The organism is Shinella agrisoli, assembly GCF_046557955.1.
Lineage (GTDB): Bacteria > Pseudomonadota > Alphaproteobacteria > Rhizobiales > Rhizobiaceae > Shinella.
Genome location: NZ_JBJIEP010000017.1, coordinates 55778 through 108404, shown reverse-complemented (window position 1 = coordinate 108404; position 52627 = coordinate 55778). Strand labels below are relative to the sequence as shown.

Sequence of the window (52627 nt, the reverse complement as noted above, 5' to 3'; positions counted from 1 at the left end):
GAAAGCCGAGGAACAGGCGGCCGCCGGCGACACGGTGGGCGCGCACAACACGATTCGCGATGCCTTCGGCGCCTTCGCCGCCACGCTGCCTTTCTCGATCGGCAAGTCCGTGTTCGTTTCCGCCCCGCCGGAAGGCTACGGCATGTATACCGCGCGGCCCGACGCCAACTTCAAGGCGGGCGAGGCGCTGATCTCCTATGTCGAGCCGGTGGGCCTCACCTGGCGCCCGGCCGACGGCGGGCTCCTGGAATCGCATTTCACCGTCGACCTCGAGCTGCTCGACCCCAAGGGCACCAAGCTCGCCGAGCAGAAGGCCTTCGGTTCCTTCGACTTCAAGGGCAGCGTGCGGAACCAGGAGGTCTTCGCCAAGCTGACCCTCAACCTGAGCAGCCCGCCCGCCGGCGACTACGTGCTGCGCTACCGCTTCCGCGACACGGCAAGCGGCGCCGTCGCCATCAGCGAGCAGCCGTTCAAGATCGTGCCCTGATCCGCCTCCTGCCCGTTTGCCGCGGTGCGAGAGAATTGTGACAAGCCGCGAATCAGCGCTTTCCAGCGCCTTTCCGCTCAATTATGACAGCCGCATGACAACCCCAGCCACGTAAGGGGCATTTATGCTTTCGCTGTTTCGTAAACTCATGCCGCGCGAGGACCGTTTCTTCGATCTCTTCGAGCAGCATTCCCGCACCGTCGTCGGCGCCGCCGAGGCCCTCCAGTCGCTGCTCGCCGGCGGACCGGACATGGAAAAGCATTGCGACCGCATCGTCGAGCTCGAAGACCAGGCCGACGACATCACCCGCGAAGTGCTGCTGGCCGTCCGCCGCAGCTTCATCACGCCCTTCGACCGCGGCGACATCAAGGATCTGATCCAGTCGATGGACGATGCCATCGACATGATGCACAAGACGGTCAAGACCATCCGCCTCTACGAGCAGACGGACTTCCAGCCGGGCATGCAGGAAATGGGCGGAGCCGTCGTCAAGGCCGCCCACCTCATCGCCGAGGCCATTCCGCTGCTCGACAAGATCGGCGTGCATGCCGGCCGCCTCAGCGCCATCGCCGAGGAGATCACCCGCGTCGAGGGCCGCTCGGACGAATTGCACGATCAGGGCCTGAAGGACCTCTTCAAGACCTTCGGCAAGTCCGACCCGATGGCCTACATCATCGGCAGCGAAATCTACGGGGAACTCGAAAAGGTCGTCGACCGCTTCGAGGACGTGGCGAACGAAATCAGCGGTATCGTGATCGAGAACGTCTGATGGACGCCACCCTCGCCTTTCCGCTGCTCGTCGGCCTCGTCGGCATCGCTCTGCTCTTCGACTTCCTGAACGGCCTGCACGACGCGGCGAACTCGATCGCCACGATCGTCTCGACGCGCGTGCTGCGCCCGCAATATGCGGTGATGTGGGCCGCCTTCTTCAACTTCATCGCCTTCCTGTTCTTCGGCCTGCACGTCGCCGAAACGCTCGGCAAGGGCATCATCGATCCCGCCATCGTCAGCCCGCTCGTCATCTTCGCGGCGCTGATGGGCGCGATCATCTGGAATGTCGTCACCTGGATATTCGGCATCCCGTCGAGCTCCTCGCACGCCCTCATCGGCGGCCTCGTCGGCGCGGGCCTTGCCAGGACCGGGTTCGACGCGGTGGTCTGGAGCGGCCTCATCAAGACGGCGAGCGCCATCTTCATGTCGCCGGCCATCGGCTTCCTCCTGGCGCTGATCCTCGTGCTGACCGTCTCCTGGCTCTTCGTGCGCCAGACGCCGTTTGCCGTCGACCGCACTTTCCGCGTCATGCAGTTCGTCTCGGCCTCGCTCTATTCGCTCGGCCACGGCGGCAACGACGCGCAGAAGACGATGGGCATCATCGCCGTGCTGCTCTTTTCGCAGGGCTATCTCGGCAGCGAGTTCCACGTGCCGTTCTGGGTGGTCATCACCTGCCAGGCGGCCATGGCGCTCGGCACCCTGATGGGCGGCTGGCGCATCGTGCACACGATGGGCTCGAAGATCACCCGCCTCAACCCGATGCAGGGCTTCTGCGCGGAAACGGGCGGGGCCATCACCCTCTTCGGCGCCACCTGGCTCGGCATCCCGGTCTCGACCACCCACACGATCACCGGCGCCATCATCGGCGTCGGGGCCGCCCGCCGCGTGTCCGCCGTGCGCTGGGGCATCGCGGGCAACATCGTCTGGGCGTGGATCATCACCTTGCCCTCGGCGGCGGCAATCTCCGCCTTCTTCTACCTGGTGTTCGACGCGTTCACGGGCTGAGGCCGATCCGGGCCCGGTCCTTACGGCCCGGCCCGGGTGAAAATCCTGGTGCGGACGGCGGGGGTCGAACCCGCATAGCCAAAGGCTGAGGGATTTTAAGTCCCTTGTGTCTACCGATTCCACCACGTCCGCGCGGTTCTCCTGCTAACAAAGAGGCGCGGCATACTCAACCGGTAAACAGCGGCGCACCGACGGCCGGCAGATTTCTGTCATTGCGGCGGTGCAAGAAATCGCGCAAAAAAGGGCGCGGCCCCTGACGCTGGCCGCACCCTCTTTTCCGGCGACGTCTCAGGAGAACGTCAGGCCGAAAGCCTGGCCGCGATCTTCGCGACATGGGCGCCCTGGTAGCGGGCGGCTTCGAGTTCGATTTCGGAGGGCTGGCGCGAGCCGTCGCCGCCGGTGATGGTGGAGGCGCCGTAGGGCGAGCCGCCCTTGATTTCCTCCAGGCCCATCTGCCCCTGGAAGGCGTAGGGCAGGCCGACGACGACGAGACCGTGGTGGAGGAGCGTCGGGATGAAGCCGAGGATGGTCGATTCCTGGCCGCCGTGCTGGGTGGCGGAGGAGGTGAAGACCGAGCCGACCTTGCCGGTGAGCTTGCCCTGCGCCCAGAGGCCGCCCGTCTGATCCCAGAAATTGCGCATCTGCGAGGCCACCGTGCCGTAGCGTGTGCCTGCACCGACGATGATGGCGTCATACTCGGCGAGTTCGTCGACGGTGGCGATCTCGGCCTTCTGGTCCACCTTGTAGTGGGATGCCTTGGCGACCTCGTCCGGCACCAGCTCCGGCACGCGCTTCACAACCACCTCGGCACCGGCCGACTTCGCGCCTTCCGCCACGGCATAGGCCATGGTCTCGATGTGGCCGTAGGCCGAATAGTAAAGAACCAGAACTTTCGCCATCGTCGTCTCCTGTCTTCAAGGGGCTTTCCGCTTGATCGCGGCATCGCCTTGGATGTAGCACTTTGAGGCGGCAGCGACACGGAGCCGCACGGTCGACAGACTGTTCACCTGCCATTGACAATGCCGCCGTTTCCGGTCGGCATTTCTGTCCGAAATTCAGAGAGCGCCCATGAGTTCCAGTCCCATCGCCACCGCCGCCATGCTCGCCATCGGCGACGAGCTCCTTTCCGGGCGCACCAAGGACAAGAACATCGGCCAGCTGGCCGACGTGCTTTTCCTCGCCGGCATCGACCTCAAGGAGGTGCGCATCGTCGGCGACGACGAGGAGGCCATCGTCGAGGCGCTGAATGCGCTGCGGGCGCGCTACACATATGTCTTCACCTCCGGCGGCATCGGGCCGACGCACGACGACATCACGGCGGACGCGGTTTCCAAGGCCTTCGGCGTGCCGTGCCTTCACGATCCGCTCGCCATGCAGCTGCTCGGCGCCATGTACGAGAAGCGCGGCGTGGAGTTCAACGAGGCCCGCCAGCGCATGGCCCGCATGCCGCAGGGCGCCGTCCATATCGAGAACGCCGTCTCCACGGCACCGGGCTTCAACATCGGCAACGTCTACGTCATGGCCGGCGTGCCGCAGGTCTTCACCGCCATGCTGAGCGCCGTTGTGCCGAAGCTTGAAGGCGGCCGGCCGATGCTCTCGCGCTCCGTCGCCTCGCCCTTCGGCGAAGGCGACATCGGCAGCGCGCTCGCCGAAATCCAGAAGAATCACCCGGAGACCAGCATCGGCTCCTATCCGCGCTTCTCCGAAAACCGCTTCTCGACGGAGATCGTCATCCGAAGCCGCGAGGAAGCTCCGGCAGACGCCGCCGAACGTGATATACTTGCGATGATCGCCGAAATCGCCGCGGCCAAGGCCGCTTCTTGATCCTGATCAAGGTTTTGGCGGCAGGACCAGCGCAGGTTTCAGGCGAAACAGGACAGGAGGCAGAGATGACCTACAAGACCATCGTGGCAGTGCTGAGCGCCACAGAGGACGCCGGCAAGGTGACGGACCATGCGCTTGCGCTGGCGCGCCGGACCGGCGGCCATGTCATCGGTATCCATGCGGAAGCCCCGGTCGTGGTCACGCTGATCGCGCCCATGGAATATCCCGATCCGAACGCGGTGCTCGACCTGCAGGAGCGCGCCCAGCGCCAGTCGCGCGAGGTGGAGCAGGCGTTCAAGTCCCGCTGTGAGCGCGACGACGTTTCCTATGAATGGCGCCTCTTCACCGGCACCGCCGGCTACGCCTCGGCGGGCGTCATCGACAGCGCCCGCGGCGCCGACATCGTGATCGCCGGCCAGTTCGACCCCGACCTCGACGGCCCGGCGCGGGAAGACATCGAGGACCTGCTCTACGAGAGCGGGCGCCCCGTCTACCTCGTCTCCAACGCGCCCGCCGGCCCCGAGCCGATCGAACGCGTGCTCCTTGCCTGGAACGGCTCGCGGGAAGCGGCGCGCGCCGCCTTCGACGCCCTGCCCTTCCTGATCGCCGCCCGCGAGGTCGAGATCTTCACCGTCGATCCGCCGGAAAACGCCATGCAGTCGCGCGATTTCTGCGGGGCCGAGCTTGCGGCGACCCTTTCGCGGCACGGCGTCAAGACGACCGTCGCCTCCCGCCCCTCCGAGGGCCATTCGGTGGCGGAGACCCTGAACCGCCGCGCGACGGAGATCGATGCCGGCCTCATCGTCATGGGCGCCTACAGCCATTCGCGGCTGCGCCAGCGCCTCTTCGGCGGCGTGACCAGCGCCATGATGCGCGGCGCGCGCGTGCCGACGCTGATGTCGCGCTAGGACCGGCCGACAGGACTGTGGATCGCCCGGCTGCCCGGCCGGGCGGCGATTTCCTTGGCGGGCAAACTGCATTAGAGAGGGGAATCTTCTTTTCCGCCTATCAGGAGCCTGTCATGTCGCTGCCGGACAAAGCCTTTCCCGTATCCTGGGACCAGTTCCATCGCGATGCGCGCGCTCTCGCCTGGCGGCTTGCGGACGGCGGACGCGAGTGGCGGGCGATCGTGTGCATCACCCGCGGCGGCCTCGTGCCGGCGGCCATCGTCTCGCGCGAGCTCAACATCCGCCTCATCGAGACGGTCTGCGTCGCCTCCTATCACGACTATGTCTCGCAGGGCGAAATGCATGTGCTGAAGGGCATTGCCCCCGAACTGACCAAGGAGGGCGGCGAAGGCATCCTCATCGTCGACGACCTGACGGATACCGGCAAGACCGCCGCGGAAGTCCGCTCCCTGCTGCCGAAGGCGCATTTCGCCGCCGTCTACGCCAAGCCGAAGGGCCGGCCCCTGGTCGACACCTTCATCACCGAGGTCAGCCAGGACACCTGGATCTACTTTCCCTGGGACATGGGCTTCACCTACCAGGAGCCGATCGCCAAGGGCTCGCGCGGCTGACCGGCCGCGCCGCAACACACCGGATTGGCGGCTCTTCATGCGAAAGCCGGCGGATGTGGAGAACATGTCCGCCGGCTTAATCTTTCCGCAATTCCTGCAAAAGATAAGCCTTATATGCACCGGTCGGGGCCGGTGGCGGGAGGACGGCATTCCATGCAGCAGGCAGGACGGGCATTCGCGGCGGCCCTTTTCGGCGCTTGGCTCCTCTTCGGCCCGGCCGAGGCGCAGCCGGACATCCGCACCGCCGCCGTCGCGGAATTCATCGACGCCAATGTCCGCCCCTGGCTTGGGGAGCCGGCGATCATCAATGCGCTCCTGGCGCAGAACGCCGCCCATGCGAGCCTCAGCCAGGCGCAGATCGACGATCTCGACGCGCGCTGGCGGGCCGAGCTTTCCAGCGCCGACCGGCCGATGATCGAGGCGCAGCTCTCCAACGCCCTTTCCCTCTTCCTCAAAGGCCGGCAGCGCGCCGCCGAGGGGCTGATCACCGAAATCTTCGTCATGGACAATCGCGGACTCAATGTCGGCCAGAGCGACATCACCTCCGACTACTGGCAGGGCGACGAGGCGAAATGGCAGAGGAGTTTCGGCGCCGGCGCACTGCATATCGAGGAGGCGGGACGGGACGAATCCACCCAGCTCATGCAGTCGCAGGCAAGCCTTCCGATCCGCGATCCGCGGACCGGCGCGATGATCGGAGCCATCACAATCGGCGTCAACATGGACGCGCTCTGACGCCGGCAAGGGAATCACTTTTTCCACGGATCACAAGTCGATCCGGATGGCTATTCCCGGAAGTCGGGGGCTGTGAAAACCCTGTCTTTTTACCTGTAATTTTTTTCGCTTTTCCACAGCCGCATCCCACGCCGCCTCATCTTTCGGCGCGAACCTCCTGATTTTTCAGGGCTTGGGCGATGTCCCCATTTTCCACAGCAAACAGCCACTAGATATGGGGTTCAAACTTCATTCACAAACCAGCCCTTGACGGGAATCGGGCATATGAGGTTAATGAAGACCAAGTTGCGGCGGCGACTGGACCGTAGTGTTACGAGGTCGGTTCTCATCACGAAATCGCGTTTCATGCGCATGTGGCCGGGTGGATGATCCGCTCGCCGCAAGGGTGCTTTTGCGCCCGGTTTCCTGACGGGCCAAGGCGGCGGACGGGTCTGGCAAAAACAAACTGTTTATACTATATTTAGGGTTTGCAGCCAAACTCGACACAAGATACAGGATATCCGAGATCGATCGGGTTTCCCAAACGAACTGGAAGATCGGGGCTGGCTGCAAGGGCATTGCGGCCGGACGGGGATAATTGCGCCCTGTTTTCATGGCAGGATGCGGCAGCAGAGGACAACGGACAATGCGCATAGAACGTCGTTTCACCAAACCCGGCCAGTCGGCCTATGCGGAGATCGAATTCCGCAAGGCCGTAAGCGAGATCAAGAACCCGGACGGCTCCATCGTCTTCCGGCTGGCAGACATCGACGTGCCCGCGCAGTTCTCCCAGGTCGCCGCCGACATCCTCGCCCAGAAGTATTTCCGCAAGGCCGGTGTTCCCGCGCGCCTCAAGAAGGTCGAGGAGAACGACGTCCCCTCCTTCCTGTGGCGTTCCGTGCCGGACACCGAAGCGCTGAAGGCCCTGCCTGAAAACGAGCGCTACGGCTCCGAGACCGACGCCCGCCAGGTGTTCGACCGTCTTGCCGGCACCTGGACCTACTGGGGCTGGAAAGGAAAATATTTCGCCTCCGAGGAAGACGCTGCCGCCTTCAGGGACGAACTCGCCTACATGCTCGCCACGCAGCGCGTCGCGCCGAACTCGCCGCAATGGTTCAACACGGGCCTGCATTGGGCCTACGGCATTGACGGTCCCGGCCAGGGCCACTTCTACGTCGACCCCTTCACCGGCAAGCTCACGAAGTCCAAGTCCGCCTACGAGCATCCCCAGCCGCATGCCTGCTTCATCCAGTCCGTGGAGGACGATCTCGTCAACGAGAACGGCATCATGGACCTCTGGGTGCGTGAGGCGCGCCTCTTCAAGTACGGCTCCGGCACCGGCTCCAACTTCTCGCACCTGCGCGGCGAAGGCGAGAAGCTTTCGGGCGGCGGGCGCTCCTCCGGCCTCATGAGCTTCCTGAAGATCGGCGACCGCGCCGCCGGCGCCATCAAGTCGGGCGGCACGACGCGCCGCGCCGCCAAGATGGTCGTGGTCGACATCGACCATCCGGACATCGAGGAATATATCAACTGGAAGGTCAAGGAAGAGCAGAAGGTGGCGGCCCTCGTCACCGGTTCGAAGATCGTCGCAAAGCACCTCAAGGCCATCATGAAGGCCTGCGTCAATTGCTCGGCCGATGGCGACCAGTGCTACGATCCCAATGAAAACCCGGCCCTCAAGCGCGAGATCCGCGCCGCCAAGAAGGACCAGGTTCCGGAGAACTACATCAAGCGCGTCATCCAGTTCGCCAAGCAGGGCTACAAGGACATCGAGTTCAAGACCTACGACACGGATTGGGATTCGGAAGCCTACCTCACCGTCTCCGGCCAGAACTCCAACAACTCCGTCTCGCTGAAGGACGATTTTCTGCGCGCGGTGGAGAATGACGGGGAATGGCACCTGACCGCCCGCAAGGACGGCAAGGTCATGAAGACGCTGAAGGCGCGGGATCTCTGGGAATCGATCTCCTACGCCGCCTGGGCGTCGGCCGATCCGGGCCTGCACTTCAACACGACGATGAACGACTGGCACACCTGCCCGGCCGCTGGCCCCATCCGCGCGTCGAACCCGTGCTCGGAATACATGTTCCTCGACGACACGGCCTGCAACCTCGCCTCGCTGAACCTCCTCCAGTTCAAGGACGCGGCGACGAAGAAGATCAACATCGCCGACTACGAGCATGCCGTGCGTCTGTGGACCATCGTGCTCGAAATCTCCGTGATGATGGCGCAGTTCCCGTCGCGCCAGATCGCCGAGCTCTCCTACGAGTACCGCACGCTCGGCCTCGGCTACGCCAATATCGGCGGCCTCCTGATGTCCTCCGGCATCCCGTACGATTCGGCCGAAGGCCGCGCCATCGCGGGCGCGCTGACCGCCATCATGACCGGTATCGCCTACGCGACCTCGGCCGAGATGGCCGGCGAGCTCGGCCCCTTCCCGGGCTTTGCGCCGAACCGCGAGAACATGCTGCGCGTCATGCGCAACCACCGCCGCGCGGCTCACGGTGAGACCGCCGGCTATGAGGCGCTCTCGGTCAACCCGGTCGCGCTCGTCCATGCCGACTGCACCGACCCGGCGCTCGTCGCCCACGCGACTGCCGCCTGGGACAAGGCCGTGGCGCTCGGCGAGAAGCACGGCTACCGCAACGCCCAGACGACCGTCATCGCGCCGACCGGCACGATCGGCCTCGTCATGGACTGCGACACGACCGGCATCGAGCCCGACTTCGCCCTCGTCAAGTTCAAGAAGCTCGCCGGCGGCGGCTACTTCAAGATCATCAACCGCGCCGTCCCGGAAGCGCTGCGCACGCTCGGCTATTCGGAAAGCCAGATCGCCGAGATCGAGGCCTATGCGGTCGGCCACGGCAACATGAACCAGGCCCCGGCCATCAACCCCTCGACGCTGAAGGCCAAGGGCTTCACCGACGAGAAGATCGAGGCCGTCAATGCCGGCCTGAAATCCGCCTTCGACATCAAGTTCGCCTTCAACCAGTGGACACTCGGCGCCGACTTCCTGAAGGAGACGCTGAAGGTCTCGGACGAGCAGCTGTCCGACATGTCCTTCAACCTCCTGGAGCATATCGGCTTTACGAAGAAGGACATCGAGGCCGCCAACATCCATGTCTGCGGCGCGATGACGCTGGAAGGCGCGCCCTTCCTCAAGGCCGAGCACCTGCCCGTCTTCGACTGCGCCAACCCGTGCGGCAAGATCGGCAAGCGCTACCTCTCGGTCGAAAGCCACATCCGCATGATGGCGGCCGCCCAGCCGTTCATCTCGGGCGCCATCTCCAAGACGATCAACATGCCGAACGAGGCGACCGTCGAGGACTGCAAGAACGCCTACATGCTCTCCTGGAAGCTCGCGCTGAAGGCCAACGCCCTCTACCGCGACGGCTCCAAGCTCTCCCAGCCGCTCAACGCCTCGCTGATCGAGGACGCGGACGACGAGGACGATGCCGTCGAGGCGCTGGCAGCGGCCCCGGCCGCCGCCCAGGCCGTGCAGGTCACGGAAAAGATCGTGGAGAGGATCGTCGAGCGGCTGGTGCGCGAGCGTGAGAAGCTGCCGAACCGCCGCCAGGGCTACACCCAGAAGGCCGTCATCGGCGGGCACAAGGTGTACCTGCGCACCGGCGAGTTCGGCGACGGCCGCCTCGGCGAGATCTTCATCGACATGCACAAGGAAGGCGCCGCCTTCCGCGCGATGATGAACAACTTCGCCATCGCCATCTCGCTCGGCCTCCAGTACGGCGTGCCGCTGGAAGAATATGTGGAGGCCTTCACCTTCACCAAGTTCGAGCCGGCCGGCATCGTCGTCGGCAACGACGCGATCAAGAACGCGACGTCGATCCTCGACTACGTCTTCCGCGAGCTCGCCGTCTCCTATCTCGGCCGCCACGACCTTGCCCATGTCGATACGTCCGACTTCGGCAACACGGCGCTCGGCAAGGGCATCCAGGAAGGCAAGACGAACCTGATCTCGACCGGCTGGACGCGCGGCCACAAGCCGACGCTCATCCAGGGCGGGCAGAACGAGCGTCCGCTCGCCGAGCCGAAGGGCGCCGCCACCGCCGCGCCCGCCAAGGCCTCGTCCGGCGGCAACGTCACCGCCTTTGCCGGCAGCGCCGCCCGCAAGCTGGAGCCGGCGACCGCCGTCGCCACCTCCGAAATCGTCGCTTTCAAGCGCGACTACGAGGAGCGCGCCGCCGAACTTGCCGAGGAAATCGCGGAGGAGATCGGCGAGGAAGTAGCGGAAGGCGTGACCGCGCTCTTCTCCGACAAGGCCGCCGCCGAAGCCGCCAGCGCCAAGGCCGACGCCAAGAAGGTGGAGAACGAACGCCGCATGCGCTCGATCGCCCAGGGCTACACGGGCAACATGTGCTCCGAGTGCCAGAACTTCACCATGGTGCGCAACGGCACCTGCGAGAAGTGCGACACCTGCGGCGCCACAAGCGGCTGCAGCTGACGGAAACCGTCCGGTTCCTCAACGGGTCCCGCACGCATGTCGCGGGACCCGTTGGGGTTCGCAGCCGTCCTTCCTGTTCGTTTCCTGCGTGGAGCACAGATCAATGGCGAGCGCCGGAGGAGAAGGGACGGGACCGTCCCAGGGCAGAGCCACACGCCTCACAATCCTGTGCCGCGGCGCGACCGTATCCAGCCGGCAGCCGCGTTTTTTCTCCGACGAGCGCCTGCTTGCGAAGGAAACCGAGCGGGCGCGGAAGCTCGCGCAGCACCTTCGCGCGTTCGACGAGGTTTTGCATGCGCCCGAAAAGAGCGCGGCCGAAACGGCCGCGCTCTTTTCGTCGAGGCCGATCCCCTGCCCTCCGTTGAGGGATGTCGATTACGGGCAATGGAACGAGCGGGCGATCGCCGATGTCGCCGCCGGATCTCCCCAGGCGTTCGAGCGCTGGATGTCCGATCCGGCCGCGGCGCCGCATGGGGGCGAATCCTTCGACGCGGCATGCGAGCGGGCGGCTTCCTGGCTCACGACGCTCCATGCGAAAGGCGGGAGCACGCTGGCCGTCACGCACGGCATCATCCTGAAGCTTCTTCTCGCACACGTCCTCGGGGCGCCGCTCGCCTCGCTCTGGCGTATCGATGTCGAGCCGCTCGGAATGCTGCTGCTGACCAGCGACGGCAGGCGCTGGGCCCTGCGCGGCTTCGGATCGGACCTGCCGGCCGTTTCCGGTCTCTAGCGGCGATCAGCCGGCCGCGGCAAGCGGCGGGGAAGAATGCACGTCATTCGCCCCGGGGCCGGTGCGAGCGGGCGCCTCCTCATCCGTCGCGGCCATATCCGCCGCCCCGTCGAGGACATTGCGCCATCTCGACACCAGCTCGAGATAGGAACCGCCCCCGAACCGCTCGGCGAGCCTGTATTGCTGGCGCAGCGTGATGCGCACCGTGGCGCGGCTGAAGCGGTCGGACTGAAGCGGGAACTGCCCGGGCTCCGCCCTCCTGGCAAGCCCGTCCAGCACCGCCTTGCGCAGGATCGGCAGGTCCGGGCGGGCAAACCGCTCGAACAGCGCCTGGAACCGGGCGTGATCGTCTATGTCGAACGCCCTGTCCCGGCCCAGGCCGTCCGTGACGGGATTGGCGGGATGAAGATAGCCGAGCGGCAGGTGATATTTCGGGATCGGCGTATCGGCCGAATGCGTGCGGCGCGACTTGAGCAGATGGGGCAGCAGGTGCGTATGCGGTCCAGGCGGCGAAGCTCCGCCGGTATCCGGCCCGCCGATCTTCTGGAAGACCTCGATGCGGCCGATCCGCGTCAGCGCGACCCGGTGGGGATGCGCCTTCAGCACGGCGGCGCTCGAAGGATTGCCGGGCTCGAACAGGCTGCGCCCGGCATTGGCGCGCAGCAGCGAAAGCAGGTCCGGATCCGCGGTGCGGATGCAGAAGTCGCATTGCGGGAGGCCGAGGCCGAGATCGAAGAGGATCGCCGCCCTGTCCGCGGAACGCACCGCCTCCTCGTCCCGCCCGAGCTCGGTCAGGACCTTCCGGCCGTTCATCGCCGAATCCTTCTGCGGCAGGCAGAGCGCCACGCCATGGCTCCATCGGTGCGGGTCCGCGCCGAGCGTCTCGTAGGCGACCGGGACGATCTGCCCGACGGCTTCGGCGTTCAGCCGGATGGCGCCCCGGGAGGTCGCCCGCACGAACATCGTCGGTGCGTCGGCTTCCAGATATTCGCCCCTGTCCTGGTGGAACTCGGCAACGGCGCCGAAGCAGCCCATGCTCCAGCCCGCCCTCTCGTCTACGAGGTGGTCGATCAAGACGTCCCGGAAATCAGTCATGTTCGTTCGTCCTTCATGCATGAACCGCTGCACGGCAGGCCCCTCGCCTCCCCGGACGCCGGCGCGCATTCCATCGGGTGCGGATGCGCCGGCCGTTCGAAAATCCGGCCGGCGCGTCCCGTCGTCGTCAGGCGGCCTTCAAGAGGTCCCCGTGCGGGTCGAGCACGAACTTGGTCGCCGCGCCCTGGTCGAAGCTCTCGTAGCCCTGAACGGCATCGTCGAGCGGGATGATCTTCGCATTGACGATGTCGGCGATCGGCAGGCGGTCGTGCAGGATGGCCTGCATGAGCTGCCGGTTGTACTTCAAAACCGGCGTCTGGCCGGTGTGGAAGGACTGCGCCTTCGCCCAACCGAGGCCGAAGCGCAGCGACAGGCTGCCGTGCTTGGCCGCGTCGTCGACGGCGCCCGGATCCTCGGTGACGTAGAGGCCGGGAATGCCGATCGCGCCGGCGGGGCGGGTGATCTCCATCATCTGGTTGAGCACGATGGCCGGCTGCTCCCCGCCGGCATGGCCGCGGGCCTCGAAACCGACGGCGTCGATGGCGCTGTCCACCTCGTTCGTGCCGACGACCTCGGCGATCATGTCGCCGAGCCGGTCGCTCCTGGACAGGTCGATGGGCTCGAAGCCGACCCTGGCGGCATGGGCAAGGCGGTCCTTGTTGAAATCGCCGATCATCACGACCGCCGCGCCGAGAATGCGCGCCGAGGCGGCCGCCGCAAGGCCGACCGGGCCGGCACCGGCCACATAGACCGTCGAGCCGACGCCGACGCCCGCGCGAACCGCGCCGTGGAAGCCCGTCGGCAGGATGTCGGACAGCATGGTGAGGTCGCGGATCCTGGCCATCGCCTTGTCGCGGTCGGGGAATTTCAGGAGGTTGAAATCGGCGTAGGGCACCGTGACGTAGCGCGCCTGCCCGCCGATCCAGCCGCCCATGTCGACATAGCCGTAGGCACCGCCGGCGCGCGAGGGATTCACGGTGAGGCAGACGCCGGTATCCTGCGACTTGCAGCAGCGGCAGCGCCCGCAGGCGACGTTGAACGGCACCGAGACGATGTCGCCGATCTCCAACATCTCCACATCGATGCCCTTCTCGATGATCTCGCCGGTGATCTCGTGCCCGAGAACGAGGCCCGGCATCGCGGTCGTGCGGCCGCGCACCATGTGCTGGTCGGAGCCGCAGATGTTCGTGGAAATCACCTTGAGGATCACCCCGTGCTCGATGCGGCGGCCATCGGGTGCCTCCAGCTTCGGGTCGTCGATGTCGCGGACCTCCACCTTGCCGGGCCGCATATAGACGACGCCTCTGTTCCTGCTCATATCCGTCTCCTCCTTGGTTGAAGCCTTCCGGCCCGCTCCTCCGCAGGCCGGATCATGTCAAAGCGCACGCGAAACCGCGGTGCGGCCGCACGGAACGTCTCTCGACGAAGGATGGAAACCGAGGAATGAACGGAGCAGCCCCGCGGGAACGCCGTCCGCCTCTCGATCGCCCACCGCAATCGGCCGAGTCTGTGTCTCAAGGCTGGTTTCCGGGCTTCGGAACCGTCCTTCCGGACGCTCTCGACACCTTCCCGGCCAATCGGCCAGTGGCATTCGTCGAGATCTTCGTTCCGCTACCGTTGCGGGGGCAGCACCGGCCTTCCACCGGTTTCCCAATTATCCAGCCCGACGATGTCGGGATGGCACCTTGAACACGTCCAGCAAATCATCCGGCGGACGAAATGACCTTCGGGAATGCGACATCGGCGGTGTCTGCAACGACACGGTGGCGTTGCCTCAGAAGTCCCAGTCCTCGTCCTGCGTCGCCACGGCCTTGCCGATGACGTAGGAGGAGCCGGAGCCGGAGAAGAAGTCGTGGTTCTCGTCGGCGTTCGGCGAGAGGGCGGAGAGGATGGCGGGGTTCACCTTGCAGGCCTCCGGCGGGAAGAGCGCTTCGTAGCCGAGGTTCATCAGCGCCTTGTTGGCATTGTAGTGCAGGAATTTCTTGACGTCCTCGGTGAGGCCGACGCCGTCATAGAGCTCTTCGGTGTACTTGGCCTCGTTGTCATAAAGCTCCAGCAGAAGATCGAACGCGAAATCCTTGATATCCTGCTGCTTTTCTGCGCTCAGACGTTCAATGCCGCGCTGGAACTTGTAGCCGATGTAGTAGCCGTGCACCGCCTCGTCGCGGATGATGAGGCGGATGAGGTCGGCGGTGTTGGTGAGCTTGGCGCGGCTCGACCAGTACATGGGCAGGTAGAAACCGGAATAGAACAGGAAGCTCTCGAGGAAGACGGAGGCGACCTTCTTCTTCAAGGCATCGCCCGAGGCATATTGCGCCATGATCAGCGCGGATTTCCTTTGCAGGAACTCGTTCTCCTCCGACCAGCGGTAGGCGTCGTCCACGTCCGGCGTCAGGCAGAGCGTCGAGAAGATGGACGAATAGGAGCGCGCGTGGACCGCCTCCATGAAGGAGATATTGGAGAGCACCGCCTCCTCGTGCGGCGTGGCGGAATCCGCCATCAGCGTCACCGCGCCGACGCCGTTCTGGATCGTGTCCAGCAGCGTGAGGCCGGTGAAGACGCGGATGGTGAGCTTCTGCTCCTCCGGCTTCAATGTCGCCCAGGACGGGATGTCGTTGGAAAGCGGCACCTTTTCCGGCAGCCAGAAATTGCCGGTGAGGCGGTTCCAGACCTCGAGATCCTTGTCGTCCTCGATGCGGTTCCAGTTGATGGCGCGGATGCGGCTTGCGGGCTTGGCGTGCATGTTCATTCGGGTGTCCTTGATTGCTAACCTGGCTGGCTGGCCCCTCATCCGGCTGCCGCCACCTTCTCCCCGCAAGCGGGGAGAAGGCATATGCCGTACCGTCCCGCTCCTCCGGACGGTTCGCATGGCACGTCCCCTCTCCCCGCCTGGGGGGAGAGGGCTAGGGTGAGGCGCAGGCCACGATTCAAAGCGCGCACGACACGCAGCCCTGCACTTCCGTGCCGGACAGCGCCATCTGGCGAAGGCGGATGTAGTAGATGGTCTTGATGCCCTTCTTCCAGGCGTGGATCTGCGCCCGGTTGATGTCGCGCGTCGTCGCCGTGTCGCGGAAGAACAGCGTCAGCGAGAGCCCCTGGTCGACATGCTGCGTCGCCGCCGCATAGGTGTCGATGATCTTCTCCGGGCCGATCTCGTAGGCGTCCTGATAATATTCCAGGTTGTCGTTGGTAAGATAGGCGGCCGGATAGTAGACGCGGCCGATCTTGCCCTCCTTGCGGATCTCGATCTTCGAGACGATCGGATGGATCGAGGAGGTCGAGTGGTTGATGTAGGAGATCGAGCCGGTCGGCGGCACGGCCTGGAGGTTCTGGTTGTAGAGGCCGCCTTCCATGACCGCCGCCTTCAGGTCCAGCCAGTCCTGCCGCGTCGGGATATGGATCCCGGCCTCCTCGAAGATCGCCCTCACCCTCTGCGTCGCCGGCAGCCATTCGGCTTCGGTGTATTTGTCGAAATATTCCCCGGAAGCGTATTTCGAGTTCTCGAAGCCCTTGAAACTCCGGCCCTTCTCGACCGCCAGCCGGTTGGAGGCGCGGACGGCGTGATAGGTCACCGTATAGAAGTAGATATTGGTGAAGTCGATGCCTTCCTCAGAGCCGTAGAAGATGCGCTCGCGGGCGAGATAGCCGTGCAGGTTCATCTGGCCGAGGCCGATCGCGTGGCTGTCGTCGTTGCCTTTCTCGACCGAGGGGACCGAGGAGATGCGGCTCATCTCGGAAACGGCGGTCAGCGCGCGGATCGACGTCTCGATCGTGTGGCCGAAATCGGGGCTGTCCATCGCGGCGGCGATGTTGAGCGAACCGAGGTTGCAGGAGATGTCCTTGCCCATCTTCGCATAGGAGAGGTCGTCGTTGAATTCGCTCGCCTCGCTCACCTGGAGGATCTCCGAGCAGAGATTGCTCATGGTGATGCGGCCGGCGATCGGGTTCTCGCGGTTCACCGTGTCCTCGAACATGATGTAGGGATAGCCCGACTCGAACTGGATCTCGGCGATGACCTGGAAGAACTCGCGCGCCCTGATCTTCTTCTTGCGGATGCGGGCGTCCTCGACCATCTCGCGGTACTTCTCCGTCACCGAGATCTCGGTGAAGGGCACGCCGTAGACGCGTTCCACGTCGTGCGGGGAGAAGAGGTACATGTCCTCGTTGTTCTTCGCCAGCTCGAAGGTGATGTCCGGGATGACGACGCCGAGCGAGAGCGTCTTGATGCGGATCTTCTCGTCGGCGTTCTCCCGCTTGGTGTCGAGGAAGCGCATGATGTCCGGGTGGTGGGCGTGGAGATAGACGGCCCCCGCCCCCTGCCGCGCGCCGAGCTGGTTGGCGTAGGAGAACGAGTCCTCCAGCAGCTTCATCACCGGGATAACGCCGGAAGACTGGTTCTCGATCTGCTTGATCGGCGCGCCCATCTCGCGAAGGTTGGTGAGGCAGAGCGCGACGCCCCCGCCGCGCTTGGAAAGCTGGAGGGCCGAGTTGATCGCGCGGCCGATGCTCTCCATGTTGTCCTCGACGCGCAGCAGGAAGCAGGAGACGAGCTCGCCGCGCTGCTTCTTGCCGGCGTTGAGGAAGGTGGGGGTCGCCGGCTGGAACCGGCCGGAGATGATCTCGTCGACGAGGTCGCGGGCGAACGCCTCGTTGCCGCGCGCCAGCGTCAGCGCCACCATGCAGACGCGGTCTTCGTAACGCTCCAGGTAGCGCTTCCCGTCGAAGGTCTTCAGCGTGTAGGAGGTGTAATACTTGAAGGCGCCGAGGAAGGTCGGGAAGCGGAACTTCTTCGCATAGGCGTGATCGAAGAGATCGCGCACGAAATTGAAGGAATACTGGTCCAGCACCTCTTGCTCGTAATAGCCCTCGGTCACCAGGTAATCGAGCTTTTCCCTGAGGTTATGGAAGAAGACGGTGTTCTGGTTGACGTGCTGGAGGAAATACTGCTTGGCCGCCTGCCGGTCCTTGTCGAGCTGGATCTTTCCGTTCTCGTCGTAAAGGTTCAGCATGGCGTTGAGCGCGTGGTAGTCCAGCGCCGTGATTTCCGGCGCCTTCGCCGGCTTGTCTATCGTCATCGTGTCCAAAACCGTTCCAGTCCCTGTCTGACGTTGTCGACGTCCTCATCCGTCCCGAGCAGCTCGAAACGGTAGAGGTAGGGCACCGCGCACTTCGCCGAGATGATGTTTCCCGCGACGGCGTATCCGGTGCCGAAATTGGTGTTGCCGGCCGCGATCACGCCGCGGATGAGGCTGCGATTGTTCGGATTGTTGAGGAAGCGGATGACCGGCTTCGGCACCGCCCCCTTCTCGCCGCCCCCGCCATAGGTCGGCGAAACCAGCACGAAGGGCTGCCGGACCTCGGGCGGCTCCCCGCTCGCATCGACCGGCAGGCGCAGGGCTTCCATCCCGAGCCTCTCAACGAAGCGGCGGGTGTTCTCCGACCGGCTGGAGAAATAGACGAGCCCGGCCATCGTGCCGGCTCAGGCGAGCGCGCTGATCATGTCCGGACGGAACCCAGCCCAGTGCCGCTCGCCGGCGACGACGACCGGCACCTGCCGGTAGCCGAGGCCCTGGACGAGCGCGAAGGCATTCGCATCCTCGGAGATGTCGACGACCCGGTAGTCGATGCCCTGGCGGTCGAGCGCGCGAGTGGTCGCGGTGCACTGGACGCAGGCGGGCTTGCTGTAGACGGTGATGGACATGGCTTTCCTCGTATTTTCAATCAGGCATGAGGGATCGTTCGGACATCCGCCGACGGCCGTTCGATGGGCTGGAGATGGACATGAGCGACCGTCCACGGACGGCCGGACGCGGGGCGCCGCTTACTCGCGCGGGTAGGCTGGTAACAGGATCGACATGACTTCACCCCGAAGCGATTATGCGGGACATTCGGGGAAACGGCGGGGCGGCGTCATTCCGCAACCCGTCGCTCGCCTGCCGGACACCCCGCCCGTGGACGTTCATGCGCGAGGCAGGTCTCCTGGCTTGCGGGTCGCCGCATCCGTCCGCCTTCCCAAGGCATTTGCGCCCCAGTGGCTTTGTCGAACGAATGCTCGCCGCTTACAGTTGCGGGGGCAGCTCCGGACTTGCGCGGCCGTCATGGCCGCACCGGATTCCCGTCTTAGCCTTCGATCCTCTCGAATCGAAGGAACCTCGAACACAAGATATAGTAGACGAGGTAAAAAATGCGTCAATGGCTATGATGCGTTATCAACGGTTTCGTTGTGATGGATGGAAACGGGGCAATCCCGGCCATCGACGGCGACCATGCCGAAGCGGCCGTTTGCGGTGCATGTGCGGGCGCCGCTCATCAGGTCTTCCGACCAGAGCTCGCGTCACATGCCCCGCAACCTCGACCAGTTCGCCCATGCAGGCCGGAGCCTGGAAGCCGACGCGGTCGCAGGATGTGGTCACGAAGGGCACAGCGCAAGCCCCGCACCGCCGAAGAGCGTACCGTGATGGTTCGTATCGCCGGGAAAGGCGAGATCGCCCAGCCGGCTCGACGATGCCGGGATCGCTCCCGGCACCGCAAGGGTTTCGCCTTCAGGGCTCATCGCGATGCCGCCGCCGGCTCGGCGGAGCCGCCGGCCTTGCGCAGGCGCCATGCCGCCTCGACCATGTTGGCGAGCGCGGGCCTGACCTCCTCCCACCGGCGTGTCTTGAGGCCGCAGTCCGGATTGATCCAAAGCTGCCTGTCCTCGAGGCGCAGGCGGGCGAGCGACAAAAGGTCCGTCATCTCGTCGACCTCCGGCACGCGCGGCGAATGGATGTCGTAGACACCGGGGCCGATCTCGTTCGGGTACCTGAAGTTCCGGAAGGCATCGAGCAGTTCCATCTTCGAGCGGGATGTCTCGATGGAGATGACGTCGGCGTCCATCGCGGCGATGGCCGCGATGATGTCGTTGAACTCCGAGTAGCACATATGGGTATGGATCTGCGTCCGGTCCGCCACGCCGCCGGAGCAAAGGCGGAAGGATTCGACCGCCCAGTCGAGATAGTGCTGCCAGTCCTTGTGGCGGAGCGGCAGGCCCTCGCGCAGCGCCGCCTCGTCGATCTGGATCATCTTCGCGCCGGCCTTCTCCAGGTCCAGAACCTCGTCCCGGATCGCGAGCGCGATCTGGCGGCATATCGCCTCGCGCGGAAGATCGTCTCGGACGAAGGACCAGTTGAGGATGGTCACGGGCCCGGTCAGCATGCCCTTCACGGGCTTTTGCGTCAGGGACTGGGCATATTTCCACCATTCGACCGTCATCGGGTTGGGCCGCGAGACGTCGCCGAAGATGATGGGCGGGCGCACATAGCGCGAGCCGTAGCTCTGCACCCAGGCATGCCTGGTGAAGGCGAAACCGGCGAGCTGTTCGCCGAAGTATTGGACCATGTCGTTGCGCTCGAACTCGCCGTGCACGAGCACGTCGAGGCCGATTTCCTCCTGCCAGCGTATGACGAGGCCGGTCTGCCTCCGGAGGAAGGCCTGATAGTCCATGTAGCTCAATTCGCCCTTTGCATGGGCGGCGCGGGCCTTGCGGACCTCGCTCGTCTGCGGAAACGAACCGATCGTCGTCGTCGGGAACAGCGGCAGCCGGACCGCATCCGCCTGGAGCGTGCGGCGCTGCTCGAAGGGGCTCGCGCGCGTCTTCATCCCGTCATCGATGCCGGCGATCCGGCCCTGCACGAGCGGATCGGTCACCTTCGGCGAAGACGCACGGGCGGCAACGGCTTTCGAGGCGTCGTTCAACGCCTCCCGCACGGCCTCCTTCCCCTGCGCAAGCCCCTTGCCGAGGGTCGAAAGCTCGCCGAGCTTCTGGGTGGCGAAAGCGAGCCAGCCCTTGAGGTCGCCGTCGAGCGCCGTTTCGAGCGCGAGGTCGATCGGCACATGGAGGAGCGAGCACGAGGCCGCGACCTCGACGGCATCGGCTCCACGCGCGGAAACCAAGGGCGCCAGCCGGTCGACGATGGCGGCAAGGTCGGCGCGCCAGATGTTGCGCCCGTCGATGACGCCGAGCGAAAGCACCTGGCCGGCCCGCACGGCCGCGGCGACCGCATCGAGCTGTTCCGGCGCGCGCACGAGGTCGACATGGAGGCCGGCGACCGGAAGGGCGGCGGCAGCCGCGAGATTGTCATCGAGGGCGCCGAAATAGGTCGTCAGCATCAGCTTCAGGCCCGGAACGGCGGCGGCAAGGCGCTCATAGGCCATCTTGAAGGCGTGGCGCTCACCCTCCGTCAGATCCAGGGCGAGGACCGGTTCGTCGACCTGCACCCAGTCCGCGCCGGCGGCGCCCAGCCTGCCGAACAGCTCTTCGTAGACCGGAAGCAGCTTCGCCAGCAGGTCGAGCGGCTTGAACGTGGCGGGACGGGCCTTGGCGAGCTTGAGGAAGGTGACCGGGCCGAGCACGACCGGACGTGTATGGATGCCGAGCGCCTTGGCTTCCAGGAAGTGATCGACCGGCTTGTGCGAGGTGAGCCTGAAGGCCTGGTCCTCGGAGACTTCCGGAACCATGTAGTGATAGTTCGTGTCGAACCATTTCGTCATTTCGAGCGCCGGGACGCCGTGGCCGTGATGCGCATGGCCGCAATCGGCATGCCCATCGCCCTGGCTGCCGCGGGCCATGGCGAAATAGAGGGACAGCGGCACGTTCCCGCCGTTCCAGCCGTAGACGGCGGGGATGGCGCCGACCATCACGGCCGTATCGAGCACGTGATCGTAGAAGGAGAAGTCGCTGGAGGGAATCCGCGTGATCCCCAGGTCGCGCTGGAGCGCCCAGTTTTCGGCGCGCAGCCTTTTCGCCGTTTCGAGGAGGTCGTCTTCCGTGACCTTTCCGGACCAGTAGCCTTCGAGGGCGAACTTGAGCTCGCGGTGGCGACCGATGCGCGGGAAGCCGAGGGAGGCGACCGGCAGAGTTTGATGTGACATTGTCATACCCCATTGGTTCGTGGGGGCATGGGTAAGCGGACGCGTGCGAATGCCGCCGCTATCGGGCAGCCGCAGCAACCACCGGGACACCCCGCCCGTGGACGTTATGTTGTCTTGGCAGGTCTCCTGGCTCGCGGGTCGTCGCCCTGTCCGTCTTCCCAAGGCTTTGCCTCAGTGACATCGGTGGACAGCGGCTCGCCGCTTACAGTTGCGGGGGCAGCCCCGGCATTGCCGACGGATCGACGCACCGGATTCCCTCTTAGCCCCGAAGACGGCGAAGTCGCCCCGGGGAACCATGACGCAGGGATTTCGTCTCAGAACGACGGGAATGTCAAGTCATATAAAGAAATCTTTATATCTTTATTTTCAAGCTCGGCTGATTTCGTCCAGATACCAGCCGATATAGCGCAGCTCGTTGTGCTCCATGGGCGCGATCGGGCCGGGCACGAAATAATGCGACCGCACGCCCCGCGCCGTGTGCTCGATGATCGCCTTGTCTTCCTCGGTCGTGACCTTCCAAAGCCAGGTGAGCCTTGCAATATCGTAGTCCCTGCCCTCCTGCGCCTTGCCGTCGACGAGCCAGGTCAGCTCCATCTCGCAGGTCTCCGCCGTCTTCGGGATGAAGCGGTAGATCATCCCGTGGTCGGGATAGCAGACGAGGAACGTCGTGCCGCCGAGATGGATGGAGGTGACGCCTCCGTCGAAACCGGTGAAGCGCCCCATCAGCGGGGCGACCGCCTTGCCGTCCTGACTGCCGCTCTCGACGCCGTCATAGAGCGCGTAGCGGAAGGCGTGGATCGCCTCGCGGCCCTCGCGCGAGGTCTGCCAGTGGTTGCCGGAGCCGACCTCGATGCCGAGTCCGCAGGTACGCGCTTCCATCGCTTGGTTCAGCGCCTCGATCATGTGAAGCGGCTGCTCCAGCGCGTGGGTCTGCGAATATTCCGGATGCGCCGGGCCGCAGTGATAACACTCGACATAGTTTTCCACGGCGAGCTTCCAGTTGGCGGCGACCGGATAGGTCTGCCGGTGGGCGACCTTCGCGCTCGCCCAGCCGTATTGGCCGCAGGTCGCGTGCATCAGGTTCTCCGCCTCGGAGAAATCGAGCGGCGCCTGCGCGAACGAGATGAAGATCAATCCCTCGACCACGCGCACATGCAGCGTCTTGAGCCCATGCTCCTCACGCCTGAAATCCTTGGGCATCAGGCGCGCGGCCTTGAGGCTGCCGTCATTGCCGTAGGTCCAGGCATGATAGGGACAGACGAATACGCGGGCGTTGCCCTTCTGCCGGGTGCAGACTTCCGCACCGCGGTGGCGACAGACATTGAGCATGGCATGGACCGAGCCATCGGGCGCGCGGGTGACGATCACCTGTTCGGTATCGATGCGGAAGACCTCGAAGTCGTTTGCGTTCGGGATCACGCTCTCATGGACGATGCAATGCCAATGGCGGCGGAATACGCGCTCCATGTCCCGCAGGTAGATCTCCGGGTCATGGTAGAACGGGCGGGCAAGCCCGTGGCCGGGCCGGTGATCGGCAATCAGCCGATCGATCCGGTCATTGCCAATGTCGATTACGGCTTCCGCGATATGCCCCATGCCGGCACCCCTAAGACACTTGTTTTGCAAAACAGTATTTCCGGCGCACGGCCGCCGGCAAGACAAGGAAAGCAGCGTGATTAATCGACAAGATCAATTACGGCCCAACCTGTCGAAGGCACCCGGATGTCGCGGATGCACAATCGCGATTCCGGACCGCAGGGCAGAACAACCCCGAGCCCCCGTCGAGCGCCGCCGCCAAATCGGCAGTCGGATCATCGGGATGCTCGGTGCCGGCCGGAAGGCGCATCGCCGTTCGAGATGCGCCGATGCGCCGGCGGAAAATCCCGATTGCGTCAACGCCCGCGCTTGCGGGGCTCCTCTCAGCGGGCCAGCTCGAACTGTATCTCGATGCGATGATAGGGGGCGCCCGGCCCGTTCCAGTCATGATAGACCTCGCGGCTTTGGCCGGAAAACGTGTGGCGCGACATTTCGATCTCCGCAACCAGCGGCGCATATCCTTGCGTAAAGAGCGTGCGAAGCGAGCCCTGGTGAACGCGCGAGGCGACGATGGCCGGCTCGATGTGGGCGAGTTCCACCGGTCCTTCGTAGCCTTCCGGCCGGACCACGGGGCGGCAGATCTGCCAGTCGAAGGGCGTCTTGCCGTCCTTCGGCAGGCCATGGGCGATGAAGGTCCACGGCCCGGCGACGGCAAGCCCGAAATCGCGGATCGCCCCGTCGATGACCGGAGCGCATTCGGTGGCCGCCTGCCTGATTGCGGGGATGGTGAGGCGGCGGCCAATGCGCAGCACCCACATGTCCGGCGTCTCGATGATGTTCATGGGTCCACTCCTTTGCGGGACGCAAGACCTATGGCCGCGATCGTTTGCCGGCAAGCGGGAGCGTGGAAAACCATGCCAAACTTGCGGACGAAGGAACGGAGAGAAGAAAATCCATTCCAGCCGCCTCCCCTGGCAGGGCGAGCACGGAGGGCTTTTCCGCGGCAACCCACGATGTCATTGCGATGTCGGCATGTGCGGGGTACATGCAAAACTCCCGTTACGGGAATCGACCTGACCCGAATCCCGTGATGCAGAAGGAACAGTCGATGCCGATAGCAGCGCGCCGGGGGCCGATCGCCCTCGCCTACAGCGTCCTCATCCTGCCGGGCGTCATCGCCTACCTCTTCACCGTCAGCGTCGTCGTGCTTGCCGCCGACCGTTTCTGGCTCGTCGACCTCCTCACCTTCGCCTGGCCCTACATGGTGACCGTCGGCGCGCTCTTCGTCGTCGCGGCTTTCGTGACGCGGCGCATGAAGGCCATCGTCATCGCCCTTGCCGGCCTTGCCGTCGCCACCATCCCGGCCGCCGACGTGCCGACCGTGCGCACCGCCGCCGCTGCCGGCAGCGGGCTGAAGGTGCTCACCGCCAACCTCTTCGTCGACAACGGCGAGGACCCGGCCGTCTTCATCGACCTCCTGCGCCGGGAAAGGCCCGACATCGTCGTCTTGCAGGAAACGACGGAGGCCTGGGAGCGGGCGCTGTCGGCCTCGGGCCTCTACCCTTACGAAAGCAGCCCGGAAAGCCGCGCCCGCGACGACCTGAAGGTCTTCTCCGCCCTGCCCATCCGGGCCGAGACGGAGCTGAAGCGCGCCTTCACCGAGGAGCACGCCTACAAGCAGCCGCTCCGCCTGGAGCTCGACCTTAACGGCAGGCCGCTCTTTCTCTACGCCTTCCACCCGGAAACGCCGCGCCGGCTCTGGCAGTGGCGCGACCGCAACGCCTATCTTTCCGCCGCCGCGGATGCCGTCAAGGGCGACCTCGAAAAGGCGCCGGTCATCGTCGCCGGCGACTGGAACACGCCCACCTGGTCGCCTTTCTTCCGCGGCTTCCTCAAGCAGGCCGGCCTTGCCTCCACCGCCGGCGGCTGGCTGCAGCCGGTCACCCGCTTCTCGATGAAGCTCGACGCCCTTGCCTATATCGGCGCTTCGATCGACCATATCGCCGTTTCGCCGGACATTTTCCTGCGCGCCCAGCGCGTCGGCCCGGCCTTCGGCTCGAACCACCTGCCGGTGATCGCCGAGCTCACCCTGCCGGAGACCTGAGCCCTCGTCCCGGCGGAAAAACACCCTATCTTAGGAGGGCATACCGAGGGAGACGATGATGTCCACAGACAAGAACAGCCCGAAAGACTCGCTGGAAAAGGAACGCGCCCGGCAGAAGGAACAGAGCCGGAAGGCCGAGCAGGACGATTATCTGGAAGAGGCGCTGGAAGAAACCTTTCCGGCCAGCGACCCGATCGCTCCCGGCGACGTGAAGGATCACGCCAAGTGACGCCCTTGCCGCTTTCGGCCCTGGCGCGGACGGAATGAGCATTCCCTTCCTGTTCGCCGGTCCGCAGGACGCGCCTGCGACGCTGCTGCTTGCCCATGGCAGCGGCGCGCCGATGGATTCGCCGGCGATGAACGCCGCGGCATCGGCGCTTGCGTCGCAAGGCCTGCGTGTCGCCCGCTTCGAATTCTCCTACATGGCCGCGCGCCGCACGGAAGGCAGCCGCAGGCCACCGCCGAAGGCCGAGACGCTGAACCCGGAATTTCGCGCCGCCGTCGCAGCGCTCGGCGCGAAGGGTCCCCTCGTCATCGGCGGCAAGTCGATGGGCGGACGCGTGGCCAGCATGGTGGCGGACGGGCTTCATGCCGAGGGCCGCGTCGCCGGCCTCCTCTGCCTCGGCTACCCGTTCCACCCGCCGGAAAAACCGGCGCAGCTGCGCACCGCGCACCTGATGACGCTGAAGGTGCCCACGCTGATCTGCCAAGGCACGCGCGATCCCTTCGGCACGAAGGACGAGGTGCCGGGTTACGGCCTGCCGGAACGCATCCGCTTCCTCTGGCTGGAGGACGGCGACCACGACCTGAAACCGCGCAAGAGCGTTTCCGGCTTCTCCGCCGCCGATCACCTCGCCACGATGGCGAGCACGGTGAGGGCCTGGGTGGAGACGCTCTGAAACCTGTTCCGCACGGAACAGCCCGCACGCCCCTGCCATGCGAAGGTTCCGTCACGGGACGGACGAACCGTCCCGGCCGGACGCGTCCGCGTCTGCCGCGAGCGGAGCTCCCGATCCGGGGTCGATCGCCGCGCGGCTCCAGCCGGCAGACGGCCTCCCGGACGCGGCGAAGCCCGGATGCGCTCTTCGCATCCGGGCTTCTCTCCCGCGATAATCAGTTTGCGCCGACCTGCCCCGCCCAGCTTTGCGTGCCCGCCTCGCCGTTGAGGAACGGCAGGGCCGTGCTGACCAGGGCCGGTGCGGCGAAGGTCTCGTAGTGGGTCAGTCCCGGCAGGATGGCGAGGCGGTTCCTCGACATGTGCTCGCGCATCCAGCCGGCATCCTTCAGCCCGCCGCCGAGCTTCTGGTAGAATTCGACGATGTGTTCCGGACGGATCATGTCGCTGTCGCCGTAGATCAGCATGACCGGCATGGAGAGTTTTGCCACGGCGTCCGAAGCGTCGTAGTCGGCGCGCATCATATCGCCCATGGCGTCGAGCAGCTTCGGGAACTGGGACGCGTCCGGCGCGACGGCGGCATACGACTTGTACATCGGCGTCTCCTTCATCATGTCGGCCATGGCGCCCGAAACCGATTCCTGCTGCGGGATCATCTCCGGGAAGAAGCCGCTCTTGGCGAAGGGCGCGGAGGCAATGACGAGGCGGCGCACCTTGTCCGGCGCCTGTGCGCCCATGTGAAGCGCGACCCCGCCGCCGAAGGAATAGCCGAGCACGTCGACCGTGTCATAGCCGAGTTTCGCGACGAGTTCGGCCATGTCCCTGCCGATCGCCGGAATGTCGATGGGGCGGTCGCCGAGCGGCGTGCGGCCGTGGCCCTGGAGATCGACGCCGATCACCTGACGGCTCTCCTGCAAGGTCTTGAGGTTGGCGCCGAACATCTCGATCTGGCCGAGACCGCCGTGCAGAAGCAGGAGCGGCTCGCCCTTGCCGCGGATCTCGTAGTAATAGCTGATGCCGTTGACGTCGAGATGGCCTGCCTTGTCCGGCTTTCCGGCCACGCCCTGCAAGGGATTCTCCTTGACCTCCTCGGCGGCGGCGACCGGCGCGAAGGCGGCGAGAGCGGCGGTCAGAAGGGTGATGATGGTCATCTTCGGCATGTCTTTCTCCTCGGGGCTCCAACCGGCGGCCCGCCGGCTTCATGCACCAAGGACGCCGAAGATCCGCCGGCGCCGACACGGGACAGGAAATTTTCCGCAAACATCCTGCGAAACTGAATCAGGTTGCTGCGAGCCTGAATCCGCTTCTATCTCCAAACCATTGAAATTGAGATGTTATCCCTCCGGAACGCACGGCTTCCGTCTTGAAGAAGCCGGTCTCCTGCACGCGCTTCAGCTCCGCTCCCGCCGCAGCTTGGCCCACCATTCGAGCCTCTTGCGCAATTCCCGCTCGAAGCCGCGTTCCGGCGGATCGTAGAAGGTCTTGCGGCCCATCTTCTCCGGGAAATAGTCCTGGCCGGAAAAGGCGTCGGGCTCGTCGTGGTCGTAGCGGTAGCCCTCGCCGTAGGCCTCGCTCTTCATCAGCTTGGTCGGTGCGTTGAGGATGTGCTTCGGCGGCAGCAGCGAGCCGTTCTCCTTGGCCGCACGCATGGCCGATTTGTAGGCGGTGTAGACGGCGTTGGATTTCGGGGCCGTCGCCAGATAGACGCAGGCCTGCGCCAGCGCCAGCTCCCCTTCCGGAGAGCCGAGGAAATCGTAGGCGTCCTTCGCCGCATTGCAGACCACGAGCGCCTGCGGATCGGCAAGGCCGATGTCCTCCACCGCCATGCGCACCATGCGGCGGCACAGGAACAGCGGGTCCTCGCCGGCATCCAGCATGCGGGTGAGATAGTAGAGCGCCGCATCGGGATCCGAGCCGCGCACGGACTTGTGCAGGGCGGAAATGAGGTTGTAATGGCCGTCCTGCGACTTGTCGTAGACCGGCGCCCGGCGCTGCACGATGCGGAAGAGGTCGTCCTGGCCGAAGGTCTCGCCGGCGCGCGCCGCGCGCCAAACCTCCTCGGCCAGCGTCAGCACCGCCCGCCCGTCGCCGTCGGCCATGCGCAACAGCGAGGCACGCGCCTCCCCGTCCAGCGGCAGGGGCTTTTCCTCGATCGCCTCGGCGCGCTTCAGAAGCTCCTCCAGGCTCTCCTCGTCATGGGGCTTGAAGGTGAGCACGCGGGCGCGGGAGAGAAGAGCGGCGTTGAGCTCGAAGGACGGGTTTTCCGTCGTCGCGCCGACGAGCACGATCGTGCCGTCCTCCATGACCGGCAGGAAGCTGTCCTGCTGGGCGCGGTTGAAGCGGTGGATCTCGTCGACGAAGAGCAGGGTCTGGCGGCCGCCCATGCGGCGCTGGCGGGCCGCCTCGAAGACCTTCTTCAAATCGGCGACGCCGGAGAAGATCGCGGAAATCTGCTCGAAGGCAAGGCCGGTCTCGCCGGAAAGGAGCCGCGCCACCGTGGTCTTGCCGGTACCGGGCGGCCCCCAGAAGATCATCGAGCCGAGCGAGCCGGCCTCGATCATGCGCGAGAGGACGCCGTCCGGGCCGGTCAGGTGCTCCTGGCCGGAAACCTCGCCCAGCGTGCGGGGGCGCAGGCGGTCGGCCAGGGGCCGTTTTGCCGCCATCTCCTCCGGCTCACGCGGGGCGAAGAGGTCGCTCATCGGAAGAACTGGCGGATGCGCTGGCCGTCGCGCTCGATCTCGACGCGCCAGATGGATGGATCTTCATTGACGAGCGAGGCGAGAACTTCCGTCGAGGCGACCTCCGTGCCGTTGAGCTCGATGATGACGTCGCGCGGCTGAAGGCCGATGCGGGCTGCCGGCGAGCCGCGGTTGACCTCGGTGACGACGACGCCTGCCGAGGCCCGGTTGATCGGCATGCGCAGCTCCTCGGCAACGCGCGGGGAAAGGTTGGCGACCACGGCGCCGGAGAAGGGGTTGCGCCCCTCGATCAGCCGCTCGTCGCGCGGCGTCGTTTCCGGCGCGCGGTCGAGCGAGAGCGTCAGTTCCTGCTCCTCGCCGTTGGCGATCACGGTTATGCGCGCCGTTCCGCCGATGCCGACGGTGGTGAGGCGATAGCCGAGCGCGTCGGGATGCTCGACGGCAATGCCGTTGACGGCGGTGACCACCTGCCCCGGCTTCATGCCGGCCTTTTCCGCCGGGCTGCCGGGCTGGACCTGCGAGATGAGCGCGCCCCGCGCCCGCGGCAGGCCGAGCGCCTCCGCCACCTCCGAGGTCACGGCATCGAAGGTCGCGCCGACGAAGGGACGGTCGAAGGTGGCGCTGCCGTTCTCGGCGCTGGCGACGAAGGTCTTCACGAGGTTGGCCGGAATGGCGAAGCCGACGCCGTTCGAGCCGCCGCCGCGCGAGAAGATGGCCGTGTTGATGCCGATCAGCTCGCCGTTCATATTGATGAGGCCGCCGCCCGAATTGCCGGGATTGATGGAAGCGTCCGTCTGGATGAAGAAGCCGAAATCGCCCGAGCGCACCTGGTTGCGGGCGAGCGCCGAGACGATGCCGCTCGTCACCGTCTGGCCGACGCCGAACGGATTGCCGATGGCGAGCACGAGATCGCCGACCTGCACGGCGTCGCTGTCGCCGAGCGGAAGCGCGGTGAACTCGGCATCCGCCTTGATCTTCAGGACGGCAAGATCGACGCGCTCGTCCTTCAGCACGACGGTGCTTTCATATTCGCGGCCGTCCGCCAGCGCGACCTTGATGTCGCTTGCGCCCTCGATCACATGGTTGTTCGTCACCACGATGCCCTTGGTGCCGACGATCACGCCGGAACCGAGCGAGGACTGCTTTTCGCTGCGGTTCGGCATGCGCTGGCCGAAGAACTCCTCGAAGAAGGGATCGCCGTCGAAGATCGAGCGGCGCTCGACGACACGCTCGGCATAGACATTGACGACGGCGTTCTCGACCTGCTTGACGAGCGGCGCGAAGGAGAGCTGCATTTCCGTGCGCGACTGCGGCACGGTGCGTTCCTGGGCCGCGGCGGGCGTTGCCAGCGCGAGAGCGGCGGCGACCGGCACGGCAAGCAGGATGCGGATTTTCAGCATGGACGAGTCTCCTTCGTTTCTGCGCCACGTTCAGATAGGATCTCATGGCAGAAAAGGCAAACCGGGTGGGCCTGCCGCCTCGCGAAAGGTCACGCCAAACGCACGAAAAAGTGGTCGCCGCATATCTTCGCGGCCGTTGAAACGACACGGCCCTCGTTTACGTAGATGTCAGGCAAACAACCAGCAGATCGAGCTCCTCCATGTCCGTCTATCGCCCGCCCCGCATCCCCGCTTCGCAGATCACGCCCGAGGATTGTTTTTTCAATCGCCGCTCGTTCCTGGCGGCGGCAGCCGGCGGCGTTCTCGCGGCGGCGGGCACGCCCGCCTTTGCGGAAGCCCTGAAGGCGTCCAGGAGCCAATACACGGTCGATGAGGCGCTGACGCCCGAAAAGGACGTGACCAGCTACAACAACTTCTACGAATTCGGCATGGGCAAGGGCGACCCGCTGGCGAATTCGGAGAAGTTCAAGCCGGCGCCCTGGACGGTGAAGGTCGACGGCCTCGTCGGCAAGCCGAAGGAATTCGGACTGGAGGAGCTGCTTGCCATGCCGATCGAAGAGCGGGTCTACCGCATGCGCTGCGTGGAAGCCTGGTCCATGGTGATCCCCTGGGCCGGCTTCCCGCTCGCCGCTCTTCTCGACAAGGTGGAACCCCTCGGCGACGCCAAGTATGTCGCGTTCGAGACCGTCGTGCGGCCGGAGGAGATGCCCGGCCAGTCCGGCTATTTCCAGCCGCTGCCCTGGCCCTATGTCGAGGGCCTCAGGCTCGACGAGGCGCGTCACCCGCTGACGCTCCTCGCCGTCGGCGTCTACGGCAAGACGCTGCCCAACCAGAACGGCGCGCCGATCCGCCTCGTCGTGCCGTGGAAATACGGCTTCAAGGGCATCAAGTCGATCGTCAAAATCACGCTCACCGACAAGCAGCCGCCGTCCACCTGGAACCTTTCCGCGCCGGACGAATACGGCTTCTACGCCAACGTCAACCCGGAGGTCGACCATCCGCGCTGGAGCCAGGCAAGCGAGAACCGCATCGGCGAAGGCGGCTTCTTCGGCGCGAACCGCCGCCCGACCCTGCCCTTCAACGGCTATGGCGAGGAGGTCGCCGGCCTCTATGCCGGCATGGACCTTCGGGCGAACTACTGATGGCGAGCCTGCCCGCCCTGCCCCGCAGATACCATACGGCATCGATCTGGCTGCTCTACGCCTTGGGCCTCGTGCCGGCCGCCTACGGCTTCTGGCTGGGGGCGACGGGGCAGCTTCCCGGCAACCCGGTCAAGGAATTCGAGCACCTGCTGGGCCTCTGGGCGCTGCGCTTCCTCGTCGCGACGCTCGCCGTCACGCCCGTTCGCGACCTCTTCGGCATCAACTGGATCCGCTACCGCCGCGCGCTCGGGCTCCTCGCCTTCTGGTACGTGCTGATGCATTTCCTGACCTATATGGTGCTCGACCAGTACCTGAATTTTTCCGCGATCCTCGTCGATATCGCCAAGCGTCCGTTCATCACCATCGGCATGGCGGCCTTCGTGATGCTCATCCCGCTCGCACTGACCTCCAACGCGTGGTCGATCCGCAAGCTCGGGCCGCGCTGGGGGAAGCTGCACCGGCTCGTCTACGTCATCGCCGCCGCCGGGGCTCTGCATTTCGCCATGTCGGTCAAGGTCGTGGGGCCGGAGCCCTTGATCTATATCGGTCTCGTCCTGCTGCTTCTCCTCTGGCGCCCGATAAGGCCGCGCTTCAATCGATGGAAACGCGGCCATGATCCTCTCCTCCGTCATGGCCGGGCTTGACCCGGCCATCCACGCTCCGGTCACGGCGGCAGATCCTCGGGCTGCGGGTTATGCCCGACGACGAGATGGCGGACAGTTGGCATGAAAACGAAAAGGCCGGGAGATCGCTCTCCCGGCCTTCTTCAATTGCTATCGCGAAAAATCAGGCGGCTTCGGCAGCGTCCGCCTCGGCGGCGACGCGGGCCTTGTCGGCTGCGCCCTTGGCGTCGACGTCGCGGTCGACGAACTCGATGACGGCGAGCGGGGCGTTGTCGCCGCGGCGGAAGCCGGCCTTCATGATGCGCAGGTAGCCGCCGTTGCGGTTGGCGTAGCGGCTGGCGATCGCGTCGAACAGCTTCGAGACGACGGCGACGTCGCGGATCTGCGAGATCGCCTGGCGGCGAGCGTGCAGGTCGCCGCGCTTGCCGAGGGTGACGAGCTTCTCGACGATCGGGCGGATTTCCTTCGCCTTCGGCAGCGTCGTTACGATCTGCTCATGCTGGATGAGCGAGGCAGCCATGTTGGCGAACATCGCCTTGCGGTGGCTGGCGGTACGGTTGAGTTTGCGGCCCGAATTCTGGTGGCGCATCTCGGTTCTCCTTCACATGCAGGCTAAGAACCTGCCGTTTGATGGTTAGTATTGGTCTTCGTAGCGCTTGGCGAGATCTTCGATGTTCTCCGGCGGCCATGCGGGCACTTCCATGCCGAGGTGCAGGCCCATGGAAGCGAGAACTTCCTTGATCTCGTTGAGCGACTTGCGACCAAAATTCGGAGTGCGAAGCATTTCGGCTTCGGTCTTCTGAATGAGATCGCCGATATAGACGATGTTGTCGTTCTTCAGGCAGTTCGCCGAACGGACCGAAAGCTCCAGTTCGTCGACCTTCTTGAGGAGCGCCGGGTTGAACGCCAGTTCCGTGACCGATTCTTCTTCGGCTTCCTTCTGCGGCTCGTCGAAGTTGACGAAGACCGAGAGCTGGTCCTGGAGGATGCGGGCCGCGAACGCGATCGCATCTTCGCCGGTGACGGAACCGTCGGTCTCGATGGTCATCGTCAGCTTGTCGTAGTCGAGAACCTGGCCTTCACGGGTGTTTTCCACCTTGTAGGACACTTTCTTGACCGGCGAATAGAGGCTGTCGACCGGGATGAGGCCGATCGGCGCGTCTTCGGAACGGTTGCGGTCGGCCGGGACATAGCCCTTGCCGTTGTTGACCGTGAACTCCATGCGGATCTCCGCGCCCTCGTCGAGGGTGCAGATCACGTGGTCGGGGTTCAGGATCTCGATGTCGCCGACCGTCTGGATGTCGCCAGCCGTCACGACGCCCGGGCCCTGCTTGCGCACGACCATGCGCTTGGAATCGTCGCCATCCATCTTGATGGCGATTTCCTTGATGTTGAGCACGATGTCCGTCACGTCTTCCCGGACGCCCGGGATGGAGGAGAACTCGTGCAGGACGCCGTCGATCTGCACGGCGGTCACAGCCGCGCCGCGCAGCGACGACAGGAGGACGCGACGCAGCGCGTTGCCGAGCGTCAGACCGAAGCCACGCTCCAGCGGCTCGGCAACAAGGCTTGCCTTGGTGCGGCCGGAGGAGGTGAATTCCACCTTGTTCGGCTTGATCAGTTCCTGCCAGTTTTTCTGGATCATGTGTTTTGCCTTCCGTTCGCCGCCACCATCCAATCGTGACGGCCGAGCCCTGAAGTACCGCGGACGCCGGACGGCCTCCACGGTTGTTTGAAGTCGATGATCAGACGCGGCGCTTCTTGCGCGGACGGCAACCGTTGTGCGGGATCGGCGTCACGTCGCGGATCGAGGTGATCATGAAGCCGGCAGCCTGGAGGGCGCGCAGAGCCGATTCACGGCCGGAACCCGGACCGCAGACTTCGACTTCCAGCGACTTCATGCCGTGTTCCTGGGCCTTCTTGGCGCAGTCCTCGGCAGCGATCTGGGCCGCGAACGGGGTCGACTTGCGCGAACCCTTGAAGCCCTTCGCACCAGCGGACGACCAGGCAATCGCATTGCCCTGCGCGTCGGTGATGGTGATCATCGTGTTGTTGAACGAAGAATTGACGTGAGCAACACCCGAGGTGATGTTCTTGCGTTCGCGACGGCGGACGCGTGCGGCTTCCTTGGCCATGGATAGTCCTTTCGTTGATCTCGACACCGCCGTAATTCCAGCGGCTCCACCGGGCCGGGACGAAATCCCTGCCCTGAACACTATTGTGCACGCATGCCGGGGGGCGATGCGTGCGGCGATATCGTCACTGCCGTAACGCCAGCAGCTCCACCTTCGAAGGCAATAGGATTTAGCCAGTAGGCAACAGGGCTTGAACCCTACTGCCTACTGGCTATCGCCTACTGCCTCAGAAAATTACTTCTTCTTGCCTGCGATGGCCTTGGCCGGACCCTTGCGGGTACGGGCGTTCGTGTGCGTGCGCTGGCCGCGGACCGGCAGGCCGCGACGGTGACGCAGGCCACGGTAGCAGCCGAGGTCCATGAGACGCTTGATGTTCATCGAGGTTTCGCGACGCAGGTCGCCTTCGACCTGGTAGTCGCGGTCGATGGCTTCGCGGATCTGCAGGATTTCTGCGTCCGTGAGCTGATGCACGCGACGATCGGCCGGGATGCCGACCTTCTCGATGATCTCCTGTGCAAACTTCGGGCCGATCCCGTGAATGTAACGGAGCGCGATTACGACGCGCTTCGCGGTCGGGATGTTGACGCCAGCGATACGTGCCACGCCTGTTCTCCTTGCTTCCAGTTGCCATCCGGCAAGTGGTTTTCTTCATTCGATACGGCCACGAGAGCCGCTGCTCATCTATGGTGCCGCATAATTCTATCCCTGGATCACACTGATCCCGGGAATCATGCGGTGATGTTCGGGACATGTCGAAAACGACCGCACCCGGACTTCGTTCTTGGAAATCCGCGCCGATCGCAATGGTATGTCGCGAGTTGGCGCTGTCTTAAGGGGAATCGGCCGAAAAAGTCAACTCCCCGGCCGGTCCTTTTTAACCTGAGTTCAGGCGTTCTCCAGGATTCCGGCGATCTCGGCGGTCACGGCATCGACATTGGCCATGCCGTCGACCGTCTGGAGCTTGCCGGTCGAGGCGTAGTAGTTCGACAGCGGCGCGGTTTTCTCGCGGTATTCGGCGAGGCGGCGCTTGAAGGCTTCCGGGTTGTCGTCGGAGCGAACCGCGCCGCCGGAGGCGACCGTCTCGGCCACGCGATTCTCCATGCGCTTGACCAGGGCGTCCTCGTCGACCTTGAGCTCGATGACCGCGTCGAGCGCGATGCCCTTGCCCGCGAGGATCCGGTCGAGGGCCTCGGCCTGCGGAACCGTGCGCGGGTATCCGTCGAGGATGAAGCCCCTGGCACAGTCCGGCTCTTCGATCCGGTCGGAAACGATCTCGTTGACGATGGCATCGGAGACGAGCTGACCGGCGTCCATGACGGCCTTGGCGCGCTTGCCGACATCCGTGCCGGCGGCGACGGCCGCCCGCAGCATGTCACCCGTGGAAAGCTGCGGAATGCCGTACTTCTCCGTCAGGAGCTTGGCTTGCGTCCCCTTGCCAGCGCCCGGCGGCCCCAGAAAAATCAGTCTCATCGTCCCCTCTTTCCTCCACGCAGCTTCGACTTCTTGATCAGCCCCTCATACTGCTGAGCAATCAGGTGACCTTGTATCTGTGCTACAGTATCCAAGGTCACGCTGACAACAATCAAAAGCGACGTACCACCAAGGTAGAATGGCACCCCGGTCTGCGCGATGAGAATTTCGGGAAGGATGCAAACGAAGACGAGATAGAGCGCGCCGACGACCGTGATGCGGGTCAGCACGAAGTCGATATATTCGGCGGTGCGCTCGCCCGGACGGATGCCGGGGATGAAGCCGCCGTGCTTCTTCAGGTTGTCGGCCGTGTCCTTCGGATTGAAGACGATGGCCGTGTAGAAGAAGGCGAAGAAGGCGATCATGGCGGCATAGAGCGCCATGTAGAGCGGCTGGCCGTGGCCGAGGGCGGCGATGACCGCGGTCGCCCAGGAGGGCAGCTCGGACGTGTTCGAGAAGCCCGCCAGCGTGGCCGGAAGCAGGAGCAGCGAGGAGGCGAAGATCGCAGGGATGACGCCCGCGGTGTTGAGCTTCAGCGGCAGGTGCGACGTATCGCCCTGGAACATGCGGTTGCCGACCTGGCGCTTCGGATACTGGATCAGCAGGCGGCGCTGCGCGCGCTCGACGAAGACGATGAGCGCGATGACGCCGACGGCCATGACGACGACGGCGATAATGACGCCGATCGACAGCGCGCCGGTGCGGCCGAGTTCGAGCGTGCCGGCGAGCGCGGACGGAAGGGCCGCGACGATGCCGGCGAAGATGATCAGCGAAATGCCGTTGCCGATGCCGCGCGAGGTGATCTGCTCGCCGAGCCACATCAGGAACATGGTGCCGCCGAGCAGGGAGATGACGGTGGAAATGCGGAAGAACCAGCCCGGATCGTTGACCAGCCCCGCCCCGCTCTCAAGGCCCACCGCGATGCCGTAGGCCTGCAGCGCGCCGAGCAGCACCGTGCCGTAGCGGGTGTACTGGTTGATGATCTTGCGGCCCTGCTCGCCTTCCTTCTTCAGCTGCTCCAGCGAAGGGACGACCGAGGTCATGAGCTGCACGATGATCGATGCGGAGATGTACGGCATGATGCCCAGCGCGAAGATCGCCATGCGCTCGACGGCGCCGCCGGAGAACATGTTGAAGAGGCCGAGGATCCCGCCCGACTGGCCACGGAAGGCCTGCGCGAAGGCATCGGGGTTGAGGCCCGGCAACGGAATGTAGGTGCCGAGACGATAGACGAGCAGCGCGCCCAGCGTGAACCAGAGACGCTTCTTCAGGTCTTCCGCCTTCGCGAAAGTCGAGAAGTTGAGATTAGAGGCAAGTTGTTCCGCTGCCGAAGCCATGCATTTCTCCGCGAAGCCGATCCGGCGGCGGGGAGCCCGGCCAGGTCCGGAATGGCTGATCCGTTGGCACCTGCGACCGGCCCTCCCCGGACCGACGACGCCGATGCTGAAATTGGTCGTGCCCTTCTGCCGTTGCGGCAAAGCGGGCGGATGGAGCCTAAACCGGTTGAAACGCGGATTGTCAAGCAATCCCGGCCTCACCCTGGTTTTTCTTCCGGACAACGGCGGGAGAGAATCCCGGCCGTCGCTGTGAGGCTCACATATGGGAGCAAAATCGCCCGGTGTGAAGCACACCGGGCGAAGATTTCGTCGAATTATTCGGCGGCCTGCGCTGCCGCGGCAAGGAGCTTGACCGAGCCGCCGGCCTTTTCGATCTTCTCGATGGCCGGCTTGGAGGCGCCGGCGACTTCGAACGCCACCTTGGCCTTCAGCTCGCCGTCGGCGAGGATGCGCACGCCATCCTTCTCGCGGCGGATGACGCCGGCGGCCTTGAGGGCGGCGGCATCGACGGTCGCCTTCGGGTCGAGCTTCTTGGCGTCGATCGCCTTCTGGACGCGGTCCAGGGAAACGATGACGAAGTCGGACGCGAAGATGTTGTTGAAGCCGCGCTTCGGCAGACGGCGGTAGATGGGCATCTGGCCGCCTTCGAAGCCATTGATGGCGACGCCCGAACGGGCCTTCTGGCCCTTGACGCCGCGACCGCCGGTCTTGCCCTTGCCCGAGCCGATACCGCGACCTACGCGCTTGCGGCCCTTCGAGGAACCCTCGTTGTCCTTGATTTCATTAAGCTTCATGATCTTGTCTCCCTCACTTCTCGTCGACGACGCGGACGAGGTGCTGGACGGCACGGATCATGCCGCGGACAGACGGGGTGTCTTCCAGCGTGCGAACCCGGTGCATCTTGTTGAGGCCCAGGCCGATCAGCGTCTGACGCTGGATGGCCGGACGGCGGATGGGGCTGCCGATCTGCTCGACAGTCACCGTCTTCTTGGCGGTTTCTTTCTTGGCCATTGTTCAGACTCCCTTATTCTTCGGAAGCGACGCCGGCGGACTGACGACGGGCCTGCAGCGTGGCGTACTTCATGCCGCGCTGTGCCGCGATGTCCTTCGGGTGCACCTGGCTCTTGAGGGCGTCGAACGTCGCACGGATCATGTTGTACGGGTTCGACGAACCGGTCGACTTGGCGACGACGTCGTGAACGCCGAGCGTTTCGAAGACGGCGCGCATCGGGCCGCCGGCGATGATGCCGGTACCGGCCTTGGCCGAGCGAAGCAGAACCTTGCCGGCGCCGTGACGGCCGTGCACGTCGTGGTGCAGCGTGCGGCCCGAGCGCAGCGGGACGAAGATGAGGTCGCGCTTGGCCGCTTCGGTGGCCTTGCGGATCGCTTCGGGAACTTCACGGGCCTTGCCGTGGCCGAAGCCGACGCGGCCCTTCTGGTCGCCGACGACGACGAGCGCTGCGAAACCGAAACGACGGCCGCCCTTGACGACCTTCGCGACGCGGTTGATCGCGACGAGCTTGTCGACAAACTCGCTGTCGCGCTCTTCGCGGGACTGGCGGTCTTCGCGACCGCGCTTTTCCTGTGCCATTGTCCTTTTCCTTTTTCTTTTCCGGGTGCAATCGGCAGATTGACGAAATCGCCTCCATTCGGGGAACGGAAGCGACCAGTACCCTACTGAATTGGTCGGCGGGCGCTCGAGGCGCCCGACCGATCGATCAGAAGTTCAGACCACCTTCACGGGCAGCGTCGGCGAGAGCCTTGACGCGGCCGTGATAGAGGAAGGCGCCACGGTCGAAGACGACGTCCTTGACGCCGGCCTTGACTGCGCGCTCGGCAATGAGCTTGCCGACGGCAGCGGCTGCTGCCGTGTCGGCGCCCGTCTTCAGCGACGAGCGCAGATCGCTGTCGAGCGTGGAGGCGGACGCAAGCGTCTTGCCGGCCACGTCGTCGATGACCTGTACGTAGATGTTCTTCGACGAGCGATGAACCGACAGGCGGGGACGGCCGTTGGCGACCGCCTTGATGGAACGGCGCACGCGGTTGGCGCGGCGCACGAGAGCTTCTTTCCTGCTAGCCATTTCGCGTGATCCTTACTTCTTCTTGCCTTCCTTGCGGACGATGCGTTCTTCCGCATACTTGACGCCCTTGCCCTTGTAGGGCTCGGGGCCACGGTATTCGCGGATTTCGGCGGCGACCTGGCCGACCTGCTGCTTGTTGATGCCGGAGACGACGATTTCCGTCGGCTTCGGAACAGCGATCGAGATGCCTTCCGGCGTCTGGTAGACGACGTCGTGGCTGAAGCCGAGCGCCAGCTGCAGGTTCTTGCCCTGCATGGACGCGCGGTAGCCGACGCCGTTGATTTCGAGCTTGCGCTCGTAGCCGTCCTTCACGCCCTTGAAGATGTTCTCGACCATCGTGCGGGACATGCCCCACTTGGAACGAGCGTCCTTGGAGTCGTTGACCGGCTGGACGACAACGGCGTTATCTTCGAGCTTGACCGAAACTTCGTCGTTCGCGACGAAGAACAGTTCGCCCTTCGGGCCCTTCGCGGTGACCTTTTGACCGTCGACGGTCGCGGTGACACCAGCGGGAACCGGAACGGGCTTCTTACCGATACGAGACATTGTTTTATCCTGTCTGTTCGCTATGGAGATCCCTGCCCTGTCTTAGAAGACGGAGCAAAGAACCTCACCACCAACGTTCTGTTCGCGTGCCTGGTGATCGGCCATCACGCCCTTCGGGGTCGAAAGGATGGTGATGCCGAGGCCGTTCGCGACCTGCGGGATGGACTTGACCGAGACATAGACCCGGCGGCCCGGCTTGGAGACGCGGTCGATCTTGCGGATCACCGATGCGCCTTCGTAGTATTTCAGCTCGATGTTCAGCTCGGCCTTGCCGTTGCCGAATTCGACCTCGGAGTATCCGCGGATGTAGCCTTCGGCCTGAAGGACGTCCAGAACGCGGGCGCGCAGCTTGGAAGCCGGCGTGGAGACGCTCGACTTGCGGCGTGCGGCGCCGTTGCGGATACGGGTGAGCATATCGCCCAAAGGATCAGTCATTGCCATGTGCCCGTCTCCTTACCAGCTCGACTTGACGACGCCCGGCACCTTGCCGAGGTTGCCCAGTTCGCGAAGCGCAATACGCGACATCTTGAGTTTGCGATAAAAGGCGCGCGGACGGCCCGTGACTTCGCAGCGGTTGCGAATGCGGGTCTTGGAGCCATTGCGCGGCATTTCGGCAAGCTTCAGGGTCGCCTTGAAGCGCTCTTCGATCGGAAGAGCCTGGTTCTGGATGATCGCCTTGAGGGCGGCACGCTTGGCGGCGTGGCTGGCAACCAGTTTGCGGCGGCGCTTGTTCTTTTCGACTGCGCTCGTTTTCGCCATAACAGTTATCCTTCTTTACGCTTGTCGTTACGGATTACTGGCGGAACGGGAAGTTGAACTCTTTCAGGAGAGCCCGGGCTTCGTCGTCCGTCGTTGCCGTCGTGCAAACGATGATGTCCATGCCCCACATCTGATCAACCTTGTCGTAGTTGATCTCAGGGAACACAATGTGCTCCTTGATGCCCATGGCGAAGTTGCCACGGCCATCGAAGGACTTCGGGTTCAGACCACGGAAGTCGCGTACGCGGGGCAGCGCGATGTTCACGAGGCGATCCAGAAATTCATACATGCGCGCGCCGCGAAGGGTGACCTTGGCGCCGATCGGCATGCCTTCACGGACCTTGAAGCCCGCGATGGAGTTGCGGGCGCGCGTGATGACCGGCTTCTGGCCGGCGATCGCCGCGAGGTCGGCGGCGGCAACGGTCGGCTTCTTCGAGTCGCCCGTGGCTTCGCCAACGCCCATGTTGATGACGATCTTGTCGATCTTCGGGATCTGCATGTCGTTGGCGTAGGAGAACTGCTCCTTCAGCGCCTTGCGGATACGCTCGACATATTCCTTCTTGAGCCGCGGCTCATACTTGGTGTCAGCCATCGATCGACACTCCCGAACGCTTTGCCACACGAACCTTCTTGTCGCCTTCGATCTTGAAGCCGACGCGGGTCGGCTTGCCGTCCTTGGGGTCGGCGATCGCGATATTCGACAGGTGGATCGGAGCTTCCTTGGTGATGATGCCGGCTTCCTGGGTCTGGGTCTGACGCTGGTGACGCTTCACCAGGTTGATACCCTTGACGACCGCACGGTCTTCCTTCGGCATGACCTGAACAACTTCACCGGTGCGGCCCTTGTCCTTGCCGGTGAGCACGACGACCTTATCGCCCTTACGAATCTTTTGCATAGCCATCGCTCCTTAGAGTACTTCCGGAGCCAGCGAGATGATCTTCATGTGGTTCTTTGCGCGCAGTTCGCGCGGAACCGGTCCGAAGATACGGGTGCCGATGGGCTCTTTCTTGTTGTCGATCAGGACGGCTGCGTTGTTGTCGAAACGGATGACGCTGCCATCGGGGCGGCGGATGTCCTTGGCGGTACGAACGACGACCGCCTTCATCACGTCACCCTTCTTCACGCGGCCACGCGGAATCGCTTCCTTGATCGAGACGACGATAATATCGCCGACCGAAGCGTACTTGCGCTTGGAGCCGCCCAGCACCTTGATGCACATGACACGACGTGCGCCGGAATTATCCGCGACGTCGAGGTTAGTCTGCATCTGAATCATGTCAGGTCGCCTTCTTGTTTTACCGGACCGGTTGGGCCTCTCTTGATTAAGGAGGGGCCCCCTGTTCCAGCTTATGGAAATTCATGTTTTCGCGCGGGATGGTGTGTTGCCAAGGCGGTTTCCCTTCGGCGAGCCGACGGACCTTCCCTGCGCTCAAAGCAAAAGAACGCTCGCGATTCCGAGCGTCCTTGCGCTGCTTCATACAGGTTTTCGCGCCAGACGCAAGGGCCCGGCGCCAAATCCGATGTTTTTAAGCGTGGGCCGATACGACGGTCCAGCGCTTGTCCTTGGAGATCGGGGCGCATTCCTGGATGGAAACGACGTCGCCGACCTTGTACTGGTTGTTTTCGTCATGCGCCTTGTACTTCTTGGACCGGCGAACGGTCTTCTGAAGCAGCGGGTGCGCAAAACGGCGCTCGACGCGGACGACAACGGTCTTGTCGTTCTTGTCGCTGACTACGGTGCCCTGCAGAATGCGTTTCGGCATCTTGTTCTTCCTTTAAGCCTTGGCTTCTGCCGCCTTCTGGCGGGCGATGGTCTTGACGCGCGCGATGTCCTTGCGGACTTCGTTGATGCGCGAGGTCTTCTCGAGCTGGCCGGTCGCCTTCTGGAAGCGCAGGTTGAACTGCTCCTTCTTCAGCTTGGCAAGCTCCTCGTTGAGCTGGTCGGCGCTGAGCGCCCGGACGTCTGCGGCTTTCATCGCTACTCGCTCCTTACTCTGCAATGCGCTGTACGAAGCGCGTCTTGACCGAGAGCTTGGCCGAGCCGAGGCGAAGCGCTTCACGCGCGATTTCCTCGGAAACGCCGTCGATCTCGAACATCATACGGCCGGGCTTGACCTTGCATGCCCAGTATTCGACGGAGCCCTTGCCCTTACCCATGCGGACTTCGGTGGGCTTTGCGGTGACCGGCGTGTCCGGGAACACGCGGATCCATACGCGACCGGCACGCTTCATGTAGCGGGTGATCGCACGGCGGGCCGCTTCGATCTCACGCGCGTTGACGCGGTTCGGTTCCTGAGCCTTCAGGCCGAACTCGCCGAAGGCGAGCTCGGAGCCGCCCTTGGCGACGCCCTTGATGCGGCCCTTGAACTGCTTGCGGTACTTGGTACGCTTTGGCTGCAACATTTTTTTACTTCTCCGATATTGGCTGCCAAACGCGACTGTTACGCGTTTTCGCGACGACGGTCACGATCGCGGTCGCGATCACGGCTGCCGGCGCCCTGGTTGTCACTTTCGCTGGCGCGACGCTCGGAGGCCATCGGATCGTGCTCAAGGATTTCGCCCTTGAAGATCCAGACCTTGATGCCGCAGATGCCGAATGCGGTCTCGGCTTCAGCCGTACCGTAGTCGATGTCCGCACGCAGCGTATGGAGCGGAACGCGGCCTTCGCGGTACCATTCGGTACGGGCGATTTCCGCGCCGCCGAGACGGCCGGCGCAGGTGATCTTGATGCCTTCGGCACCAAGACGCATGGCCGACTGGACAGCGCGCTTCATCGCACGGCGGAAGGCCACGCGGCGTTCGAGCTGCTGGGCGATCGACTGGGCGACGAGCGTCGCGTCGACTTCCGGCTTGCGCACCTCGACGATGTTGAGGTGCGTTTCGGAGTTCGTCATCTCGGAGAGCTTCTTGCGGAGCTTCTCGATGTCCGCACCCTTCTTGCCGATGATCAGACCCGGGCGAGCCGAGTGGATCGTGACGCGGCACTTCTTGTGCGGGCGCTCGATGACGACCTTCGAGATACCGGCCTGCTTCAATTCGTCCTGAACGAACTTGCGGATCTTCAGGTCTTCGTGGAGCAGCTGGCCGTATTCGGCATTGTCGGCGAACCAGCGGCTGTCCCAGGTACGGTTGATGCCGAGGCGGAAACCGATCGGATTAATCTTCTGGCCCATTATGCGGCCTCCCCTTTGGCTTCGACTTCACGGACGACGATCGTCAGATGCGAGAAAGGCTTCTCGATCCGCGATGCGCGGCCGCGGCCACGAGCGTGGAAACGCTTCATGACGATCGACTTGCCGACATAGGCCTCGGCGACGATTAGACTATCGACGTCGAGGTCGTGGTTGTTTTCTGCGTTGGCGATCGCGGACTCAAGCGTCTTCTTGACGGTCTCGGCGCTACGCTTGCGCGAGAATTCAAGATCGGCGAGAGCGCGGTCGACCTTCTTGCCGCGGATGAGCGCAGCAAGCAGGTTGAGCTTCTGGGGGCTGACGCGGATCGTGCGCGCAACAGCCTGCGCCTCGTTATCCTTCAGCCGACGTTCGGCTTTAGCCTTGCCCATCGTTACTTCCTCTTCGCCTTCTTGTCCGCACCGTGACCGTAGTAGGTCCGGGTGGGAGCGAACTCACCAAACTTGTGGCCGACCATGTCTTCGTTGACGGCCACCGGGATGTGCTTGCTGCCGTTGTAGACGCCGAAGGTGAGACCTACGAACTGCGGCAGGATCGTGGAGCGGCGGCTCCAGATCTTGATAACCTCGTTGCGACCGCCTTCACGAACCTTCTCAGCCTTCTTGAGAAGATAGCCGTCAACAAACGGGCCTTTCCATACTGAACGAGCCATTCCTGACTACCTCTCTTATTTCTTACGCTGATGGCGCGAGCGCATGATGAACTTGTCCGTGGACTTGTTCGAACGGGTGCGCTTGCCCTTGGTCGGCTTGCCCCACGGGGTAACCGGGTGACGACCGCCGGAAGTGCGGCCTTCACCACCGCCGTGCGGGTGGTCGACCGGGTTCATGACGACGCCGCGAACGTGCGGACGCTTGCCGCGCCAGCGCGAACGACCGGCCTTGCCGTCGTTGATGTTGCCGTGGTCCGGGTTCGAGACGGCGCCGACCGTTGCAAGGCACGACGCGTGAACCAGGCGCTGCTCGCCGGAGTTCAGGCGAAGGATCGCCATGCCCTGGTCGCGGCCGACCAGCTGGACGAAGGTGCCGGCGGAACGGGCGATCTGGCCGCCCTTGCCCGGCTTCATCTCGACGTTGTGGACGATCGAGCCGACCGGGATGTACTGCAGCGGCATGGTGTTGCCGGGCTTGACGTCGACGGCCTTGTCGGAGGCGATGACCTTGTCGCCCGCCGCCAGGCGCTGCGGCGCCAGGATGTAGGCCTGCTCGCCGTCGGCATAGCTCACCAGCGCGATGAACGCGGTGCGGTTCGGGTCGTATTCCAGGCGCTCGACCGTGCCCTCGACGTCGAACTTGCGACGCTTGAAGTCGACGAGACGGTAGGTGCGCTTGTGACCGCCGCCCTGGAAGCGCACGGTGATGCGGCCCAGGTTGTTGCGGCCGCCCTTGGACGACAGGCCCTGGGTCAGAGCCTTTACGGGCTTGCCCTTGTAAAGGCCCGACCGGTCGACGATGACCAGCTGGCGCTGGCTCGGGGTGGTCGGATTGAAGCTTTTCAATGCCATTTTCTTGTTTCCCTTTTAGCCGACTGCCCGATCAGAGCCCGGTGGAGACGTCGATGGACTGGCCGTCAGCGAGCGTGACGATAGCCTTCTTGACATCTCCCTGCCGGCCGGAAAAGCCGCGGAAACGCTTGATCTTGCCCTTGCGGACGAGCGTGTTCACAGCCGTGACCTTGACGCCGAAGAGGGCTTCCACCGCAGCCTTGATCTCAGGCTTGGAAGCGCGCTTGGCGACGTTGAAGACGATCTGGTTGTTTTCGGATACCAGCGTCGACTTTTCGGTGATCGCCGGCGAGACGATCACATCGTAGTGGCGAAGATCCGTCATTTGAACCGCTCCTCGAGGGCTTCTACAGCAGCCTTGGAGAGCACGAGCTTGCCGCGGCGCAGGATGTCGTAAACATTGATGCCCTGGATCGGCAGAACATCCACGTTCGGGATGTTGCGCGCCGCGAGCTTGAAGTTGCCGTCAAGCTCTGCGCCGCCGATGAAGAGCGCGTTGGTGAGGCCGAGCGAGGCGAACGCGCCGGCCAGAGCCTTGGTCTTTGCTTCCTTGGCGACGAGGTCGTCGACGATGATGACTTCGTCAGCCTTGATCTTGGCCGAGAGGGCATGGCGCAGGCCGAGGGCGCGGACCTGCTTGGGCAGGTCGTGAGCGTGGCTGCGGGAAACCGGGCCGTGCGCCTTGGCACCGCCGCGGAACTGCGGAGCGCGCGCCGAATGGTGACGGGCGCGGCCCGTACCCTTCTGCTTGTACATCTTGGCGCCGGTGCGGGAAACCTCACCGCGGGTCAGCGACTGATGCGTGCCCTGCTGCTTCTTGGCGAGCTGCCAGCGGACGACGCGGGCAATGATGTCTTCGCGCGGCTCGAGGCCGAAGATCGCGTCGGAGAGGGAGACCTTGCCGGCGTCCTTCCCCTCGAGGGTCGTGACTTTGAGATCCATGATCAGGCTCCCTTACTTGGCTGCGGCGCGCACGGCGGCCGGACGCGGCGCGTCGGACGGGGTGCCGGACTTGACGGCGTCGCGGACGACGATCCAGGAACCCTTGGAACCCGGGACGGCGCCCTTGACGAGGATGAGACCGCGCTCTTCGTCGGTGGAGACGACTTCGAGGTTCTGGGTGGTTACGCGCGTCTGGCCCATGTGGCCGGCCATGCGCTTGCCCTTCCAGACCTTGCCCGGGTCCTGGTTGTTACCCGTCGAACCGTGCGAGCGGTGCGATACGGAAACGCCGTGCGTTGCACGAAGGCCGCCGAAGTTGTGGCGCTTCATGGCACCGGCAAAACCCTTACCGATCGTGGTGCCGGTAACGTCGACGAGCTGGCCTGCGACGAAATGGGCGGCGGTCAGTTCCGCGCCGATGTCGATGAGGTTGTCTTCCGAAACGCGGAACTCGACGAGCTTCGCCTTCGGCTCGACGCTTGCGGCGGCGAACTGGCCGCGCAGCGCCTTTGCCGTGTTCTTCACCTTGGAGGTGCCGGCGCCGAGCTGGACGGCGGTGTAGCCGTTCTTCTCCTGCGTACGCTGGGCAACGACCTGGACGTTGTCCAGTCGCAATACTGTTACGGGGATGTGCTCACCTGCGTCGTTGTAGACGCGAGTCATCCCTACTTTCTGTGCAATCACACCTGAACGCATGGTTCAATCCTCTTAGAAGTCCTGGCGGGCCGCGTGGCGTCCCGTCATGCCTCTTGGTTTAAGGATTCCACTCGGGCTCGAAGGCCGTCGGGTTTCCCGTTTTCAGAAGACGTCGGCCTAATGCCACGTACCTTCCTTGTTATTTCGGCTTACGCCGGACTTAGAGTTTGATCTCTACGTCTACACCGGCCGCAAGGTCGAGCTTCATGAGGGCATCGACGGTCTGCGGGGTCGGATCTACGATGTCGAGCAGGCGCTTGTGGGTGCGCATCTCGAACTGTTCACGGCTCTTCTTGTCGACGTGGGGCGAGCGGTTGACCGTGAACTTCTCAATACGGGTCGGGAGCGGAACGGGGCCGCGGACGCTTGCGCCGGTACGCTTTGCCGTCGACACGATTTCGCGCGTGGAGGCGTCAAGGATCCGGTGGTCAAACGCCTTGAGGCGGATGCGGATGTTCTGGCCGTTCATACGACTTGTCCTTAGTTCGTTATCCGCGCGATTCTCCTGGGAATACGCGCTTTTTGATTCTGGCGGTTCCCATATCGGAACGCACACGAAAACACAATTGCCGAAAGGCCAGTCCGCTTGATTTTCAAAGACCGGAGGGCAGGATCGGATCCTGCCCTTCCTATTTCAGCGGCCTTGGGCCTTGCGCCTTACTCGACGATGGAGGCGACGATGCCTGCGCCGACGGTGCGGCCGCCTTCGCGGATGGCGAAGCGCAGCTTCTCTTCCATCGCGATCGGAACGATCAGCTCCACGTCCACCGTCACGTTGTCGCCCGGCATCACCATCTCCGTGCCTTCCGGAAGCGTCACGATCCCCGTCACGTCCGTCGTGCGGAAGTAGAACTGCGGACGGTAGTTCGTGAAGAACGGCGTGTGACGGCCGCCCTCTTCCTTCGTCAGGATGTAGGCTTCCGCCTTGAACTTCTTGTGCGGCTTGACCGAACCCGGCTTGCACAGGATCTGCCCGCGCTCAACGCCGTCACGGTTCACCCCGCGCAGCAGCGCGCCGATGTTGTCGCCCGCCTGGCCCTGGTCCAGAAGCTTGCGGAACATCTCAACGCCCGTGCAGGTCGTCTTCGTCGTCGGGCGGATGCCGACGATCTCGATTTCCTCACCGACCTTGACGACGCCGCGCTCGACGCGGCCCGTCACGACCGTGCCGCGGCCCGAGATCGAGAACACGTCCTCGATCGGCATCAGGAACGGCTGGTCGATCGGACGCTCCGGCGTCGGGATGTACGCATCGACCTGCGCCATCAGCTCGCGGATCGCGTCCTCGCCGATCTTCTTGTCCGAATCCTCCAGAGCCGCCAGGGCCGAGCCCTTGACGATCGGAATGTCGTCGCCCGGGAAGTCGTAGGACGACAGAAGCTCGCGCACTTCAAGCTCCACCAGCTCGAGAAGCTCGGCGTCGTCAACCTGGTCGACCTTGTTCAGGAACACCACGATCGCCGGAACGCCGACCTGGCGGGCAAGCAGGATGTGCTCGCGCGTCTGCGGCATCGGGCCGTCGGCGGCCGAAACGACCAGGATCGCGCCGTCCATCTGCGCAGCGCCCGTGATCATGTTCTTCACGTAGTCGGCGTGGCCGGGGCAGTCGACATGCGCATAGTGGCGGTTCGCCGTCTCGTACTCCACGTGCGCCGTCGAGATCGTGATCCCGCGCGCCTTCTCCTCAGGCGCTGCGTCGATCTGGTCGTACGCCTTGAACTCCCCGAAATACTTCGTGATCGCCGCAGTCAGCGACGTCTTGCCATGGTCAACGTGACCGATCGTGCCGATATTCACGTGAGGCTTCGTGCGCTCAAACTTACCTTTTGCCATTTCCGGCTCTCCGTTCCTGATCCCTCGAAGGGAAATTCATTCAAACTCTCTGGGGGATACCCCGGTCACTTCTGACCGGAGTACTTTGCCTGGATTTCCTGCGCGACGTTCGACGGAACCGGCGCGTAATGGTCGAAGACCATCGAGTACTGGGCGCGGCCCTGCGACATGGAGCGCAGGTTGTCCACGTACTTGAACATGTTGGCCAGCGGCACGTTGGCGGAGATCACGACGGCGACGCCGCGCGATTCCTGGCCCTGGATCTGGCCACGGCGGGAGTTGAGGTCGCCGATGACGTCGCCGACATAGTCTTCCGGCGTCACGACCTCGACCTTCATCATCGGCTCCAGCAGCTGTGCGCCGGCCTTCTTGGCGGCTTCACGGAAGCAGGCACGCGATGCGATTTCGAAGGCGAGGACCGAGGAGTCCACGTCGTGGAAGGCGCCGTCGATGAGCGTCGCCTTGACGCCGAGCATCGGGAAGCCTGCGAGCGGGCCCGAGGACAGGACGCTTTCGATACCCTTCTGGACGCCCGGGATGTATTCCTTCGGAACGGCACCGCCGACGATCTTGGATTCGAAGACGAAATCCTCGCCGTCCGGGTTCGGTTCGAAGACGAGCTTGACGCGGGCGAACTGGCCGGTACCACCGGTCTGCTTCTTGTGCGTGTAGTCTTCCTCGGTCCTGCGGGTGATCGTCTCGCGGTAGGCGACCTGCGGGGCGCCGACATTGGCTTCGACCTTGAACTCGCGACGCATGCGGTCGACGATGATGTCGAGGTGAAGTTCACCCATGCCCGCGATGATCGTCTGGCCGGATTCCTCGTCGGTCTTGACGCGGAAGGACGGGTCTTCGGCAGCCAGGCGGTTGAGCGCGAGGCCCATCTTCTCCTGGTCGTTCTTCGTCTTCGGCTCGATGGCGATCTGGATGACCGGCTCGGGGAACTCCATGCGCTCGAGGATGACCGGCTTCAGCGGGTCGCAGAGCGTGTCGCCCGTGGTCGTGTCCTTGAGGCCGGCGAGAGCGACGATGTCGCCTGCGAAGGCTTCCTCGATGTCCTCACGGGAGTTGGAGTGCATCTGCAGCATGCGGCCGACGCGCTCGCGCTTGTCCTTGACCGTGTTCATGACCGACGTGCCCTTCTCGAGCTTGCCGGAATAGATGCGGGCGAAGGTGAGCGAACCGACGAAGGGGTCGTTCATGATCTTGAAGGCGAGCATGGACAGCGGCTCGCTGTCGTCGGCGTGACGCTCGATCTCGGCTTCCGTCTTGACGTCGATGCCCTTGATCGCCGGGATGTCCGCCGGGGACGGCAGGTAGTCGACGACGGCGTCGAGCAGCGGCTGCACGCCCTTGTTCTTGAAGGCGGTGCCGCAGAACATCGGGAAGAACTTCACGTCGATCGTGCCGCGGCGCACGAGCGCGCGGATCTGGTCGTTGTCCGGATAGTTGCCTTCGAGATAGGCTTCCATCGCAGCCTCGTCGATCTCGACGACGGTCTCGATGAGCTTCTCGCGATATTCCTCGGCCTTGTCCTTGAGGTCGGCCGGGATCTCGACGACGTCCCACTGGGCGCCGAGCGATTCGTCGCGCCAGACGAGGGCGTTCATCTCGATCAGGTCGACAACGCCCTTGAAGTCGCTTTCGGCGCCGATCGGCAGCTGCATGACGACCGGGGTCGCGCCGAGACGGGTCTTGATCATCTCGACGGAGCGGTAGAAGTCCGCGCCGGTCTTGTCCATCTTGTTGCAGAAGATCATGCGCGGAACGTTGTACTTGTCGGCCTGGCGCCAGACGGTTTCCGTCTGCGGCTCGACACCGGCATTCGCGTCGAGCAGCGCGATGGCGCCGTCGAGAACGCGCAGGCTGCGCTCGACTTCGATGGTGAAGTCGACGTGGCCGGGGGTGTCGATGATGTTGAAGCGGCGCGTCTTGCCGTCACGGCCCTTCCAGAAGGTCGTGGTGGCGGCGGACGTGATGGTGATGCCGCGCTCCTGCTCCTGCTCCATCCAGTCCATCGTGGCGGCGCCGTCATGGACTTCGCCGATCTTGTGGGACTTGCCGGTGTAGTAGAGGATACGCTCGGTCGTGGTGGTCTTGCCGGCGTCGATGTGCGCCATGATACCGAAATTTCGGTAGTCTTCGATTTTGTATTCGCGAGCCATCTGGGACTCCTTTCGAGACGTCTAGTTTCGGTTACCAGCGGTAGTGCGAGAAGGCGCGGTTGGCGTCGGCCATCTTGTGCGTGTCTTCGCGCTTCTTGACGGCGCTGCCGCGATTGTTCGCCGCGTCCATGAGTTCGCCGGAAAGGCGCTCGACCATGGTCGTTTCGTTACGCTTGCGGGCAGCTGCGATCAGCCAGCGGATGGCCAGAGCCTGACGGCGCTCCGGACGGACGTCGACCGGAACCTGGTAGGTCGCACCGCCGACGCGACGCGAACGCACTTCGACGTGCGGCGCCACGTTGTCGAGAGCCGAATGGAACACCGAGAGCGGGTCCTGCTTGGACTTGCCCTGAACCGCATCGAAGGCGCCGTAAACGATCGTTTCGGCGACGGACTTCTTGCCGTCCAGCATGATGGCGTTCATGAACTTGGTGACCACGAGGTCGCCGAACTTCGGGTCCGGATTGATCTCGCGCTTTTCTGCTCTATGGCGACGGGACATACTTTTCGTCTTTCTTCAAAGGTTCCGACCAGCGAAATGGCGCCGGTTACTGTATTATTTCGGACGCTTCGCGCCGTACTTGGAGCGGCGCTGCTTGCGGTTCTTGACGCCCTGGGTGTCGAGAACGCCGCGGATGATGTGGTAGCGCACGCCCGGAAGGTCCTTCACGCGGCCGCCACGGATCATGACGACGGAGTGTTCCTGCAGGTTGTGGCCTTCGCCCGGGATGTAGCCGATGACTTCGAAGCCATTGGTCAGGCGGATCTTGGCGACCTTACGCAGAGCCGAGTTCGGCTTCTTCGGGGTCGTCGTGTAGACGCGGGTGCAGACGCCGCGCTTCTGGGGGTTTTCCTGCAGGGCAGGAACCTTGTTGCGCTTTACCGACGCCTGGCGCGGCTTGCGGATCAACTGGTTTACGGTAGGCATAGAACCATCCCTTGCAAATCTAGTCCTGTTACCCTTGCGGGCGTTTTTGGAGCGGCGCGCCGCCCCAACATATTCGGTTGCCGCATTTGTACGACGCCAAGCGTTCCGCTTGCCTGCAAAATGCTCATGGCCACACGCTTCTTCATGCGCAATAAAAGGCCGATCCGCTTGCCGCGGATGACCTCTATAGGCAGAGGACGCGATATCACCGCGTCATGCGTGCAGCATTCATGTTCTCAACGTGCGTCGAGCCCTGTTTGAGGCGAACTCCAGAACGAGTCGTTCCGAACCAGCCAGCCTCACATAGGCTCTGATGGCGTGCGGTCTACTGACTAAAGGGCGAAAGGTCAAGGGGCGGCGCGAAAGAATCCGGTACGGGAATGGCCGACCTGCCTGAAAAGCAAGGCCTCCAGCGGTCTCCCCTGCCCGTGCGGGGCACTTTCGAGGCACACAGCCATCGCCGCAGAACATTAAGGAAGCATGAAGACGGAATCAACCGGACGCAGCGGATACGTCCACCGATTCCCCGGCCCGCGCCTTTTGGCGGCCTGCCGCGATTTTGCATTTGGGGCCGGCCGCCCTACCCTTTATAGAACGAGCATCACTCGATCCCGAAAGGAGCGCGCCATGGCGTCCAGCGCCGACAACGACAACTATACGCTCGACGAGCCGATGGTCTTCATCATCATCGGCAAGGCCTATGAGCGCGAGGGGGAAGAGGGCATCGACATCCACGTGATGCTGCGCGCGCCGGACGACGACAGCGCCGTGCGGGAAGCGCTGAACGCGCTTTCCGAAGAAGGTTTCCTCGAAGCGGACCTCGACCAGATCGGCACGCTGACCGGACCGCCGGAAGACGAGCCGCACGCCTCCGCCTATCAGGGCGCGCTCGAAGGGGAAGTGGCGATCATCCGCTTCGCGTGACGACCGCCACCTCGTTTCCTACTTGATCTCGCCGCTCGGCAGGGGCGTATCGTCCGTTTCTGCCGGCAGCACCGGATAGACGACCTCCGGCAGGCGGCCTTCCAGCGAGCCGAGGAAGGCGACGATCCGGTCGACATCCTCGTCCGACAGGTCCTCGCCGAGCTGCGAGGTGCCCATGATGGCGACGGCCTGCCTCAAG

62 protein-coding genes, 1 tRNA gene and 3 riboswitches (2 of these 66 cut by a window edge) are annotated in these 52627 nt (G+C 64.2%); of the genes, 16 read left to right on the top strand and 47 right to left on the bottom strand.

Features of this window, described 5'->3' with window-relative positions:
- The 3 genes from ACIIOY_RS18380 to ACIIOY_RS18370 form a co-directional block, all read left to right on the top strand.
- Nucleotides 1-487 carry the 3' portion of a hypothetical protein gene (locus ACIIOY_RS18380; RefSeq protein ID WP_411036122.1) on the top strand. 92 nt of this gene lie to the left of the window's left edge, so the window shows 487 of its 579 coding nt (coding positions 93-579); the start codon falls outside the window, past its left edge; the stop codon is at nt 485-487.
- A gap of 124 nt (nt 488-611) precedes the next feature.
- Nucleotides 612-1256, top strand: a complete 645-nt coding sequence (locus tag ACIIOY_RS18375; RefSeq protein ID WP_411036121.1) for a DUF47 domain-containing protein — start codon at nt 612-614, stop codon at nt 1254-1256.
- On the top strand, nt 1256-2263 hold the full coding sequence (locus ACIIOY_RS18370) for an inorganic phosphate transporter (protein WP_411036120.1): 1008 nt from the start codon (nt 1256-1258) through the stop codon (nt 2261-2263). The genes ACIIOY_RS18375 and ACIIOY_RS18370 overlap by 1 nt, the downstream gene beginning before the upstream one ends.
- 46 nt (nt 2264-2309) lie before the next feature.
- Here the strand turns inward: ACIIOY_RS18370 and ACIIOY_RS18365 are convergent.
- Nucleotides 2310-2395: transfer RNA gene (locus tag ACIIOY_RS18365), tRNA-Leu, on the bottom strand.
- A 167-nt stretch (nt 2396-2562) separates the two neighbouring features.
- Nucleotides 2563-3162, bottom strand: a complete 600-nt coding sequence (gene wrbA, locus ACIIOY_RS18360; protein ID WP_411036119.1) for an NAD(P)H:quinone oxidoreductase type IV — start codon at nt 3160-3162, stop codon at nt 2563-2565.
- Nucleotides 3163-3331: 169 nt separating this feature from the next.
- Here wrbA and ACIIOY_RS18355 point away from each other — a divergent pair, with 169 nt between their 5' ends.
- From ACIIOY_RS18355 to ACIIOY_RS18330, 6 genes are all read left to right on the top strand, one after another.
- On the top strand, nt 3332-4087 hold the full coding sequence (locus tag ACIIOY_RS18355) for a competence/damage-inducible protein A (RefSeq protein ID WP_411036118.1): 756 nt from the start codon (nt 3332-3334) through the stop codon (nt 4085-4087).
- 65 nt (nt 4088-4152) lie between these two features.
- Nucleotides 4153-4995: a universal stress protein gene (locus ACIIOY_RS18350; RefSeq protein ID WP_411036117.1), complete on the top strand. Its 843-nt coding sequence runs from the start codon at nt 4153-4155 to the stop codon at nt 4993-4995.
- A gap of 113 nt (nt 4996-5108) precedes the next feature.
- The gene (gene gpt / locus ACIIOY_RS18345) at nt 5109-5606 is read left to right on the top strand and encodes a xanthine phosphoribosyltransferase (RefSeq protein ID WP_411036116.1); all 498 of its coding nucleotides are present in this window, start codon (nt 5109-5111) and stop codon (nt 5604-5606) included.
- A 153-nt stretch (nt 5607-5759) separates the two neighbouring features.
- Entirely contained in the window at nt 5760-6341 is a 582-nt protein-coding gene (locus ACIIOY_RS18340; RefSeq protein ID WP_411036115.1) for a hypothetical protein, read from the top strand.
- A 625-nt stretch (nt 6342-6966) separates the two neighbouring features.
- A complete protein-coding gene (locus ACIIOY_RS18335; protein WP_411036114.1) occupies nt 6967-10782 on the top strand; it encodes a vitamin B12-dependent ribonucleotide reductase in 3816 nt (1271 codons plus the stop codon).
- A gap of 103 nt (nt 10783-10885) precedes the next feature.
- Entirely contained in the window at nt 10886-11512 is a 627-nt protein-coding gene (locus ACIIOY_RS18330; RefSeq protein WP_411036113.1) for a histidine phosphatase family protein, read from the top strand.
- Between the two features lie 6 nt (nt 11513-11518).
- Here ACIIOY_RS18330 and ACIIOY_RS18325 read toward each other — a convergent pair whose 3' ends face one another.
- The 9 genes from ACIIOY_RS18325 to ACIIOY_RS18285 form a co-directional block, all read right to left on the bottom strand.
- On the bottom strand, nt 11519-12607 hold the full coding sequence (locus ACIIOY_RS18325; RefSeq protein ID WP_411036112.1) for a DUF6925 family protein: 1089 nt from the start codon (nt 12605-12607) through the stop codon (nt 11519-11521).
- Between the two features lie 127 nt (nt 12608-12734).
- Complete coding sequence (gene fdhA / locus ACIIOY_RS18320; RefSeq protein ID WP_411036111.1) at nt 12735-13925, bottom strand: formaldehyde dehydrogenase, glutathione-independent; 1191 nt, start codon at nt 13923-13925, stop codon at nt 12735-12737.
- A gap of 183 nt (nt 13926-14108) precedes the next feature.
- A riboswitch (cobalamin riboswitch) is annotated at nt 14109-14310 on the bottom strand.
- A gap of 71 nt (nt 14311-14381) precedes the next feature.
- The gene (gene nrdF / locus ACIIOY_RS18315) at nt 14382-15356 is read right to left on the bottom strand and encodes a class 1b ribonucleoside-diphosphate reductase subunit beta (protein ID WP_411036110.1); all 975 of its coding nucleotides are present in this window, start codon (nt 15354-15356) and stop codon (nt 14382-14384) included.
- 178 nt (nt 15357-15534) lie between these two features.
- Nucleotides 15535-17682: a class 1b ribonucleoside-diphosphate reductase subunit alpha gene (gene nrdE / locus ACIIOY_RS18310; RefSeq protein WP_411036109.1), complete on the bottom strand. Its 2148-nt coding sequence runs from the start codon at nt 17680-17682 to the stop codon at nt 15535-15537.
- On the bottom strand, nt 17679-18077 hold the full coding sequence (nrdI, locus tag ACIIOY_RS18305) for a class Ib ribonucleoside-diphosphate reductase assembly flavoprotein NrdI (RefSeq protein WP_411036108.1): 399 nt from the start codon (nt 18075-18077) through the stop codon (nt 17679-17681). The genes nrdE and nrdI overlap by 4 nt, the downstream gene beginning before the upstream one ends.
- 9 nt (nt 18078-18086) lie before the next feature.
- Complete coding sequence (gene nrdH, locus ACIIOY_RS18300) at nt 18087-18308, bottom strand: glutaredoxin-like protein NrdH (RefSeq protein WP_411036107.1); 222 nt, start codon at nt 18306-18308, stop codon at nt 18087-18089.
- Nucleotides 18309-18559: 251 nt separating this feature from the next.
- Nucleotides 18560-18777, bottom strand: a riboswitch (cobalamin riboswitch).
- Nucleotides 18778-19016: 239 nt separating this feature from the next.
- Nucleotides 19017-19160 carry a hypothetical protein gene (locus tag ACIIOY_RS18295; protein WP_411036106.1) on the bottom strand — a complete coding sequence of 48 codons (144 nt, stop codon included), beginning with the start codon at nt 19158-19160 and terminating at the stop codon, nt 19017-19019.
- The gene (gene metE, locus ACIIOY_RS18290; RefSeq protein WP_411036105.1) at nt 19157-21517 is read right to left on the bottom strand and encodes a 5-methyltetrahydropteroyltriglutamate--homocysteine S-methyltransferase; all 2361 of its coding nucleotides are present in this window, start codon (nt 21515-21517) and stop codon (nt 19157-19159) included. The genes ACIIOY_RS18295 and metE overlap by 4 nt, the downstream gene beginning before the upstream one ends.
- Before the next feature lie 99 nt (nt 21518-21616).
- A riboswitch (cobalamin riboswitch) is annotated at nt 21617-21830 on the bottom strand.
- 53 nt (nt 21831-21883) lie between these two features.
- Nucleotides 21884-22936: an aromatic ring-hydroxylating dioxygenase subunit alpha gene (locus ACIIOY_RS18285; protein ID WP_411036104.1), complete on the bottom strand. Its 1053-nt coding sequence runs from the start codon at nt 22934-22936 to the stop codon at nt 21884-21886.
- Nucleotides 22937-22942: 6 nt separating this feature from the next.
- Between ACIIOY_RS18285 and ACIIOY_RS18280 the strand changes: the two genes are divergently transcribed.
- Nucleotides 22943-23197 carry a hypothetical protein gene (locus ACIIOY_RS18280; protein ID WP_411036103.1) on the top strand — a complete coding sequence of 85 codons (255 nt, stop codon included), beginning with the start codon at nt 22943-22945 and terminating at the stop codon, nt 23195-23197.
- Between the two features lie 239 nt (nt 23198-23436).
- Here ACIIOY_RS18280 and ACIIOY_RS18275 read toward each other — a convergent pair whose 3' ends face one another.
- Complete coding sequence (locus ACIIOY_RS18275; protein ID WP_411036102.1) at nt 23437-23895, bottom strand: GyrI-like domain-containing protein; 459 nt, start codon at nt 23893-23895, stop codon at nt 23437-23439.
- Nucleotides 23896-24161: 266 nt separating this feature from the next.
- On the opposite strand from ACIIOY_RS18275, the gene ACIIOY_RS18270 reads away from it, so the two are divergent.
- Genes ACIIOY_RS18270 through ACIIOY_RS18260 form a run of 3 tightly spaced genes read left to right on the top strand, consistent with a single transcriptional unit; the run spans nt 24162 to nt 26056 of the window.
- Nucleotides 24162-25157 (top strand): endonuclease/exonuclease/phosphatase family protein, encoded by a 996-nt coding sequence (locus tag ACIIOY_RS18270; RefSeq protein ID WP_411036101.1) that lies wholly within the window; start codon nt 24162-24164, stop codon nt 25155-25157.
- 58 nt (nt 25158-25215) lie between these two features.
- The gene (locus ACIIOY_RS18265; RefSeq protein WP_411036100.1) at nt 25216-25386 is read left to right on the top strand and encodes a hypothetical protein; all 171 of its coding nucleotides are present in this window, start codon (nt 25216-25218) and stop codon (nt 25384-25386) included.
- A 34-nt stretch (nt 25387-25420) separates the two neighbouring features.
- Complete coding sequence (locus ACIIOY_RS18260) at nt 25421-26056, top strand: alpha/beta hydrolase family protein (protein ID WP_411036099.1); 636 nt, start codon at nt 25421-25423, stop codon at nt 26054-26056.
- Between the two features lie 214 nt (nt 26057-26270).
- Here the strand turns inward: ACIIOY_RS18260 and ACIIOY_RS18255 are convergent, their stop codons facing one another.
- The 3 genes from ACIIOY_RS18255 to ACIIOY_RS18245 all read right to left on the bottom strand — a co-directional run bounded on the left by ACIIOY_RS18255 (nt 26271) and on the right by ACIIOY_RS18245 (nt 30151).
- The gene (locus ACIIOY_RS18255; RefSeq protein ID WP_411036098.1) at nt 26271-27212 is read right to left on the bottom strand and encodes an alpha/beta fold hydrolase; all 942 of its coding nucleotides are present in this window, start codon (nt 27210-27212) and stop codon (nt 26271-26273) included.
- Between the two features lie 231 nt (nt 27213-27443).
- Nucleotides 27444-28751: a replication-associated recombination protein A gene (locus tag ACIIOY_RS18250; protein ID WP_411036097.1), complete on the bottom strand. Its 1308-nt coding sequence runs from the start codon at nt 28749-28751 to the stop codon at nt 27444-27446.
- The gene (locus ACIIOY_RS18245) at nt 28748-30151 is read right to left on the bottom strand and encodes a DegQ family serine endoprotease (protein ID WP_411036096.1); all 1404 of its coding nucleotides are present in this window, start codon (nt 30149-30151) and stop codon (nt 28748-28750) included. The genes ACIIOY_RS18250 and ACIIOY_RS18245 overlap by 4 nt, the downstream gene beginning before the upstream one ends.
- 200 nt (nt 30152-30351) lie before the next feature.
- On the opposite strand from ACIIOY_RS18245, the gene msrP reads away from it, so the two are divergent.
- Complete coding sequence (gene msrP, locus ACIIOY_RS18240) at nt 30352-31293, top strand: protein-methionine-sulfoxide reductase catalytic subunit MsrP (protein ID WP_411036095.1); 942 nt, start codon at nt 30352-30354, stop codon at nt 31291-31293.
- Nucleotides 31293-31937: a protein-methionine-sulfoxide reductase heme-binding subunit MsrQ gene (gene msrQ, locus ACIIOY_RS18235; protein WP_411036094.1), complete on the top strand. Its 645-nt coding sequence runs from the start codon at nt 31293-31295 to the stop codon at nt 31935-31937. The genes msrP and msrQ overlap by 1 nt, the downstream gene beginning before the upstream one ends.
- 142 nt (nt 31938-32079) lie before the next feature.
- Here msrQ and rplQ read toward each other — a convergent pair whose 3' ends face one another.
- The 31 genes from rplQ to rpsL form a co-directional block, all read right to left on the bottom strand.
- The gene (rplQ, locus tag ACIIOY_RS18230; RefSeq protein ID WP_411036093.1) at nt 32080-32505 is read right to left on the bottom strand and encodes a 50S ribosomal protein L17; all 426 of its coding nucleotides are present in this window, start codon (nt 32503-32505) and stop codon (nt 32080-32082) included.
- 45 nt (nt 32506-32550) lie between these two features.
- Nucleotides 32551-33561 carry a DNA-directed RNA polymerase subunit alpha gene (locus tag ACIIOY_RS18225; protein WP_119258414.1) on the bottom strand — a complete coding sequence of 337 codons (1011 nt, stop codon included), beginning with the start codon at nt 33559-33561 and terminating at the stop codon, nt 32551-32553.
- A gap of 100 nt (nt 33562-33661) precedes the next feature.
- Nucleotides 33662-34051 carry a 30S ribosomal protein S11 gene (rpsK, locus tag ACIIOY_RS18220; protein ID WP_023513823.1) on the bottom strand — a complete coding sequence of 130 codons (390 nt, stop codon included), beginning with the start codon at nt 34049-34051 and terminating at the stop codon, nt 33662-33664.
- 234 nt (nt 34052-34285) lie between these two features.
- Complete coding sequence (gene rpsM / locus ACIIOY_RS18215; RefSeq protein ID WP_064329867.1) at nt 34286-34654, bottom strand: 30S ribosomal protein S13; 369 nt, start codon at nt 34652-34654, stop codon at nt 34286-34288.
- Between the two features lie 282 nt (nt 34655-34936).
- Nucleotides 34937-35521, bottom strand: a complete 585-nt coding sequence (locus tag ACIIOY_RS18210; protein ID WP_411036092.1) for an adenylate kinase — start codon at nt 35519-35521, stop codon at nt 34937-34939.
- Nucleotides 35518-36858: a preprotein translocase subunit SecY gene (gene secY, locus ACIIOY_RS18205; RefSeq protein WP_411036091.1), complete on the bottom strand. Its 1341-nt coding sequence runs from the start codon at nt 36856-36858 to the stop codon at nt 35518-35520. Before secY ends, ACIIOY_RS18210 begins: the two co-directional genes overlap by 4 nt.
- A gap of 314 nt (nt 36859-37172) precedes the next feature.
- A complete protein-coding gene (gene rplO, locus ACIIOY_RS18200) occupies nt 37173-37652 on the bottom strand; it encodes a 50S ribosomal protein L15 (protein WP_411036090.1) in 480 nt (159 codons plus the stop codon).
- A gap of 13 nt (nt 37653-37665) precedes the next feature.
- Nucleotides 37666-37869, bottom strand: coding sequence for a 50S ribosomal protein L30 (gene rpmD, locus ACIIOY_RS18195; protein WP_411036089.1), 204 nt, complete (start codon nt 37867-37869; stop codon nt 37666-37668).
- 13 nt (nt 37870-37882) lie between these two features.
- A complete protein-coding gene (gene rpsE / locus ACIIOY_RS18190; RefSeq protein ID WP_411036088.1) occupies nt 37883-38449 on the bottom strand; it encodes a 30S ribosomal protein S5 in 567 nt (188 codons plus the stop codon).
- Nucleotides 38450-38576: 127 nt separating this feature from the next.
- Nucleotides 38577-38939 carry a 50S ribosomal protein L18 gene (rplR, locus tag ACIIOY_RS18185; RefSeq protein WP_411036087.1) on the bottom strand — a complete coding sequence of 121 codons (363 nt, stop codon included), beginning with the start codon at nt 38937-38939 and terminating at the stop codon, nt 38577-38579.
- A 12-nt stretch (nt 38940-38951) separates the two neighbouring features.
- Entirely contained in the window at nt 38952-39485 is a 534-nt protein-coding gene (gene rplF, locus ACIIOY_RS18180; RefSeq protein WP_411036086.1) for a 50S ribosomal protein L6, read from the bottom strand.
- A gap of 42 nt (nt 39486-39527) precedes the next feature.
- On the bottom strand, nt 39528-39926 hold the full coding sequence (gene rpsH / locus ACIIOY_RS18175) for a 30S ribosomal protein S8 (RefSeq protein WP_411036085.1): 399 nt from the start codon (nt 39924-39926) through the stop codon (nt 39528-39530).
- Nucleotides 39927-39938: 12 nt separating this feature from the next.
- Entirely contained in the window at nt 39939-40244 is a 306-nt protein-coding gene (rpsN, locus tag ACIIOY_RS18170; RefSeq protein ID WP_411036084.1) for a 30S ribosomal protein S14, read from the bottom strand.
- Between the two features lie 34 nt (nt 40245-40278).
- On the bottom strand, nt 40279-40836 hold the full coding sequence (gene rplE, locus ACIIOY_RS18165) for a 50S ribosomal protein L5 (RefSeq protein WP_411036083.1): 558 nt from the start codon (nt 40834-40836) through the stop codon (nt 40279-40281).
- Nucleotides 40829-41140 (bottom strand): 50S ribosomal protein L24, encoded by a 312-nt coding sequence (gene rplX, locus ACIIOY_RS18160; RefSeq protein WP_411036082.1) that lies wholly within the window; start codon nt 41138-41140, stop codon nt 40829-40831. The genes rplE and rplX overlap by 8 nt, the downstream gene beginning before the upstream one ends.
- Nucleotides 41141-41152: 12 nt before the next feature.
- Nucleotides 41153-41521, bottom strand: coding sequence for a 50S ribosomal protein L14 (gene rplN / locus ACIIOY_RS18155; RefSeq protein ID WP_018328276.1), 369 nt, complete (start codon nt 41519-41521; stop codon nt 41153-41155).
- Between the two features lie 250 nt (nt 41522-41771).
- The gene (gene rpsQ / locus ACIIOY_RS18150) at nt 41772-42008 is read right to left on the bottom strand and encodes a 30S ribosomal protein S17 (protein WP_257315682.1); all 237 of its coding nucleotides are present in this window, start codon (nt 42006-42008) and stop codon (nt 41772-41774) included.
- 12 nt (nt 42009-42020) lie between these two features.
- A complete protein-coding gene (rpmC, locus tag ACIIOY_RS18145) occupies nt 42021-42221 on the bottom strand; it encodes a 50S ribosomal protein L29 (RefSeq protein ID WP_203422962.1) in 201 nt (66 codons plus the stop codon).
- A 13-nt stretch (nt 42222-42234) separates the two neighbouring features.
- Nucleotides 42235-42648, bottom strand: a complete 414-nt coding sequence (rplP, locus tag ACIIOY_RS18140; protein ID WP_411036081.1) for a 50S ribosomal protein L16 — start codon at nt 42646-42648, stop codon at nt 42235-42237.
- 38 nt (nt 42649-42686) lie between these two features.
- Nucleotides 42687-43418, bottom strand: a complete 732-nt coding sequence (gene rpsC / locus ACIIOY_RS18135) for a 30S ribosomal protein S3 (RefSeq protein ID WP_411036080.1) — start codon at nt 43416-43418, stop codon at nt 42687-42689.
- The gene (rplV, locus tag ACIIOY_RS18130) at nt 43418-43807 is read right to left on the bottom strand and encodes a 50S ribosomal protein L22 (RefSeq protein ID WP_411036079.1); all 390 of its coding nucleotides are present in this window, start codon (nt 43805-43807) and stop codon (nt 43418-43420) included. Before rplV ends, rpsC begins: the two co-directional genes overlap by 1 nt.
- A gap of 2 nt (nt 43808-43809) precedes the next feature.
- Nucleotides 43810-44088, bottom strand: a complete 279-nt coding sequence (gene rpsS, locus ACIIOY_RS18125; RefSeq protein WP_257315679.1) for a 30S ribosomal protein S19 — start codon at nt 44086-44088, stop codon at nt 43810-43812.
- A gap of 15 nt (nt 44089-44103) precedes the next feature.
- Nucleotides 44104-44940, bottom strand: a complete 837-nt coding sequence (gene rplB / locus ACIIOY_RS18120; protein WP_411036078.1) for a 50S ribosomal protein L2 — start codon at nt 44938-44940, stop codon at nt 44104-44106.
- 31 nt (nt 44941-44971) lie between these two features.
- A complete protein-coding gene (locus ACIIOY_RS18115) occupies nt 44972-45265 on the bottom strand; it encodes a 50S ribosomal protein L23 (RefSeq protein WP_411036077.1) in 294 nt (97 codons plus the stop codon).
- The gene (gene rplD, locus ACIIOY_RS18110; RefSeq protein ID WP_411036076.1) at nt 45262-45882 is read right to left on the bottom strand and encodes a 50S ribosomal protein L4; all 621 of its coding nucleotides are present in this window, start codon (nt 45880-45882) and stop codon (nt 45262-45264) included. The genes ACIIOY_RS18115 and rplD overlap by 4 nt, the downstream gene beginning before the upstream one ends.
- 12 nt (nt 45883-45894) lie before the next feature.
- Nucleotides 45895-46578, bottom strand: a complete 684-nt coding sequence (gene rplC / locus ACIIOY_RS18105) for a 50S ribosomal protein L3 (RefSeq protein WP_411036075.1) — start codon at nt 46576-46578, stop codon at nt 45895-45897.
- A gap of 160 nt (nt 46579-46738) precedes the next feature.
- Entirely contained in the window at nt 46739-47047 is a 309-nt protein-coding gene (gene rpsJ, locus ACIIOY_RS18100) for a 30S ribosomal protein S10 (RefSeq protein WP_003507767.1), read from the bottom strand.
- 188 nt (nt 47048-47235) lie between these two features.
- Nucleotides 47236-48411 (bottom strand): elongation factor Tu, encoded by a 1176-nt coding sequence (gene tuf, locus ACIIOY_RS18095; protein WP_411036061.1) that lies wholly within the window; start codon nt 48409-48411, stop codon nt 47236-47238.
- A 65-nt stretch (nt 48412-48476) separates the two neighbouring features.
- On the bottom strand, nt 48477-50576 hold the full coding sequence (fusA, locus tag ACIIOY_RS18090) for an elongation factor G (protein WP_411036074.1): 2100 nt from the start codon (nt 50574-50576) through the stop codon (nt 48477-48479).
- 31 nt (nt 50577-50607) lie between these two features.
- Nucleotides 50608-51078, bottom strand: a complete 471-nt coding sequence (gene rpsG / locus ACIIOY_RS18085; protein ID WP_411036073.1) for a 30S ribosomal protein S7 — start codon at nt 51076-51078, stop codon at nt 50608-50610.
- Nucleotides 51079-51132: 54 nt separating this feature from the next.
- Nucleotides 51133-51504, bottom strand: coding sequence for a 30S ribosomal protein S12 (gene rpsL, locus ACIIOY_RS18080; protein ID WP_022719193.1), 372 nt, complete (start codon nt 51502-51504; stop codon nt 51133-51135).
- A 627-nt stretch (nt 51505-52131) separates the two neighbouring features.
- Between rpsL and ACIIOY_RS18075 the strand changes: the two genes are divergently transcribed.
- Nucleotides 52132-52428 (top strand): transcriptional regulator, encoded by a 297-nt coding sequence (locus tag ACIIOY_RS18075; RefSeq protein WP_411036072.1) that lies wholly within the window; start codon nt 52132-52134, stop codon nt 52426-52428.
- An 18-nt stretch (nt 52429-52446) separates the two neighbouring features.
- Here the strand turns inward: ACIIOY_RS18075 and ACIIOY_RS18070 are convergent, their stop codons facing one another.
- Nucleotides 52447-52627: the end of a cytochrome-c peroxidase gene (locus tag ACIIOY_RS18070; protein WP_411036071.1), read on the bottom strand. It continues 869 nt past the right edge of the window; only the last 181 of its 1050 coding nucleotides appear in the window; its start codon lies off the right edge, out of view; its stop codon occupies nt 52447-52449.

What these genes read in the sequence shown, in the direction of transcription:
- msrQ (WP_411036094.1), top strand. Translation starts at nt 31,293, where the DNA reads ATGGCGAGCCTGCCCGCCCTGCCCCGCAGATACCATACGGCATCGATC.
- rpsC (WP_411036080.1), bottom strand. Translation starts at nt 43,418, where the DNA reads ATGGGCCAGAAGATTAATCCGATCGGTTTCCGCCTCGGCATCAACCGT.
- rpsQ (WP_257315682.1), bottom strand. Translation starts at nt 42,008, where the DNA reads ATGCCGAAACGCATTCTGCAGGGCACCGTAGTCAGCGACAAGAACGAC.
- rplP (WP_411036081.1), bottom strand. Translation starts at nt 42,648, where the DNA reads ATGTTGCAGCCAAAGCGTACCAAGTACCGCAAGCAGTTCAAGGGCCGC.
- rplD (WP_411036076.1), bottom strand. Translation starts at nt 45,882, where the DNA reads ATGGATCTCAAAGTCACGACCCTCGAGGGGAAGGACGCCGGCAAGGTC.
- ACIIOY_RS18210 (WP_411036092.1), bottom strand. Translation starts at nt 35,521, where the DNA reads ATGAGACTGATTTTTCTGGGGCCGCCGGGCGCTGGCAAGGGGACGCAA.
- ACIIOY_RS18325 (WP_411036112.1), bottom strand. Translation starts at nt 12,607, where the DNA reads ATGACTGATTTCCGGGACGTCTTGATCGACCACCTCGTAGACGAGAGG.
- rpsE (WP_411036088.1), bottom strand. Translation starts at nt 38,449, where the DNA reads ATGGCACAGGAAAAGCGCGGTCGCGAAGACCGCCAGTCCCGCGAAGAG.
- rplV (WP_411036079.1), bottom strand. Translation starts at nt 43,807, where the DNA reads ATGGGCAAGGCTAAAGCCGAACGTCGGCTGAAGGATAACGAGGCGCAG.
- rplN (WP_018328276.1), bottom strand. Translation starts at nt 41,521, where the DNA reads ATGATTCAGATGCAGACTAACCTCGACGTCGCGGATAATTCCGGCGCA.
- ACIIOY_RS18075 (WP_411036072.1), top strand. Translation starts at nt 52,132, where the DNA reads ATGGCGTCCAGCGCCGACAACGACAACTATACGCTCGACGAGCCGATG.
- rpsH (WP_411036085.1), bottom strand. Translation starts at nt 39,926, where the DNA reads ATGGCAATGACTGATCCTTTGGGCGATATGCTCACCCGTATCCGCAAC.
- ACIIOY_RS18265 (WP_411036100.1), top strand. Translation starts at nt 25,216, where the DNA reads ATGTCCACAGACAAGAACAGCCCGAAAGACTCGCTGGAAAAGGAACGC.
- tuf (WP_411036061.1), bottom strand. Translation starts at nt 48,411, where the DNA reads ATGGCAAAAGGTAAGTTTGAGCGCACGAAGCCTCACGTGAATATCGGC.
- secY (WP_411036091.1), bottom strand. Translation starts at nt 36,858, where the DNA reads ATGGCTTCGGCAGCGGAACAACTTGCCTCTAATCTCAACTTCTCGACT.
- nrdE (WP_411036109.1), bottom strand. Translation starts at nt 17,682, where the DNA reads ATGACGATAGACAAGCCGGCGAAGGCGCCGGAAATCACGGCGCTGGAC.
- ACIIOY_RS18335 (WP_411036114.1), top strand. Translation starts at nt 6,967, where the DNA reads ATGCGCATAGAACGTCGTTTCACCAAACCCGGCCAGTCGGCCTATGCG.
- rplX (WP_411036082.1), bottom strand. Translation starts at nt 41,140, where the DNA reads ATGCAAAAGATTCGTAAGGGCGATAAGGTCGTCGTGCTCACCGGCAAG.
- rplR (WP_411036087.1), bottom strand. Translation starts at nt 38,939, where the DNA reads ATGGCTAGCAGGAAAGAAGCTCTCGTGCGCCGCGCCAACCGCGTGCGC.
- ACIIOY_RS18370 (WP_411036120.1), top strand. Translation starts at nt 1,256, where the DNA reads ATGGACGCCACCCTCGCCTTTCCGCTGCTCGTCGGCCTCGTCGGCATC.
- rpmD (WP_411036089.1), bottom strand. Translation starts at nt 37,869, where the DNA reads ATGGCCAAGAAAGAAACCGCCAAGAAGACGGTGACTGTCGAGCAGATC.
- fusA (WP_411036074.1), bottom strand. Translation starts at nt 50,576, where the DNA reads ATGGCTCGCGAATACAAAATCGAAGACTACCGAAATTTCGGTATCATG.
- rpsS (WP_257315679.1), bottom strand. Translation starts at nt 44,088, where the DNA reads ATGGCTCGTTCAGTATGGAAAGGCCCGTTTGTTGACGGCTATCTTCTC.
- rplE (WP_411036083.1), bottom strand. Translation starts at nt 40,836, where the DNA reads ATGGCTGACACCAAGTATGAGCCGCGGCTCAAGAAGGAATATGTCGAG.
- rplO (WP_411036090.1), bottom strand. Translation starts at nt 37,652, where the DNA reads ATGAAGCTTAATGAAATCAAGGACAACGAGGGTTCCTCGAAGGGCCGC.
- rplF (WP_411036086.1), bottom strand. Translation starts at nt 39,485, where the DNA reads ATGTCTCGTATCGGTAAGAAGCCCGTTCCGGTTCCCGCTGGTGTCACC.
- rplB (WP_411036078.1), bottom strand. Translation starts at nt 44,940, where the DNA reads ATGGCATTGAAAAGCTTCAATCCGACCACCCCGAGCCAGCGCCAGCTG.
- rpmC (WP_203422962.1), bottom strand. Translation starts at nt 42,221, where the DNA reads ATGAAAGCCGCAGACGTCCGGGCGCTCAGCGCCGACCAGCTCAACGAG.
- ACIIOY_RS18245 (WP_411036096.1), bottom strand. Translation starts at nt 30,151, where the DNA reads ATGCTGAAAATCCGCATCCTGCTTGCCGTGCCGGTCGCCGCCGCTCTC.
- wrbA (WP_411036119.1), bottom strand. Translation starts at nt 3,162, where the DNA reads ATGGCGAAAGTTCTGGTTCTTTACTATTCGGCCTACGGCCACATCGAG.
- ACIIOY_RS18115 (WP_411036077.1), bottom strand. Translation starts at nt 45,265, where the DNA reads ATGACGGATCTTCGCCACTACGATGTGATCGTCTCGCCGGCGATCACC.
- nrdF (WP_411036110.1), bottom strand. Translation starts at nt 15,356, where the DNA reads ATGAACATGCACGCCAAGCCCGCAAGCCGCATCCGCGCCATCAACTGG.
- gpt (WP_411036116.1), top strand. Translation starts at nt 5,109, where the DNA reads ATGTCGCTGCCGGACAAAGCCTTTCCCGTATCCTGGGACCAGTTCCAT.
- ACIIOY_RS18275 (WP_411036102.1), bottom strand. Translation starts at nt 23,895, where the DNA reads ATGAACATCATCGAGACGCCGGACATGTGGGTGCTGCGCATTGGCCGC.
- nrdH (WP_411036107.1), bottom strand. Translation starts at nt 18,308, where the DNA reads ATGTCCATCACCGTCTACAGCAAGCCCGCCTGCGTCCAGTGCACCGCG.
- rpsK (WP_023513823.1), bottom strand. Translation starts at nt 34,051, where the DNA reads ATGGCCAAGGAAGCCGCACGCGTCCGCCGTCGCGAACGCAAGAACATC.
- ACIIOY_RS18255 (WP_411036098.1), bottom strand. Translation starts at nt 27,212, where the DNA reads ATGCCGAAGATGACCATCATCACCCTTCTGACCGCCGCTCTCGCCGCC.
- msrP (WP_411036095.1), top strand. Translation starts at nt 30,352, where the DNA reads ATGTCCGTCTATCGCCCGCCCCGCATCCCCGCTTCGCAGATCACGCCC.
- ACIIOY_RS18270 (WP_411036101.1), top strand. Translation starts at nt 24,162, where the DNA reads ATGCCGATAGCAGCGCGCCGGGGGCCGATCGCCCTCGCCTACAGCGTC.
- ACIIOY_RS18260 (WP_411036099.1), top strand. Translation starts at nt 25,421, where the DNA reads ATGAGCATTCCCTTCCTGTTCGCCGGTCCGCAGGACGCGCCTGCGACG.
- metE (WP_411036105.1), bottom strand. Translation starts at nt 21,517, where the DNA reads ATGTCACATCAAACTCTGCCGGTCGCCTCCCTCGGCTTCCCGCGCATC.
- ACIIOY_RS18330 (WP_411036113.1), top strand. Translation starts at nt 10,886, where the DNA reads ATGGCGAGCGCCGGAGGAGAAGGGACGGGACCGTCCCAGGGCAGAGCC.
- rplC (WP_411036075.1), bottom strand. Translation starts at nt 46,578, where the DNA reads ATGCGTTCAGGTGTGATTGCACAGAAAGTAGGGATGACTCGCGTCTAC.
- ACIIOY_RS18350 (WP_411036117.1), top strand. Translation starts at nt 4,153, where the DNA reads ATGACCTACAAGACCATCGTGGCAGTGCTGAGCGCCACAGAGGACGCC.
- rpsJ (WP_003507767.1), bottom strand. Translation starts at nt 47,047, where the DNA reads ATGAACGGCCAGAACATCCGCATCCGCCTCAAGGCGTTTGACCACCGG.
- rpsG (WP_411036073.1), bottom strand. Translation starts at nt 51,078, where the DNA reads ATGTCCCGTCGCCATAGAGCAGAAAAGCGCGAGATCAATCCGGACCCG.
- ACIIOY_RS18375 (WP_411036121.1), top strand. Translation starts at nt 612, where the DNA reads ATGCTTTCGCTGTTTCGTAAACTCATGCCGCGCGAGGACCGTTTCTTC.
- rplQ (WP_411036093.1), bottom strand. Translation starts at nt 32,505, where the DNA reads ATGCGCCACCAGAATTCGGGCCGCAAACTCAACCGTACCGCCAGCCAC.
- ACIIOY_RS18355 (WP_411036118.1), top strand. Translation starts at nt 3,332, where the DNA reads ATGAGTTCCAGTCCCATCGCCACCGCCGCCATGCTCGCCATCGGCGAC.
- ACIIOY_RS18295 (WP_411036106.1), bottom strand. Translation starts at nt 19,160, where the DNA reads ATGAGCCCTGAAGGCGAAACCCTTGCGGTGCCGGGAGCGATCCCGGCA.
- ACIIOY_RS18225 (WP_119258414.1), bottom strand. Translation starts at nt 33,561, where the DNA reads ATGATCCAGAAAAACTGGCAGGAACTGATCAAGCCGAACAAGGTGGAA.
- ACIIOY_RS18280 (WP_411036103.1), top strand. Translation starts at nt 22,943, where the DNA reads ATGGACGATGCAATGCCAATGGCGGCGGAATACGCGCTCCATGTCCCG.
- fdhA (WP_411036111.1), bottom strand. Translation starts at nt 13,925, where the DNA reads ATGAGCAGGAACAGAGGCGTCGTCTATATGCGGCCCGGCAAGGTGGAG.
- nrdI (WP_411036108.1), bottom strand. Translation starts at nt 18,077, where the DNA reads ATGGCCGGGCTCGTCTATTTCTCCAGCCGGTCGGAGAACACCCGCCGC.
- rpsN (WP_411036084.1), bottom strand. Translation starts at nt 40,244, where the DNA reads ATGGCGAAAACGAGCGCAGTCGAAAAGAACAAGCGCCGCCGCAAACTG.
- rpsL (WP_022719193.1), bottom strand. Translation starts at nt 51,504, where the DNA reads ATGCCTACCGTAAACCAGTTGATCCGCAAGCCGCGCCAGGCGTCGGTA.
- ACIIOY_RS18250 (WP_411036097.1), bottom strand. Translation starts at nt 28,751, where the DNA reads ATGAGCGACCTCTTCGCCCCGCGTGAGCCGGAGGAGATGGCGGCAAAA.
- ACIIOY_RS18340 (WP_411036115.1), top strand. Translation starts at nt 5,760, where the DNA reads ATGCAGCAGGCAGGACGGGCATTCGCGGCGGCCCTTTTCGGCGCTTGG.